This is a genomic window from Micromonospora sp. S-DT3-3-22 (assembly GCF_015354745.1).
Lineage (GTDB): Bacteria > Actinomycetota > Actinomycetes > Mycobacteriales > Micromonosporaceae > Micromonospora > Micromonospora wenchangensis.
Genome location: NZ_JACGMO010000059.1, coordinates 1 through 42,619, shown reverse-complemented (window position 1 = coordinate 42,619; position 42,619 = coordinate 1). Strand labels below are relative to the sequence as shown.

Genomic DNA, 42,619 nt, shown 5'->3' with positions numbered 1-42,619 from the left:
GGGCCGGGCCACGCCGGACCCACCCGGCACGGACGCCGGTGGGGTGGCGGGCCGGGCCGCCGGTGCCGGGTGGCCGTCGGGCTGCGGTCCCGCAAGCGCCGGTACGGCCGCAGCCCGGGGCCGCCAGACCGGCTCCGCACCGATCAGGCTGCGGAAGTCGAACTGGCACTTCGGGCAGGTGCGCAGCGCCGTCTCGGCGCGGCGGTCACCGCACTTCTGACAGTAGGTCACCACCGTCTCGTCGGCGTCCATCCCCTGGCAGCGGGGGCAGGCGAACTTGGGGCCCTTGTTGTTGAGCTGCACCAGCCGGCCGGCGAGCACGTAGGGCGTGACGAGGCCGCTGATGCTGCTGGCCAGGTCCCGGGTCCGCCGGGTGCGCTCCTGCATGCGTTCCATCTCCGGGTTGGCGACCTTCTCCAACCGGCAGGTGGTGCAGGTACGCAGGGTCCGTACCGGGAGCAGGCCGCGCAGCCGTGCCTGCTGGTGCAGGAACGTCACCGCCGGCACGTCCGCCGGCTCGACGGTGATCCGGTCGACGCCACCCGCCGCGAGGCGCTCCTCGACCCGGAACACCAGCGACTGCACCTGCCCGACCAGCTTCGGCGGCATGCCGCCCGGTCGGCTGACGATCAGCGTGCCGACCATCAACATGCCGTCGGCCAGTTCGGCGGGGACCTCGGCGACCGTGTCGGCCGTCTCGAAGGTGAAGGTCGCACCGCCGGTACGGGTGACCACCGCCTGCCGTTGCGCCTGCCCGTCGCCGTCGAGCAACCGTCCCGCGTGCCGGGAGAGCGCCGCCTGCGCCCGGTTGGCCAGGCCGGCGGCGTGCTGCATCATCGCCACGTCACCCGGGCCCGTCTGCCGCCACCACGGGGTGAACGAGGCAACAGCCGTCGGGTCGAGCCGGCCGAGCACGGCATCGAACGCGCTCAGCACCGACTCGAAGAGACTGACGTACACCGAGGTCACGCCCCAGTTCCGTCCCAGCCTGCCCGGCCAGCGGTCGACCAGCAGCACGCCCACCCGGGCCCCGGGGTCGTCGGCCTCCAGGGTGACCCGCAGCAGCACCGGCACCTGCGTCGGCGAGAGGGTGACCCCGCCGAGGCGGGAACCGCGTACCGCCTCCAGGAGGCTGAGCTGCTCGATCTTCAGGTCGAAGGCGAGGTCACGGACGCTGCGCAGCAGGTGTTGGCGGGCCACGCTCGGCGGGACGCCGAGCCGACGTTGGACGCCGGCCGCCAGCCGGCCGGGCTCCAGCCCGGCCGCGACGGCCGGTGGCGCGGCGCCGGGTCCACCGGCGTCAGCCCACCTCATTCCGCTGCGTCGTAGGAGGTGCTGGTGTCGAAGCTGGACGCGGCGTCGTAGCCCCCGACGTCGTACGACGTGCTGGTGTCGTAGGTGGAGGCGTCGTAGGTGGCGGTGCTGGTGTCGGTGCCGCTGGTGGCCCAGTCGACCTCGGCGGAGGCGGTCTCCACGTGGTCGGCGACGGCGTCGGAGTACTCGTCGGAGACCGTGTAGTTGTTCTCGGCGATGCTCGCGTGGTCGGCCGCCCGTGCCATGGCGCTCTCGGCGACCTCGACGTTGCCGGCCGCCGCGTTCTCCACGGCGTAGTCGGCCCAGTCCTGCGCGGAGTCGGCCCAGTCGTCACCGCTGTCCGCGTGCCAGTTCGACCAGTCCTGGTCGTCGACCGCGCCGCTGATCTCACTCTCCACGATGGATGCCGACGGTTCCGGCAGCGCCGCCACCGCCTCGGTCAGGGTGGTGTCCCCGATCGGCGTGTCGGTGGTCAGGAAGTCGCCCCAGTCCGAGTCGGCACTCATGCTCTGATTCCCCAGATTCTGATGAACGTTGCGGTCAGCGGTCGTCGCCGGGTGGCCCGGCCGAACGACCAGAACTGTCCCACGCCCCCGCCCCGGGGCGCGCGGTCGCGGGCGGCGGGCCCGGAGGGCGTCGGCCGAGGTCACGGCGGGTTCCGGCCGGCGGGGCGAGGGGGGGTGTCAACATGCCGACAGACCCGGTCGACGCCGTGCCAGCTCACGGCCGCTGGTCCCCCGGCCCCCGAGTCCGGCTTCAGCCGGCCTCAAGCTCACTTCAAGCCCCCGCCCCTAACCTGTGGTCGGCTCATTACCGAGCGTTCCGATTCGAGGAGGGTTCTGCCATGGACACCAAGGACGTCAAGCCCGCTCGGCCGATGAAGAAGATCACCGTTCGCAAGGCCGGGTCGGTCCGGCTGACCGCCAACGCGAACTCCCTGTACGCCCCGTTCTCCTGCTGGCCGTTCTGATCGTGGCGCGTCGCCCGACCGGCCTCCCGGTCGGGCGACGCCCCGCCCGGACCGACACCACCCTCAGGAGGACGCCATGAGCGGCCACGCCGGCACCGACCAGGTCACCGTTGCCGCCGGGGAACCGGGGTTCGACCCGGATCGGCCGGTGCAGGTGCCACACCTGACGTTCCTGCCGGAGGGGGACGGTGTCGTGGTGGGCAACGCCGCCACCGACTCGTACGCGGTGCTGCCCGCCGACGGTGCGGAGCTGCTCCGACGGCTCGCCGAGGGGATGACGCCCCGGGCTGCCGCCGCCTGGTATGCCGACACCTACGGTGAGGAGGTCGACCTGGCCGAACTCCTCACCGACCTGGCCGAACTGGGCCTGGTCACCCCGCCCGACACCGCCGGACCGGCCATCCCCCGGGCCCCCGCCCCGGTACGGTGGCAGCGGCTGGGCCGGGCGCTCTTCTCCCCGGTGGCCCTGCTCGCCTACGCGGCGCTGATCGTGGCCGCCGTCGTCGTCGCGGTGGCGCAACCCGACCTGCGTCCGCACTACCGGGCCATCTTCTTCACCGACTACCTGACGGTCGTCACGGTCGTGCTGGCGGTCGGCCAGTGGCCGCTGATCGCCCTGCACGAGGCCGCGCACGCGCTCGCGGGACGACGGTTGGGGCTGCGCAGCCGGCTGACCGTCGGATACCGGTTGCAGTACCTGGTCTTCGAGACGGTGATGGACGGTCTGGTCACCGTCCCGCGTCGGCAGCGCTGGGTGCCGATGCTCGCCGGCATCGGCACGGACCTGGTCGTGATGGCGCTGCTGACCCTCGCCGCCGCCACGCTGCGGGCGCCCGACGGCTCGCTGCCGTTGCCGGCCCGGCTCTGCCTCGCGTTGAGCTTCGGCGCGCTGCTCCGCGTCGCCTGGCAGTTCTTCCTCTACCTGCGCACCGACCTGTACTACCTGCTCACACTGGTGCTCGGCACCGTCGACCTGCACGGCAGCGCCAGCGTGCTGCTGCGGCACCGGTGGCGTCGGCTGACCGGCCGGCCGGGTCTGGACCGGCAGTGGGCACAGCTGCACCCCACGGACCGGCGGACCGCCCGCTGGTACTCGTGGCTGATGGTCGCCGGGTACGCCGCCACCCTGGCCACCCTGGCCTTCGCCATCGTGCCGGCGGGCATCCACTTCTTCGCCGAGGCGGTGGCCGAACTCGACGGCCGCCACGGCACCGGCAACCTCGTCGACTCCGCCGTGGTGCTCGTCCTCAGCGGAGCCGAACTGATCTTCGTCGGCGTTCTGGCGCTACGCACCCGCCGCCGCGCCCGGACCGCGCCGGCCTGAGCGCCCCGCCACCCGCCGCCGACCGACCGCACACCCCCGCCGGCCCCGTAACGCTCCGAGAGGTGAACCGTGCACCAGACCCCCCACCGTTGGATCAGGGCCGCCCGACACCATGACCGGCAACGGCTGCTGACCGCCGGGGTCGACGTGCCCGTGCTCGCCGAACTCGACGCCCACCGCTTCCTGCGCGGGCCGTACACGGCCACCGGTACGCTGCTGCGCGCCCTGGTGCCGGCGATCCTGGCGGAGCGTCCGGATCTCGTCAGCCGGCACCAGATCGAGATCCTCTCGGTCGCGCCGGAGTTGCGGGAGTCCGTTCCGGCCACCCGGGAGACGCTCACCTCGCTCGCCGTGCCGGCCGAACGCACCCGGTTCTACTCACGGATGCGGACCCTGCGGCACGCGCACGGGCTGGTCGACCTGCTCGACGCCTGGCTGCGACACCTCGACGACGGGCCCCGGTGCCTGCTGGTGGAGAACCTGCACGAGGCGGACCCGACCGACCGGGAGTTCGTCGGGACGCTGCTGCGCCGGATCGACCCCGGGCTGCTGCACCTGCGGGTGGCGACGGCCACCGACACGGTCGAGGAGCCGCCGGGGGCGGTCGCCGTCGCGATCCGCACCGCCCTACAGCGGTACGCGGTGCCCGTGGACGGCGATCCGTCGCCGACGGCGACCGAACCGCCCGCCGACCCCACATCGTGCGCCCGGGCCTACATCGACGGTGACTGTGTCGACGACGACCCGGCGGTGCTGACCGCCTACCGGGAGCTGCCGGGGCCGGTCCGGGCGGCCCTGCACGACGACCGGGCCGAGAAGCTGCTCGCCACCGGGGAGTGGTCGTGCCGCCTCGGTGCCGTCGCGTTGCACCGGGAACGGGGCGGCGCGCCCGGCTCGGCCGGTGCCGCCGCGCTGCGCGAGGCGCTCGAATACTGCGTCAACCTGGGCTTCTACCACGCCACGTTGGACTTCGGGGCGCGCGGCCGGGCGGTGATCGACTGGTCCGGGCAGGTGGAGCACTGGTGGGCGTTCACCACCAAGATGACCACCTCGTTGATGGCGTTGGAACGGCCGTTGGAGGCGTTGGCCCTCTATGACGAGGCCCGGGCGCAGACCGACAGCGGCATGGTGCACATGCAGGCGGCGTACGCCACCGCCATGATCTACACCCGGCACCTGGAGACCGGGAAACGGGACCACCGCAAGGCGCGGGCCTGGTGCAACGCGGCGATCGCGTACGCCCGGCTGGCACCCAACCCGCAGGACAGCGCGGCGAACCTGGTCTTCAACCGCAACGGGCTGGCCCTGGTGGCGATGCACGAGGGCAACCTCACCGAGGCCCTGGATCTGATCACGACGGGCATCGCCAGCATGGAGGCGGCGCTGGGCGACGACAAGCACCTGCTCCACCGCTCGGTGCTGCGCCACAACCGCTCGCAGCTGCTCTCCGCCCTGGGCCGGCCGGCGGAGGCGCTGGCCGATCTGGACACGGTCATCGCGATCGACCCCAACTACGCCGAGTACCACCTCGACCGGGGCACGTTGCTGCGCCGGCTGGGCCGACTCGACGAGGCGTTGGAGAGCTACGAGCGGGCCGCCCGGCTCTCCCCGCCCTTCCCCGAGGTGTACTACAACCGGGCCGACGTACTGCTGGAACTCGGTGCTCCGGACGAGGCCCTGGCCGGCTTCGACCGGGTGCTCGACCTCGACCCGGAGCACCTGGACGCCCGGATCAACCGGGCCGGGCTGCGCCAGGCGCTCGGCGACACCGAGGGAGCGTGGGACGACGTCCGGACCGGCCTGGCGCGCGACCCGGACAACGGCCACCTGCTCTGCGTACGCGGGCAACTGGAGTTGGAGACGGACCCGGAGCAGGCCCGGCGGACCCTGACCGGGGCGGTGGCGGCCGATCCGACACTCGCGGCCGGCTGGGCCGCCCGGGGGGTGGCCAACTACGAGCTGGGTGACCTGCCGGCGGCCATCGCCGACCTCGGGCACGCGTTGCAACTCGACGACGATCCGGCGGTCCGGTTCAACCGGGCGCTCGCCCTGGCCGACGCCGGCCGGCAGGCCGAGGCGGACGCCGACTTCCAGGCGTGCGTGGCCGCGGACCCGACGCTCGCCGCGGAGGTCGCCGAACACCGCGAGCGGCTGCTGCCCGCCTGAGCATGCCCGGCCGGCAGCCGGTCCCGCACGGTGTGCCGGCGGCTCCCGGGGTGTCCGGCGGGGCCAGGGGTCAGCCCTTGACAGCTCCGGCGGTGAGCCCTTCGGTGAGGAAACGCTGCCCGAAGGCGTACATGATCACCACGGGGATGCTGACCAGCAGTGACGCGGCGGCGAGTTGTCCCTGCGGCACGACGTCGCCGGTGATCATCGACTGCATGCCCACGGGGAGGGTCTTGTACTCGTCCTTGGTGATGAACACGAAGGCGAACAGGAACTCGTTCCAGGCGTTGGTCAGGGTGAACAGGGCGACCGCCAGCAGTCCCGGCTTGGCCAGGGGCAGCACCACCCGGCGGAACGCCTGGAGCCGGGTGCAGCCGTCGACCAGTGCGGCCTCCTCCAGCTCGATGGGGATCGACGCGAAGTATCCCGCCAGCAGCCAGGTGGCGAACGGCAGCGTGAAGGTCGGATACGTCACGACCAGCGACCACAACGAGTCGGTGAGCCGGGCCCCGATGAGCAGTTGGTACAGCGGGATGAACAGCAGCGCGCCGGGCATGACGTAGGTGACCAGGACCGTGACGGTGAAGCCCTGCGCCCCGCGGAACCGCAGCCGGGCCAGCGCGTAGCCGGCCAGGGCGGCGCAGACCAGCGCCACCACGGTGGACGCCGCGGACACCAGCACCGTGTTGAGGTACCAGCGGCCGAACGGTTTGGTGGTGAACAGGTCGGTGAACTGTTGCAGGGTCCACGGTGTCGGCCACAGGTCACGCTCGTGCATGACGATCTGGCCGTCGGACTTGAAGGCCGTGACGACGATCCAGTACAGCGGGGCCAGGACGAAGACGAGCAGCGCGGCCAGGGCGATGCCGGAGGCCAGGCCCGACACCAGGGCGGACGTCCTGCGCCGTCCCCACGACTGCAACGCCGAGAGGACCCGGCCGACGGCCGCCGCGACCAGCAGGACCACTCCGAGGACCAGCGCCGCCTTCCACATGATGTGGGGTGACGCCCAGGCCAGCGCGCCGGTGACCACCACGGCGGCGGCCCACGGCAGGGCCCGGCGCACCGGCCCGGCGGGTCGGGTCGGTGCGCTGTCGGCGTCCCGCCGCAGCAGCCGGACCAGCACGTACACCAGCACGCCGATGACCGGCAGCATGACGAGCGTGACGGCCGCTCCCGCGCCGTACTGGAGTTGGAGGATCGCCTTGGAGTACGCGACCAGCACGTACGGCGCGGTCGCGTCGCCGGGGCCGCCCTGGGTCAGCAACCAGATGAGGTCGAAGTTGTTGAACGTCCAGATCGACGACAGGGTGACGGTCACGGTGATGACGTGGCGCAGTCCGGGCAGCGTCACGTGGACGAACCGCCGCCACGCCGACGCCCCGTCGACGGTCGCCGCCTCGTAGAGGTCGGTGGGGATGGCCTTCAGCCCGGCGAGGAAGGCGACGGTGAAGAACGGCACCCCCTTCCACACGTTGACCATGATCACCGACGGCATGGCCAGGGACGCCTCGGACAGCCAGCCCGCCGGCCAGCTGTCGACCAGGTGGGCGTCGACCAGCAGCGGCCCGATCCCCGACTCGGTGAGCAGCAGGTTGACGCTGCCGAAGATCGGGTCGAGCAGCGAGCGCCAACTGAACGCGGTGACGACCGTCGGCACCACCCAGGGCAGCAGGAGCAGGCCGGCCAGCACGGCCCGTCCCCGGCGTCGGTGGTGCAGCAGCAGGGCTGCGGACAGGCCCAGCACCACCTTGAACACCTCGGCGTACGCGGTGAAGACGAACGAGTTCACCACGCCGGTGTGGAACTGCTCGTCGTCGGTCAGGGCGAGGTAGTTGGCCAGACCGACGAACACGCTGTGCTGGCCGTGCCGTTCAGTGGTGCTGGTGACGACCGCCCAGCCGATCGGGACGAGCACGAGGGCGCCGACGAGCACGGCCGTGGGGGCCAGGAACAGTGCCGCCAGCCGCCAGTCGCGTCCCAGCCGTCGTCGGGTCGCGGGTCGCGCGTCGGGTTTCGGCCGTGGGGATCCTCCTGACGCCGGGGCCGGCGCCGGGCGGACCGACGTCACTGCGGCAGACCCTGCTGGGTGAAGATCTGCACCATCTTGGCGTGGGCGGCCTGCACGGCCCGCGCGGGCGGGGTGCCCTGGATGACCTGCTGCATCATGTCGGTCAGGACGTAGGCGCCGACGGCGGCCTGCTGCCCGGCGCTGGCCTTCTGCGGGAAGTCCAGGCCGTTCTTCGTCGACAGCGGCAGTTTCTGTTGGGTGATCCGGCGCATGATGGGGAACGCCGGGTCGCCGCTGGTGAAGAACGGGTCGGCGTCCCAGACCCGGTCCCAGGCCGGCAGGGCCAGCCCCGGAGCCTCCTTCGCCACGCCGACGAGGGCGGGCGCGGTGACCAGGTACTGCGTCAGGAGCTTGGCGAGGTCGGCGTTCTTGGCGCCCTTGAAGATGACGAAGCACTGGGACTGGCCCAGCAGCAGGGAGGTGTCGGTGGCCGGGCCGGTGCAGTCGGGGAAGACGTGGGTACGTTCGTAGACGGGGTTCTTCTTGGTCTTGGAGTCGGCGTAGACGCTGAACTGGTTGCGGGTGTAGCCGAGGATGCCGGCGAGCCAGTTCTCGTTGTTGCTGGAGTCGGTCCAGGCGGCGACCCCCGGCGGCAGCATCGGCTTGTACCTCGGGTTGGTGTAGATGTCGCCGAGGAAGGTCACCGCCTGGACGGTTTCGGGAGAGTCGAAGGTGACCTTCCGGCCGTCGTTGGAGGCGATCGCCCCGCCGTAGGAGTTGATCAGTGCCTCGATCATGCCGTTGGCGTCACCGGACCGGTTCACGGTCATGCCCCAGCCGAACCGCCGTTTGCCGGGGTCGGAGATCGCCAGGCAGAGGTCCCGCAGCTCCTCCCAGGTGTAGCTGTCCTTAGGGGTGATGCCCTTGTCCTGCATCCAGTCCTTGCGCAGGAACGACCCGATCCCGATGAAGTGGTAGGGGATGGCGAACCACCTGCCGTCGAAGACGCAGAAGTTCTTGGACTCGGCGGTGGGTTCGCCGTACTTCGCCGTCAGCGCCTGGACGACGTCCGTCACGTCCTCCAGGTCGCCGAGCGCCTGGAACTGGGCGACGAACCGCGAGTCGGTCATGAACGCGAGGTCACGCGCGACACCGCCCTTGACCTCGGCGTCGATCTTGGCGACGACGTCGCCGGCGTCGGCCTGGACCAGGCTGTTTCCGATCTTCGTGCCGGTGGTGTCGGCGAACTTCCTGATCGAGCTGTCGAGGGCCGCGTTCGCCGCCTCCGAGTACAGCTTCTGCGACAGCATCCCCATCGAGGAGCCCTTCAACGCCGCCGCGGCGTCGACGAGTTCCTTCGGGACCTCGGCCTGCACCGTGGGCGTCGACGGTCCGCTTCCTCCGCAGGCGGCGAGGCCGGCCGCTCCGAGCAGCCCCACCCCCATTCCCAGGAAGCCGCGTCGGGTCCGTAACGAGCCGTCCTCCGTGGACATCTGTCTCCTCCCTTTCGCCGCACCGCAACTCACCGGGGGTCAGGGAGGATGGACCTCCCTTGTGGACGTCGGCACCGTTCGCAACCGGGGACGACCGCCCGTCCTGATGGATGACCGCAGCCCGCTTCTGGCGTGTGGCAATCGGGAAGTGGCCCCGTCGGCGGCGGACCATCCCCGGCCTGTCCGAGATGCTCGTGCCCCGGGCGGCGGGATGTCGGCCGGGGCGGCGCTGCGCTCACTCTACACATTTCGGAAAGTCGCTACCAGACTTTCCTTCCCACCGGATGACACTCTCAGCAATTTACTATGATCAATAGAGATGCGGGTGACCCGACGTCGGCCGACCGCATCCGGCGTCACCTGCGGCCGGAACCGACGGGGCGACACCCGGACGCGGGCGGGCGGCGTCGACGTGGCCGCCCGCCCGCTCCCGCGACAGGACGACCCGGGGCACCCGCGCCCGCCGCCCACGATCCGGCGTCCATGGCGGCGCGGCGGGTCACCGTCCCGCCCGGTCGCCACCTCGACCCGACGCCACCCGGCCAACCCCGCAGCGACCGCACCCACCCGTCGACAACCCCACCGTTGCCGATCGATGAATGTGCATCTATTCTTTGGCGGCCCATCGATTGCCGGAACAGGCAGTCGAAATACTGTCGAATCGCTTCGACAACCATCGTGCGACGGTTGACTCGAAGACGGGAGATGCTGGTGAAATCCACACTGAGGAGGGTTCAGTTCGCCGTGCTTTCCGGCGTACTGGCGCTGGCCGGATCGACGGCCGTCATGACGAGTTCCGCTTCGGCCGACAGCATGGCCCAACTGAACGCCACCCAACTCGTCGCCAACATGGGGGCGGGTTGGAACCTGGGCAACGCCCTGGAGGCCAACGCCAACGGGATCCCCAGCGAGACGGCCTGGGGCAACCCGGTCGTGACGCAGGCCTTCATCGACCGGGTGAAGGCGGCGGGATTCAAGACGATCCGCATTCCGGTTTCCTATCTGGGAAACATCGGATCCGCCCCGAACTACACGATCAGCTCCGCCTGGCTCAACCGCATCCAGGAAATCGTCGACTACGCCTACGGTCGCGGTCTCTACGTGCTGATCAACATGCACGGCGACGGCTACAAGACCATCAACGGATCGTGGCTGATCTGCGACTCGTCGAACCAGACGACGATCAGGGACAAATACCAGAAGGTCTGGCAGCAGATCGCCACCCGGTTCCAGAGTTACAGCGAACGCCTCGTCCTCGAATCCATGAACGAGGAGTTCGACGGACAGTACGGTAATCCCACCCAGCCGTGCTACTCGAACATCAACGCCTACAACCAGATCTTCGTCGACACGGTCCGGCGGACCGGCGGGAACAACACCTCGCGCTGGCTGCTCATCCCCGGCTGGAACACCAACATCGACTACACCGTCGGCAACTACGGCTTCGTGCTGCCGACCGACCAGTACCGGTCGTCGTCCATCCCGGCCAACGAGCAGCGGCTCATGATCTCCGTGCACTACTACGACCCCTGGGACTTCGCCGGTGAGGAGAACGGCACCATCACGCAGTGGGGGCCGGCCGCCACCAATCCGGCCCGGAAGTCGACCTGGGGACAGCAGGACTTCATGGACGGGCAACTGAAGAAGGTGCGTGACACCTTCGTCGCACGGGGATACCCGGTCTTCGTCGGTGAGTACGGTTCGGTCGACAAGACCTCGGCCGACTCGACGAACAACAGGTACCGGGCGGACTACGCGCGCACCCTGGTGGCCACCGCCAAGAAGTACGGGGCGGCCACCGCCTACTGGGACAACGGCTACAACGGGGCGTACGGGTTCGGGCTGTTCAACCGCAGCAGCGGCGCGGTCACCCAGCAGGGCATCATCGACGCCATCATGAGCGCCGTCGGCGGCACCACCCCGACCACGCCGCCGACCACCACGCCGCCCCCGACCACCGCTCCCCCGACCACCGCCCCGCCGACCACCGCCCCGCCGACGACCCCGCCGCCGGGCGGGCGCTCCTGCTCGGCGACGTACACCGTGACCGGTCAGTGGCAGGGCGGCTTCCAGGCCGAGGTACGGGTCACCGCCGGCGGTTCGGCCATCAGCGGCTGGACGGTGACCTGGACGTTCGGCAACGGGCAGCAGGTGTCGCAGGCGTGGAGCGCGACGCTGACCACCAGCGGCGCGACGGTGACCGCCCGCAACGTCAGCTACAACGGTTCGCTCAGTGCCGGCGGCAGCACGACCTTCGGTTTCCTGGGCTCGTCGGGCGGCACCAACGGCGTACCGGCGGTGGCCTGCGTGGCGAGCTGAGCGGGCGGCGACCGACGCGGGCCGGGGGTCACGGACCCCCGGCCCGCGTCGCTCCCGGCCGACCGGAGCCAGATCGGCCCAGCGCGCCCAGCAGCAGGTCGTAGGTGGCCTGCACCGCCCCCGCCGCGCTGGGCACCAGCACCGCCCCGGGGCGTAGGCGGACCACCCGCATCAGGTCGTCGTACATGGTGCCGAGCACGGCCGATCCGCCGGCACGCGCGATGAGCCGACGGTGGTGGTGTACCCACTCGTCGTCGCTGTCACGGCCACGGCGGTGGAACCGCTCGATCGCGGCCTCCCGCCCGTCGACCAGGACGACCTCGTGGAAACTCGCCCCCTGCTCGCGCGCAAGCGCCGCGAGACCGTCGATCTCGTCGACCGTCGCGAGGTACTGCGGCAGGACGACGTCACCTCCGCCGGCCAACCGGACCGTCACCATCGCCCGCACCAGGGACCACACGACCGGCCAGGTGTCGAACTCCTCGTCGCGCCATCCGCCGACGAGGCGGTGCAGCGCGTCGACGTCGAGATTCAGGGTGCCGGGGTGGCGGTCGGCGTAGCGTGCCGAGAGGGTGGACTTCCCGATGCCCGGCGGGCCGTTCAGATGGATCAGTCGCGCCATCACGCACCCTCGGGGTGACGGTCACCCGCGTCGTCCAGGCCGTCGACCAGCAACTCCGCCTCGTCCACCGAAATGGCCATCGTGGTGCCGAGCAGTTCAACGGCCTGCTCGCGCTGGCCCGCTTCCACGAGTGCCGCGATCCGGAGCCAGGCGAACGCGTCGGCCATCGCGTCGCTGTTCCCGCCGGTCGTCGACGGCCAGCCGGACGGCGGGGCGGTGGGGTCTGGGACCGGCCGGTCCCCCGCCGTCCCGTCCGGGGCTTGCGCCGATGGTGGCGCGGTGTCCGCAGCAGGCGTGCCGGCGCTCGGCGGGTCGGGAGCGACGGGGGCGCGGTCAGGACAGGCGGCTTCGCGGCTGCGGGCAGCGGCGATCCGGGTGGCCGCGTCCCACGCGCGGGTGTCCGCGTCCGGGGACGCGGCGGCGGCGACCCGCGCCTCCAGCTCGCGGACCTGGGTGCCCGGCAGGTCCCGGCGGTCACCTCGGCGACGCAGGACCACCGTGATCACCGCGATGAGCGCGACCGCGACGACGAAGCCCACCGCCAGTTCCAGCAGGCTCGCGTCGGTGCCACCGGGGCTCACCGGGTCGGACGGCCCCGGCCGGGCCGGTGCCGGTCGGCGACGGCGCGGAGCGGTACCCGGGCTAGGCGGGATGCGGTCGGTACCCGGCAAGCCGCGGCCGGCGACACCGTCGCCACGCTCGTCGCGGTCCCCCACCCCATGCCTGGCATCGTACCGGCGGGAGGGTCGCCCGCCGGGCTGCGCCCGGTCCGTATGCGGTCCCTTTGTCCCTGAGGGTCCGATACCGTGAGACGGCATGACACGTCCCGATCCCGTCCGCCTCGCCGCACCCCTGCTGCTCGTCCTCACCCTGGTCGCCGGCCTGCTCACCGCGCCGGCCGGCCCGGCGCACGCCGCACCGGCCAAGAACCCGCCGCTGACCACCCCCTGGACCGCCCAGGCCCTCGACGGCACGCCACTGCCGGAGTACCCACGACCGCAGATGACCCGGCCGGACTGGCTCACCCTCAACGGCGAGTGGCAGTTGCGCCAGTCCGCCACCGACGACGCCCCGGCGTTCGGCACCGACCTGCCCGAGCGGGTCAACGTGCCGTTCCCGGTGGAGAGCGCCCTGTCCGGGGTGCAGCGCGCAGCCGGCGACACCCGCAACTACCTGTTCTACCGGCGGGTCGTGACGGTGCCCGGGAGCTGGGGCGGACGCCGGGTGCTGCTGCACTTCGGCGCCGTCGACTGGCAGACCACGGTCTGGGTCAACGGCGTGGCGGTCGGCAACCACACCGGCGGCTACGACGCCTTCAGCTTCGACGTCACCGGACAGTTGCGGGGCGGCGCGAACGAGATCGTGGTGAAGGTGTGGGACCCGACGGACAGCCGGCAGAACGGCAGCCTGCCGCCGATCGGCAAGCAGACCAAGCAGCCCGGCGGGATCTTCTACACCCCCAGCTCGGGCATCTGGCAGACCGTGTGGCTGGAACCGGTGCCGACCGCCTCGATCAGCAGGGCCGACCTCTCGCCGCGCCTGGCCGACGACACCCTGCGCGTCCGGGTTCTCACCCGGGGCGACGTCAGCGGGCACAGCGTCCTGGCCGAAGCGCTCGACGGCACCACCGTGGTCGGCTCCGCCACCGGTGGTTTCACCGAGTTCACGGTGCCCGTGCCGAACGCCCGCCGCTGGTCGCCCGACACCCCGTTCCTCTACCAGCTGCGCATCACCCTGCGTAATGCCGCAGGCGTCCAGGTGGACCGGACCACCCACTACTTCGGCATGCGCGAGATCAGTACCGGCGTCGTCAACGGTGTCCTGCGGCCCAAGCTCAACGGCCAGTTCGTCTTCCAGGTCGGCACCCTGGACCAGGGGTTCTGGCCGGACGGGCTCTACACCGCGCCCACCGACGCCGCGCTCGCCTTCGACCTGCAGAAGCACAAGGACCTCGGCTTCAACATGGTGCGCAAGCACATCAAGGTCGAACCGCAGCGCTGGTTCTACCACGCCGACCGGCTCGGGCTGCTGGTGTGGCAGGACGTCCCGTCGCTGACCGCGCAGGACGTCGACGCCACCGACGCGCAGCAGGCGCAGCTCGAAGCCGAGGCCCGCGAGATCGTCGACGAGCACCGCAGTTCGCCGGCCGTCGTCACCTGGACCGTCTACAACGAGGGGTGGGGGGAACGGGCGCTGGCCGACACCCGCCGGGTCTCCCAGGCCGTCAAGGCCCAGGACCCGACCCGGCTGGTCAACGCGCACAGCGGCCACAACTGCTGCCAGTCGTCGGGGGACCCCGGCACCGGCGACATCGACGACTGGCACGTCTACCTGGGACCGGACTCGCCGGTGCCGTCGAGCAGCCGGATCGCCGTGCTCGGCGAGTTCGGCGGCCTCGGCCTGCGGGTGCCCGGACACGAGTGGAGCCCGAACGGCAGCTTCTTCGCCTACGAGTGGCAACCGGACTCCACCGCGTTGACCGACCGCTACGTCGGCCTGGTGCAGGGCACCCAGAACCTCATGCTCGGCAAGGGGCTCAGCGCCTCGGTCTACACCGAGATCGCCGACCAGGAGGGTGAGCTGAACGGGTTCCTCACCTACGACCGGCAGGTGGTCAAGATGGACCAGGCCCGGGTCCGGGCGGCCAACCTGGCGCTGATCACCGCGTCGCGGTCCGTCGGCAGTTCGGCGCCGGTGGCGCTGCCGCTGAACACCCGCCGGTCGTTGCAGGTGACGACTCCCGGGTACACCGACCGGTTCCTGCGGCACCGGGACAGCCTCGCCTACACCGAGGTGGTGAACGCGGACAGTTCGGCGCTGCTCAGGAACGACGCGACGTACACGGTCCGGGCCGGGCTGGCCGACGCGTCGTGCTACTCGTTCGAGTCGGTCAACTTTCCCGGGCAGTTCCTCCGCCACCAGGAGTCGCGGGTCCGCAACTCGCCGAACGACGGTTCGGCGCTGCTGCGCGCGGACGCCACCTGGTGTGCCCGGGTCGGCGTCAGCGGGAGCGGGGTCTCGTTGGAGTCCTACAACTTCCGTGGCAGGTACCTGCGGCACTACGCCTCGGAGGTGTGGCTGAGCAACGGCACGGGCGGCGAGGCGTGGAACTCGCCGACCCTGTGGGCCGCGGACAGCACCTGGAACGTCACGACGCCCTGGGCGCTCTGAGCGGGGCCGCGATCCCGCCGGGGCAGCCGTGCTGCCCCGGCGGTGGGGGTCAGCCGATGCGGAACTGGTCGCCGTAGACGGCGAACACCAGTGGCGTGTTCAGGTCGAAGTTGCCGTTGTCGAGGAACACCCGCTGGGCGGTGTCCACGCGGGAGGTGTCCGAGTGGGCCTCCTCCTTCTTCATCTCGATGACCCGCTCGTCGAGGAACGCGTTCAGCCAGGTCCGCTCGTTGCCGCCCTGCGCCGGGGGCTTCGCCCGGGTGAGGGCGCGGCTGCGGATCTGGCGCATGCCCTCGTACCCGTGCATGACCGCCGCGTCGTAGTAGGCGAACTGGCCGAGTGCCCGGACGCCGTCGTTCTTCCCGTCCCGCACCGACGGGGTGAAGTAGACCCGGTCCCGTTCGGATTCCTGCGCGGCCCGGAACACGGAGTCGTTGGCGGCGGTGCGCCAGTCGCGGGGGTAGTTGGGGTCGAGGCCGGCGTGCGAGGCGGTGCCGTTGACGGCGCGCAGCGCGGGCAGGTATCCGGCCAGCACGTTGCCGGGCTTGGTGTTGGTGTACGCCTGGACCAGTTCGAGCATGTCGCCGGTGCCGGAGCAGAACCCGATGATGCCGGCGGTGTAGCCCCGGCCGTCGCCGATGTCCTCGATGTAGGAGAACTGGGCGCGCCAGTCGAGCGAGGAGTTCTCGGCCGCCGAGACGAGCTGCATGGCGACGTCCTTCTTCGCCGGGTCGTCGAGGTTGGTGCCGGCCGGGGCGGTGGTGGTCGGGGTGGGTGTGGGGGTGCCGCCGCCGGGCAGGGTCCACTGCTGGTTGGTGGTGCCGCCGCAGGTCCAGATCTGGAGTCGGGCACCGTTGGCGGTGCTCCGGTCGGTCACGTCGAGGCACTTGCCCGAGGCCGGGTTGACCAGGGCGCCGCCACTCGCGGCGGTCCACTTCTGGGCGCCGGTGGCGTTGCAGTCGTACAGCTGGATCTTGGTGCCGTTGGTGGTCGACGCGGCGGTGACGTCGAGGCACTTGCCGAGCGCGCGGATCGAGCCGTCGCTGTTGCCCACCGTCCAGGTCTGGGCGGTGGTGCCGTTGCAGTCGTAGAGCTGCACCGCGGTGCCGTTGGCCGGGTTGGCGCCGGCCACGTCGACGCACTTGCCGGCCAGGCCGGTGATCGGGCCGGCGGTCGCGGCGCTGGCCGACGGGAGGCCGTAGCCGACCGCCGCGATGCCGGTCAGCAGGGTGCCTACGGCGTAGGCGACTGTTCTTCTGCGCACCATGGCGTTCCTCGGGGAAGGGGCGGCGGGCCGCCGGCCGGTCGGTGCCCGGACGCGACGTGCACCCGGCTGGGCACCGCAATAATCAGTAAGGTCTATTTACTGATAGCAGTGCGTCGATCAACTGTCAATCGCGGCGCCCAGCGATCATGGCAGGTCAGGGCGGCACCCGGTGCACCGGCCGCGCCGTACCCGGGTACGGCGCGGCCGTCATGCCGGCCGGACCGCGCCACCCCACGGTCAGGGTCGGCGCTCCGGGCGCAGGAAACCCGACAGCAGGTGCCGGAACTCGTGCGGATGCTCGATCGCCGGCACGTGCCCGCACCGGCCGAACACGTGCAGCCGGACGTCGGCCAGGTGGTCGAGCAGGGGGCGGGTCGCCGGGCCGAGCGGGGTGACCCGGTCGTCGGCGCCGTGCACGAGCAGCACGGGCGCGCGGATCGCGGCCAGCGTCCGGGCCGGGAGGGTGAGGTCGTCGACCCACCGTTGCCGGGGCGGCGGGAACAACGACGCGTACGCGGCGGCCCCGGCCAGCATCGCGTCCGCGCGGGCGGTGACGGCCGCGTCGGTCACGAGCGCCTGGTCGAGGACGAGCCGGCTCAGCATGTCCCGCGCCCCGGTCGGGCCGGCGGGGGCGGCCCAGAGCGCGTCGAGGTCGGCCGACAGCGGCGCTCCGGGGGCACCCATCGTCGAGACCGCGACGACCCGGGTGACCCGCCGGGGGTGCGCGGCCGCCAGGGCCAGCGCCACGGCTCCGCCCATGGAGTGGCCCACCACGGCGTAGTCCCCGATGCCGAGCGCGTCCATCAGGCCCGCGGCCTGACTGGTCCACATGCGCAGACCGCCCCGGGAGCCCGCCGGGACGGGGGTCCGGCCGAACCCGGCGTGGTCGGGGGCCAGTACCCGCCAGGACGGGCCGAGCGCCTGCGCCGTCGCCGCCCAGGCTCCGGACCCGGTGGTGCCGGGTCCGGAGCCGTGCAGCATCAGCACCGCCGGCCCGGCGCCGCTGTCGAGGACGTGGACGGGAGAGCCGTCGACGGTGACCGTCCGCGGTGTCGTCATCGGTCGGGGCCGGGTGCGCTCAGGCCGAGGGGGCGTCGACGGACTTCGCGAAGAGTTCCATCATGGCCCGGCCGAACTGCGGCATGTCGGGCCAGCCCCGGCAGGAGACGAGGTTGCCGTCGACGACGTCGGGCGCGTCGATGACCGTCGCGCCGGCGTTCTCCATGTCGCCGGTGATGGGCGGGAAGCACGCCGTCTTGCGGCCCTTGAGCAGCCCGTACACCGCCGGGACCTGTGCGCCGTGGCAGACCAGGGCGACGGGGAGGTTGCGCGCGAAGAAGTGCTCGGTGATGCGCCTGACGTCGGCGTCGACCCGGATCCACTCGGGGGCCCGCCCGCCGGGGATGATCAGGGCGTCGTAGCGTTCGACGTCGACCTCGGCCCAGGGTACGTCGACCGGCAGTTTGCGGCCGTTCTTCTCCACGTAGGCGTCGGAGTTCGGGTCGAACTCGTGGATGACCAGTTGCACGTCACGCAACGTGCGTGACGCGACGTCGACGTCCCAGCCGCCCTCCTGGACGCGGTAGTAGGGGTACATGGTGTCGAGTTCCTCGGCGGCGTCGCCGGTCAGGAGCAGCGCTCTGGGCATCTGCTTCTCCTCGCAATGTGGTGGCGGTGAGGTGGACGCGATCCAATCCGATCCGATCCGATTGGGCTAGCATTCCTCCGCCCCGCCCGCCCGTCAAGACTGCACGGTCAACGCGTGGCCGTCCTCGATCTCGTCGAACAGCCGACGGAAGCGGTCACCGGAGCGCAGGATGTGCCGGCGCATCGCGTAGGCGGCGGCGTCGGGGTCCCGCGCGGCGATGGCGGCCACCACCGCCTCGTGCTCGGCCATCGCCAGGTGCGTGACCTGGGTGTCGTGGTGCAGCCGGAACAGGTGCACGTGGCTGTGCAGGCGGGCGAGCGTCTCCCGGATGACCTGGTTCTCCGCGCTCAGTGCGACCAGGTCGTGGAAGGCGGCGTCGCGCAGCCCGAAGGCGCCGTACGCGGCGGGCCCGACGCCCCCCTCCAGCTCCGCCATCTCCTCCAGCATCCGGCGCAGCCCGGCCACCTGCGTCAGCGACGCGCGTTCGGCGGACCTGCGCGCCGCCGCCGGTTCCAGCAGCAGGCGGACCTCCAGCATGTCCTCGAAGCGGTGGCGGGTGATCTGGGGTGGGATGCGGTAGCCGGCGTGCGGCACCCGCACGACCAGGCCCTCGGCCTCCATCCGGTTGAGCGCGTCCCGGATCGGCGTCTGCGAGACCCCTAGCTCGCGGGCCAGGACGTCGATCGTGACGCGGGAGCCGGGCTCGATCCGGAGCGACATCAGCTGTCCGAGCAGCGTGTCGTACACCTCGTCGGCGAGCCGGCCGCCGGAGCGCGCGGGCGACGTTCCGCCCGACGCGGCCCTGCGGCCCCGCGCGCCCATCGCTTCGTCGTCCATCGTGACGTGAGGTCCTTTCTTGCGCCTTCGGGAACCTGTTGACATCAGTTACGACGCTGCGACATGCTGACGCCCCCCACCCGATCGTATAGGAAACGTGACGGGCGACCGTCATTCTGCACCGTCTCCGTAACGCCTGCCATCGCTCCACTCGATCATCTGGAGCTCCCATGAGCATGCTCGACGCCCTGCCCGGTTCGTCACCGGGTCACCGACGGGCCGACGTACCCCCGGCGGCCTGACGACGAACCGGCACGTCGCGGCGCGTCCGTGACGCCGGCCCACGGGTCGGCCCCGCGGCGGCCCGGCACCACGCCTGAACGACGAAGCACCTGCTCGGCGAGGCACCTAGCGAGGCTCTCGACGTCCCCACCACCCCAGAAAGCAGGTACCACGATGCGGCATCCGAAGCGAATTGGTCGAACATCGGTCTCCCGGCGCAAGGTTCAGCTGGCGACGGCGGCCCTGCTGCTGGTGGCCACGACCCTGGTGGCGTGCGGCGACGGCCAGGACGACGGCACGAAGGCGAGCGCCCCGAAGGCGCCTGCGACGGTCCCCGAGCTCAGCAAGGACCCGCTGACCCTCAGCTTCATCTGGTTCGACTGGCCCCCGGCCCACGCCCTGGAGGACTTCGCGAACGCGGAGTACAAGAAGGAACGGCCGAACGCGACCATCAAGGTCAACACCGTGCCGAACGCGAACTGGCACGACGCGATGTTCACCCAGTTCGCCGCGCGCAAGACCGACTTCGACATCGCGATCCTGGACTCGCAGCACATCGGTGAGGCCGTGACGAACGGCAACATCCTCGACCTCACCGACTTCGTCAAGAAGAACATCGAGGTCGACGCCTACAACCCGTACCTGCTGGCGGCGTACGGCCAGTTCCCGCAGGCCGAGACCGGCAAGCGCGACGAGAACGCCAGCCTGTACGGGCTGCCGCTGCTCGGCGACACCTGGACGATGATCTACCGCAAGGACCTGATCGGCGACAAACCCCCGCAGACCTGGGACGAGATGATCTCGGTCGCCGCGAAGTGCCAGGCGGAAAACCCGGGCGTCAGCGGGCTGGCGTTCCACCAGGCCAACGGCTCCGACGCGGCAGCCGTCACCTACAACACGGTCAACGGCGTCTACGGCGGCAACCTCTGGGACGCCAAGAGCCGCAAGATCGATGGCGTCCTCAACGACACCGCCGGCCACGAGGCGATGGACGTCCTGGTCAACAAGATGAAGCCGCTGACCGCCAAGGGCTCCGGCAACTGGTTCATCGACGAGGTGAACGCGGCGGTCGCCCAGGGCAAGGCGTGCATCGCGTTCAACTGGATCGCCGCCAGCGGCGGCCTGCTCGATCCGAAGCAGTCGACGCTGGGCACCACCCGGGAGCAGATCCTCGACAAGCTGGGGTTCGCCACCCTGCCGACCCAGAAGACGAACCTGGTCCCGCTCGGCGGGATGGGGATGCACGTGTCGGCCTACTCCCCCTCGGCGAACCAGGCGGAGGCCCTGAACTTCATGCGGTGGTTCGAGCGGGCCGACGTGCAGAAGAAGTGGGCCGCGGCCGGTGGCGTGCCGTCGCGTACCGACGCCCTGCAGTCACCCGAGTTCCTCAACGCCGGGCCGTTCAACCAGGTCTACGCCGACTCGGTGCCCCGGATGCGGGACATGTGGAACGTGCCCGAGTACGCGCGTCTGGTCGACATCGAGAACACGAACGTCAACGCGGCGCTCAACGGCGCGAAGAGCCCGAAGGCCGCGCTCGACGACATCGCCCGCGAGCAGCAGGGCGTACTCGACTCCAGCAACCGCAAGGGCGGCGGCGGGCTGTGAGCGAGCTGACGACCGACCGTCCCGGGCAGGTGGCGTCCGCGACGCCACCTGCACCGGGCCGGTCCCGCCCCCGGCTGGGCGACCGCGGCCTCGCCGTGGTCTTCATCTCCCCCGCGCTGCTGCTGTTGCTCGGCATGTCGGTGTTCCCGCTGCTGTGGGCGTTGTACCTGTCGTTCACCGACTACTCGGCCACCCGAGGGGGACCCGCCCGGTTCGTCGGGTTCGGCAACTACACCGCGATCCTGACGTCGGCGCAGGTCCACCAGCGGGCCCTGACCACGTTGATCTACGTGGTCGGCGCGGTCACCCTGCAGACCGTGCTCGGCTTCTCCATCGCCTACCTGATCTCCCGGCGCACCCACGGGCGGGGGCTGCTGACCACCCTGTTCCTGGTGCCGATGATGCTGTCGCCGGTCGTGGTGGGGCTGTTCTGGCGGTTCATGCTCGACGCGCAGTTCGGCGTGATCAACAGCATGCTCGGGTCGCTCGGCCTGGGGCAGGTGGAGTGGCTCACCCGGCAGCGGACCGCACTGGTGTCCCTGATCGTCGTCGACACCTGGCAGTGGACGCCGTTCATCATGCTCATCGCCCTCGCCGGCCTCACCGCGGTCCCGAAGTACCTGTACGAGGCCGCCTCGATCGACCGGGCGTCCGAGTGGTTCCGGTTCCGCACCATCACCCTTCCGCTGGTGTGGCCGCTGCTGCTCATCGCCGTGCTGTTCCGGGCCATCGAGGCGTTCCGGCTGTTCGACCTCGTCTACATCCTCACCAGCGGAGGTCCGGGGGTCTCCACCGAGACGTTGTCGTTCCACGTCTACAAGGTGGCGTTCCTGGGCTTCAACACCGGCACCGCCTCGGCGTACGGGATCCTCATGGTCCTCGTCGTCATCGTCCTCACGCAGCTCTACCTGCGCTACCTGAACAAACTCAAGGAGGGCTGATGGCCGTCTCCGTCGACGAGGCCGTGTCCGCAGGCCCGACCCCGGACCACCCGTCCCCCGCACGCCGCGTGCGCCGCCGGGGCCGCGGCCGGTCGGTGCTGGAGGTCGTGCTGCTGACCGCGCTGGCCGTCGTGATGCTCTTCCCGGTGCTGTGGATGATCGAGACGTCCATCAAGGAGAACCGGGACGTCTACGCCGTGCCGGCCGAGTTCTTCGGCTTCACGGTCACCCTCGACCACTTCCGGGACGTCTTCGTCGGCGCCGACGGCGGCCGCTCGGCCCTGTCCGTGGCGTTCCTCAACTCCGTGGTCGTCGCCGGCGTGTCCACGGTGCTGGCCACCGTGCTGGGGGTGCCGGCGGCCTGGGCGTACTCCCGCTTCACCCTGAAGGCCAAGAAGGACCAGCTGTTCTTCGTCCTGTCCACCCGCTTCATGCCGCCCGTGGTGGTCGTGGTGCCGATCTTCCTCATGTACCGCCAGGCCGGACTCATCGACACCAAGCTCGGCCTGATCCTCATCTACGCCGCGTTCAACGTCCCGTTCACGATCTGGATGATGAAGGGGTTCGTCGACGAGGTGCCCGCCGAGTACGAGGACGCCGCCATGCTCGACGGCTACAGCCGCCTCCAGGCGTTCTGGAAGTTCACCCTGCCCCTGCTCGTGCCCGGCATCGCCGCGACGGCGGTGTTCGCGCTCATCTTCTCGTGGAACGAGTTCGTGTTCGCCATCTTCCTCACCTCCAGCGACGACGTGCGCACCGCCCCACCGGCCATCGCCGGCCTGATCGGCGGCACCACCGTCGACTGGGGGCTGGTGGCCGCCGCCTCGGTGGTGTTCGCCCTGCCGGTGCTCGTCTTCGCCTACCTGGTACGCCGGCACCTCGTCGCCGGTGTGACCCTCGGGGCGGTGCGACGCTGATGGCGGGCATCGAGGTGAGCGCCCTGCACAAGCGCTACCCGGACGGCACGGTCGCGGTCGAGCACGTGGACCTGTCCATCGGCGACGGCGAACTGTTCGTGATGCTCGGCCCGTCGGGGTGCGGCAAGACGACCACGCTGCGGGCCATCGCCGGCCTGGAGCGGCAGACCAGCGGCGACATCCGCATCGGCGACACGCTGGTCAACGACCTGCCGCCGGCCGAACGCGACATCGCCATGGTGTTCCAGTTCTACGCGCTGTACCCGCACCTGCGCACCCGCGACAACCTGGCGTTCCCGCTGCGGGCCGAGGGACTGCCCAGGCACGAGGTGCGGGAGCGGGTCGAGGAGGCGGCCCGGCTGATGCGGCTCGGTCCGCTGCTGGACCGGCGGCCACGTCAGCTCTCCGGCGGGGAGCAGCAGCGGGTCGCGCTCGCCCGCGCCCTGGTGCGACGGCCGCGCGCCTTCCTGATGGACGAGCCCCTCACCAACCTGGACGCGGAGTTGCGGGCGGACATGCGCACCGAGATCAAGCACCTGCAGGGGGAACTGGGGGCGACGATGGTCTACGTCACCCACGACCAGGTCGAGGCGATGTCGCTCGGTCACCGCATCGCCATCCTCAACAAGGGGCGCGTCGAGCAGATCGGCACCCCGCTTGAGGTGTACGACCGTCCGGCGAGTCTGTTCTGCGCGGCGTTCATCGGCTCCCCGCCGATGAACCTCATCGAGGTGGAGGTGGCCGACGGGGCGCTGCGCGGTCAGGGCGGGCTGGTCCTCACGCCACCGCCGGGCCTGCCCCGCGACCGCCCCCTGGTGGCGGGCGTACGACCGGAGGCGCTGGAGGTCACCGCGCCGGGCGCGGAACGGTCGGTGCCGGCCCGCGTGGTCTCGGCGGAGTGGCTGGGCGACGAGATCATCTACGTGGTCGACCACAGCGGCGGACGCGACGTGCGGGTCCGGATGCCACCGACCGTACGGTTCGCCGCCGACGCGAAGGTCGGGCTGCGGCACACCGGCGGGACCCCGGCGGTCTACGACGTGCGCACGGAAGAACTGGTGGCCTGATGGGAACCGTTGCGGTCAAGGGGCTGTGCAAGTCCTTCGGTAAGGTCCGGGCGCTGGACGGGGTGACGCTGGACGTGCCGGACGGCGCATTCTTCGTCGTGCTCGGGCCCTCCGGGGCGGGCAAGACGACGACCCTGCGGGCGATCGCCGGCCTGGACAAGCTCGACGCCGGGTCGGTACACCTGGACGGCCGGGACGCGACCGCCGACGCCCCGGCCGTCCGGGACCTCGCCATGGTGTTCCAGAACTACGCCCTCTACCCCCGGCACACGGCGTACGAGAACATCGCCTCGCCGCTGCGGGCGCGTGGCCGCCCGTCGGGCGAGATCGCCGCCGCCGTCGAGCGGATGTCGGCTCTGCTGCACATCGAACGGCTGCTGCACCGCCGTCCCGCGCAGTTGTCGGGCGGTGAGATGCAGCGGGTCGCCCTGGCCCGGGCGCTGGTCCGCAGCCCCCGCGCGTTTCTCATGGACGAGCCGTTGACGAACCTCGACCTCAAGCTCCGCGTCGAGATGCGCACCGAACTGACCCGCATCCACCGCAGCCTCGGCGCGACCTTCGTCTACGTGACCAACGACCAGGTCGAGGCGTTGTCCATGGCCGATCAGGTGGCGGTGCTCAGGGAGGGGACGGTGCAACAGGTCGGCACCCCGACCGAGGTGTACGAGCGGCCGGCCAACCAGTGGGTCGCCGGGTTCGTCGGGAGCCCACCGATCAGCCTGCTCGCCTGCCACGCCGAGGGGGACCGCCTGGTCGGCGCGGCGGGCTGGACGCTGCCCCGGCCCCGCTGGGCCACGGCCGCCGACGGTCAGGCGCTGCTGCTGGGCCTGCGCGCGGAGGACCTGTCCGTGGAGCAGCGTGGGGACGCGTCGCTGCCCGGGGAGCTCTACGGGCTCGAACCCCTCGGTGACCGGACGGTGGTCGACGTGCGGGTGGGCACGGACATCCTGAAGGTCAAGGCGCGACCCACCGTCACCGGCACACCGGGCGAGCGGCTGCGGGTGACGGTCGACCTGGACCGCGCGCACCTGTTCGACGCGGACACCGGGCTGTCGCTGTCGGCGGCCGGGCGGTAGCCGGGGCGGCGACGGCAGCGGCCTGCACCGCTACCCGCAGGTGACCTGTCGGTCGCGGCACGCCGGACATCACCACGAAGATCACAGGAGGCGACGCAATGAGTGACCCGATGGACGTCCTGGCCCCCGAGCACCGGCGGCTGCGGATCGGCGACTCCTGGCGGGATGCCGCGAGCGGCGCCACCTTCGCCGTCGAGGACCCCGCCACCGGTACGACCGTCGCCGAAGTGGCGGACGCCGGCGTCGTCGACGGGCTGGCCGCCCTGGAAGCGGCGAGCAGGGCGATGGCGCAGTGGGCGGCGACCCCGCCACGGAAACGGTCGGAGCTGTTGACCGCGACGTACCGGGCGCTGACCGGACGGACCGAGGAGGTCGCCCGGCTGATCACGCTCGAAATGGGCAAGCCGCTCGCCGAGGCGCGGGCGGAGGTGGCCTACGGTGCCGAGTTCTTCCGGTGGTTCGCCGAGGAGGCGGTACGCGTCGAGGGGCGCTACAGCACCGCTCCCGCAGGCGGATACCGCATCCTCACCGTGCCGAAGCCGGTCGGACCGTGCGTGTTCGTGACGCCCTGGAACTTCCCGTTGGCCATGGGCGCCCGCAAGATCGCCCCCGCGTTGGCGGCGGGCTGCACGACGGTCACCAAACCGGCCGCCCAGACGCCGCTGACCATGCTGCTGCTGGCCCGCATCATGGAGGAGGTCGGTGTCCCCGCGGGTGTGGTCAACGTGGTGACCACCAAACGTGCCGGTGAGGTGGTCTCGGCGCTGCTGGCCGACACCCGGACCCGCAAGGTGTCGTTCACCGGGTCGACCGAGGTCGGGCGGGTGCTGCTGCGCCAGGCGGCGGACAACGTGCTGCGTACCTCGATGGAGCTGGGCGGCAACGCGGCCCTGATCGTGTGTGCCGACGCCGACCTGGACGTCGCGCTGCACGGTGCGATGGTGGCCAAGATGCGCAACATCGGGGAGTCCTGCATCGCGGCCAACCGGATCTACGTCGAGGAGCCGGTGCGGGAGGAGTTCACGAAGCGGTTCGCCGAGCGGATGGGCGCGCTGGTCGTGGGCAACGGCCTCGACGACGGCGTGGACGTCGGGGCGTTGATCGACGAACCCTCGGTCGCCAAGCTCGACGACCTCGTCGCCGACGCGGTCGGTCGGGGGGCCCGGGTCCTGGTGGGTGGCGTGCGCCCGGACGGGCCGGGTCACTTCTACCCGCCGACGGTCCTGGTCGACGTACCCGACGACGCACGGATGCTGCGGGAGGAGATCTTCGGCCCGGTGGCGCCGGTCATCTCGTTCACCTCCGACGACGAGGTGATCGCGAAGGCCAACGACACCGAGCACGGCCTGGTCGGCTACGTCTTCACCCGTGACCTGCAACGGGCGCTGCGGTTCACCGAAGGGCTCGAAACCGGGATGATCGGCGTCAACCGTGGCCTGATCTCGGACCCGTCGGCCCCGTTCGGGGGCGTGAAGCAGTCCGGCATCGGCAAGGAGGGGTCGCACGAGGGCATCGGCGAATACCTCGACGTCACCTACGCGGCGATCGACCTGCCGTGACCGTCCTGCCGCCCCCGACGCCCGCCGGGGAGCACCGCGCCGCACGGGTGGTCGGGACGTCCGACCAGCACATCGCCGCCGACGTTCCGGAGAGGCACCGCCATGCTTGAGACCGTCCGTGGACCTCGCCAGCTGATCGTCGGCGAAGGGGTCGCGCAGAACATCCCCCGGGTGGTGGCCGAGAACGGCTCACGGGTCCTCGTCGTGACCGACCGGACCCTGCTGGGGCAGCCGGGCGTGGCCGGGATCGTGGCCGCCGTGCGGGAGAAGGTCGAGGTGGTCGAGGTGTTCTCCGACGCGACCGCCGACGTGCCCCTCGCCGACGTCGACCGGGCCGTCTCGGCCGCCGCCGCGGTGGACGCCGACGTGATCCTCGCCGTCGGGGGTGGCACGGTGATCGACCTCGCCAAGATCGTCGGCGTCATCCGGTGCCACGGGGGGACGCCGCGCGACTTCTACGGCGAGTCGCGGGTGCCGGGGCCGACGATTCCGCTCGTCGCGGTCCCGACGACGTCGGGCACCGGCTCCGAACTGACCCCCGTCTCGGTGCTGACCGATCCGGACCGTGCGCTGAAGGTGGGGGTGTCCAGCGTCCACATCGTGCCGGACTTCGCGATCGTCGACCCCGAACTGACCTACACCTGCCCGGCGACCGTCACCGCCCACTCCGGCATCGACGCGTTCTGTCACGCGGTGGAGAGTTACACCGCGCGACCCCGGCCCCACGGGCCGCGCGACCCGGTGGAGCAGGTGTTCCTCGGCCGTAACCCGGTCACCGACCACTACGCGCTCCTGGCCGCGGAGCGGATCGCCCGGAGCCTGCGTCGGGCCGTCCGGGACGGCGGCGACACCGACGCGCGCGCGGACATGTCCTACGGGTCGGTGCTCGCCGGGCTCGCCTTCTCCCATGCGGGCAACGCGGCCCCGCACGCTCTGCAGTACCCCATCGGCGCGGCCACGCACACGCCGCACGGCCTGGGCGTCGGGCTGCTGCTGCCGTACGCGTTGGACGCGGCCCGGGACGCCATCGGTGACCGGTTGGCGACCCTCGCCGGGGTGTGCGGGCTCGACGTGACCGACGCCTCGCCGGCCGAGGCCACCGAGGTGTTCCTCACCTGGCTCCACGGGCTCCTCGCCGACATCGGTATCCCGCGCACCCTCGCGGACATCGGGGTGGCCCGCGCCGACCTTCCCCGCTTCGCGGAGATGGCCTCCGGCGTCACCCGCCTGATCCAGAACCATCCTGGGCCGACCGACACCGCCAGCCTGACCGCGATCCTCGAAGCGGCCTGGACCGGGGACCGGACCTGACGGGCCCGGCCGTCGTGCGCCGGGTTCGGGGTCGACGCACGGCGGCCGGGCCCGTCGGGTCCTACTCCTCCGGTTCCCAGGCGATCAACTGGTCGAAGACGCGCCGGTCGCCGTCGATCCGCAGCGCGTCCATGGTCAGCCGGCCGTAGCAGAACATGACCAGCTCGTGGGCGGTGCCCCAGGCGGCGACGTAGGCAACCGCCGGGTCCTCGACGGCGGCCGGCGTGGGGAGGCGGGCGGTCCGGGCACCGTCGGCGGAGAACCAGATCCGCCAGGAGCGGCCCTCGGCGGCGTGGTAGTCGACGATCGCGGGGGCGTGCGGCCACGCGACCGTCGTCGCGACGCAGGTGGTCAGGAACTCGTCGACACCGTCGAGGGCCACCGCGTCCGGCAGTGGCTGCGGGCCACCCACCGCGACCTGGGCGTCGTAGGTGTGCACGGCGACCTGCTGGAGCTGGTGCCGGGCGACGGCACCCGTCGTCTGTGGTGCCTGCGACGAGCCCCACCACGTCCAGCAACCCCGCTCCGGGCCGGCCTCCCGCAGCGCGTCGAGCAGCTCCCCCGTCGACGCGGTGAACCACGCCAGCAGGTCCTCGCGGTCACGGGGCACCACCGGGGTCGGCGTCGCCGGCGGAGCGTCGGCGGGTCCCGCGGCCACGATGGCGGCCCACCTGCGGCGTCCCTCGCCCAGGTGCCGCACGAGGTCGAGCAGTGTCCACTCGGGACAGGTCGGCACCCGCACGTCGAGGCTCGGCGCTGCGGCGACCGCCGCCCGGAAGGCGTCCGATCGTTCGTCCATCAGCCGTAACAGGTCAGCGAACTCCAGGGTTTCTTCCACTGCGGCTTTGTACTACCCCCGTCCGACGGGCGACAGCGGATTTCCCCGCCCCGGCACCGGGCGGGCGTGGCGCGAAAACCCGTTGCCCGGCGGCCGACGGGGTGACCATGCTGACACGCATGGGTCAGTGACCGGTGGCGCACGTGCGCGACGACGACGGGTTCGAGTCATCTCCCCGTCCCGTACCGCCATGCCACCCGAAGCCCGCACCGGCGACCGGTGCGGGCTTCCTTCACGCGACGTGACCTGCGACGTCGCCTCAGCCGGCAGGCTCCCCGCCGCGACGCCGGCTACCCGTCACCGGACCCGGGACGGCCCCGGCACGCCGTCGCGCTGCCGGGCGTCTCCCGCCGAGACCCTGGAATCGCCGAAGCCATGAACAGTTCCCGCCATGTCCGCGTGCCGGTTGACGGCCGTGAGGCCGACATCGACCGTAAAGCGCTGTGGGTTGTCAGCGAGCGCGCCCTGCCCACCATCGTCAGACCCTGTGTGTCGTGCCGGTCCACGCGGCACCGTCCCACCGGCAAGATCCGGGTCAACGCGAACCACAAGCTGTTGGACGTGTGGCTGCTGATCTGCTGTGTGCTGTGCGGCCGCACCTCGAAGATCCCCGTCCACGAGCGCGTCGCCGTGCGGCCGCTGGACAACGAGCGGCTCCTGATGTTCGAGAACAACGATCCGGCCGTGGTGCGCCAGTTGGCCATGGACGCGACGCTCGCCCGCCGGGCCGCCTACCGGCTCGACTGGACCGGCACCTGGCGGCTGGACACCGACCTGCCGTTCTACGACCTCCAGCGCACGGATGCCGCGCCGCTCGAGGTCATCGTCAGGTTCGAGGTGCCGGTGCCCGTACGGGTCGGGAAGCTGCTCACCGCCGGGTTCGGTCTGAGCCGGTCCGCCCTGCGGGGCATGGTCGACTCCGGGCGCATCCGGCTGCCCCTGCCCGTCACCGCCAGGGCGCGCGAGGATTTCCGCTTCCTGGTCGTCGCTCCACCGCTGCCGGCCGAGCGGGCCTGAGTTGCCGCCCGGGTGCCATCGGGCAGCCTGACTACAGGGCACTCGTCGGTGTAGTCGGGTGAGCCGGCCACCCGGGACAGCACGGTCTCGGCCCCGAAGGTGTCGGCTTCGGGGCCGAGTTCCGACCGGGCGCGCCGAGCTCGTCTCCGACCGGTCCCATCCCCCGACCGGTTCGGTACGGTTCAGGCCAGGTCGACGTGCAGAAGGCGCTGCCAGCCCAGAACGGCGCTCGCGATGAGCAACAGCAGTGACACGGTGATCAGTGACCAGTGCCAGGGCCCGTTGACCCAGTAGTAGACGAGCCCGCCGAGCGCTGGGATGTTGAAGGTGAGCAGGTCGGTCGAGGCCTGGAGGATCTTGCGCAGTCGTCGACGTTGGTCGCGCCGATGCGTCCCCTCCCAGTCGAACACGGGCGCGGCCCGGGGGTGCAGGTCTTCCACGCGTGGGGCGAGCGCCGTGCGGACGTAGCGACCGATCGCGGAGATCTTCTCGTCGTTGGCAAGGTGCGTCCAGCCCAGGACCGTTGCCGCTCCCGAGAGGATGAGCAACAACGCCCCCTGGCCACCCAGGGTGGTCACCCCCACCACGATGGCAGCGTATGCAGCCAGGGTGACGTAGATGAGGTTGTCGCGCAGGCCGATGCGGGCGCGCTGTTCTTCCTTGAGCTGCCCATACTCGGCCAGGAGCAGCTCGCGCAGCGGATCAATGGACATTGTGGGCCCCCTCGTGACGGGCGCGCAGGATGGGGATCTGCACCAGCCAGGTGTCGCCGGGGCGGTAGAGCGCGGCGGGCCGCCCACCGTTGCGGGTGGTCTGTTCTCCGGTCGGCCGGACGAAGTCCGGCACGGCGAGAACCTTCCGGTGGAAGTTGCGGGCGTCCAGGGACCGCCCCCAGACGATTTCGTAGACCCGGCGGAGTTCGGACATGGTGAACTCGGGACCGCAGAAGGACGTGGCGACGGTGGTGTACTCAAGCTTGCTGCGGGCGCGTTCCACGGCGTCGGTGAGGATCTGGGCGTGGTCGAAGGCGAGCTGGCTCGGCTCCGCGAGGATCTCCTCCACCGGGTACCAGTCGGCGTGGCGCGCGTCGCCGCCCGCAGCAGGCGCTCCCGGCGTCGGTGTCAATGCCAGATAGCAGACAGTGACGACCCGCTGTCGGGGGTCCCGGTCCGGTGTGCCGTACGTGGCGAGCTGCTCAAGATGCACTCGGCCGGGGTCGAGCCCGGTTTCCTCCGCCAGCTCCCGCACCGCGGCGCGGGTCAGATCCTCCTGCACGGTCGACAGAAAACCGCCTGGAAGGGCCAGGGAGCCGAGGTCCGGCTCGATGCCGCGCTCGACCAACAGGACAACGAACCGGTCCGCCAGGACGGTGAAGACCGCCAGGTCGACGGCGATCGCGATCAATGGGGCGGTCCACTGCTTGTCGTTCGGCACAACGCCCTCCTCTTTTAGTCAGCTTGACTATATCATCGACGAACAATTACGCTCGGCAGGGAAGTCCTCACCGAGGCGGCAGCTCGGCTGAGCATCTCCATGGGTCGCCCCCTCGGCCCGCACCTCGCAAATCACCCGCAACCGCAGAACCGGACCCGGTTGCATCCATTGACAGTCCAAAAAGGACGAACAGCGAGAGACGTACGAGGAGTGTCTGATGATCGTCGTACTGGTGGCGCTCGAAGTGGAGCGCAGCGAGATCAGGAAACGCCTACGGGACATACGTGTCGAGCGGCACCCCGCCGGCACCCACTTCGACGTGGGCACCCTCGCCGGGATCGGCGACGGGCCAGGCCGCCAGGTCGCGCTGGCGCTCGTCGGACGCGGTAACCCCGCCGCCGGGGTCATCGCCGAGCGCGCCATCAGCCACTACCGGCCGAGCGCGATGCTCTTCGTCGGGGTGGCCGGCGGACTGCGCGACTGGCTCGCCCTCGGCGACGTCGTGGTCGCCACGAAGGTGTACGCCTACCAGGGCGGGCGCAGCGAGGACAGCGGATTCCGGGCGTACCCGCAGGCCTGGCCGATCGCGTACGAACTGGAGCAGGTCGCCCGCCACCTCGCCCTCGACGGAGGCTGGGCGAGCGGCCTGCACCCGGCACCGAAGGTCCACTTCGAACCTATCGCCGCAGGCGAGGTGGTGCTGAACGGGCGCACCACGCCGGAGGCGCAGCGCCTGCACGAGCACTACGCCGACGCCGTGGCGGTGGAGATGGAGAGCGCCGGCGCAGCGCACGCCGGACACGTCAACCACGCGGTGCCGACGGCCACCATCCGTGGCATCAGTGACCAGGCCGGCGGCCACAAGGACCAGACCGACGCCGAGGGATGGCAGCCCAGGGCCGCGGCACACGCGGCGGCGTTCGCGCTGGCGTTGGCCGCCCGGCTCGACCACGGCGACGCCGGCACGCCGACCGCCCCGGACGACAGCCGCTACACGGTGCACACGTCGGGGGCGCAGTCCCCGGTGATCGGCACCGGCGGCACCATCCACGGCGGCGTGCGCCTCGACTACCGGGGGGAGCAGGGAGATGGCTGAGGTTCCCCGTCAGCACGTACACACCTCCGGGGCCAACTCGCCGATATTCGCGACCGGCGGCACCATCCACGGTGGCGTGCACACGTACTACGTCGGGCCGAACGACCCACCCGAGAAGAAGTACGAGGTGGCGGTCCGCCTGCTCGATGGCGGCATGTCCCGAGCCGCGGAGCAGTTGCTGGCCGAGGTGCTCGCCACCTCGTACGGTCACCGGCCGGGGGTGTGCTACCACTACCTCGTCGCCACGCTCAGCGACCGGACCCTGAGCGCTCTCGACGATCGGCACCTGCAGGCGTTGGGCAACGCCCGACGGCTGGTCGCCAAGGGCGGCGCCCCGGGCCAGGAGAGCGCCGAGGACTTTCTCGACCGCAAGCGGCTGGGCAGCCTGGTGGCCCTCATCGACTTCGCGATGGGCATCAGCGACCGTGCGACGGACGTCGGCGTCAGGGCAACCTCGGGGACCAACCTCGAGGAGATGGCAGCGGCGTACGGGAACCTTCCCGAGGAGCACCAACGGCACCTCGACGGCCTGCTCGCCGGCCCCTTCAAGGACGAGGTGTTCCGTCGGAACGCCGACCGGGTCCGGGAACAACGCTCCGGCGACATCCTCGACCGTCGGCAGCGCGTCTGGAAGTTCTTCGAACCCGACCCCGCTGAGCCCAGGGAACTCGGCGGGGCGCAGGTGCCGCCGTCACGGAGCCTGACCCTGACCCGTTGGGCCGGGCTGGCGCTGGGGGTGGTCGGGACGGTCGGCGTCGCGGTGCAACTCGGCCTGGTCGGCGCGTTCACCACGCTGGCGATCACGCTCGTCCTCACCGGGATCGGTGTGCCCCTCGCCGGCTACGCGCGGTGGCAGCGGCAGCACCGCCGCACCCTGCTCGCGTTCTACGCTGATCGATTCCACGGTGGCCACGGCCTGGGTATGACCGTCGATCCGGAGGCGATGGACGCTGCGACCCGCACGGTCGAGGCGGTCTTCGCGAGTCTCGCACCGGGACAGCAGACGAGCTGGGAACCGATGACCCTCGGGCTGCGCCAGTCCCTCGCCCGCGAATTCGCGCTGCTCTACGACGAGTCGGAGCTGCGCAACGGGCACCTGCTGTGGCTCGCCCGCTGGCATGCCCGGCAGACCCGCGACGTTTGGAGCACCCGCCGGCTACTCACCTACGAGGACACGTACCGCGAGCGGCCACTGCTGAGGCGGGCCGAACAGTTCGCGGTTGCCCTGCTGGCGGTCGCGGCGCTGCTGGTGCTCGCCCGGTTGCTGCCCGACGGCAGCACGGAGTCGGGGCTTCCGCTGCTCGTCGCCGCAGGCGGCATCGCCCTGCTCTGGTACTCCCAGCCGAGGTTGTGGACGCGACAGTCGACCTACCGGATCGTGTCCCGGGAGCGGGCCGAGCGGTATGAGGCCGAGCAGGCCGAGTGGCAGCGGTGGAGTGCGGTCCTGAGTGACCGTCCCACCGACCAGGAGATGGCGACGTGGCTGGCCCAGGATGTCTTCGTGTTCAAGGCGGACATGCTCCGTGAACGGGGAATCCCCGCCTCGGAGGTGGCGTACGCCCTTGAGCTGACCACCGGCGCGGCGGGGGCGAGCAGTGCCCGGGTCATCTACGGGCCGATCCGCTACTCGCGCTACGTGCTGACGCTGTTCCTGCTGACCGCGACGGGTATCCGCTACTTCTGCTCCGAACTGGACTTCACCAACGGCGAGCTGCACGGATCGAGCCGTCGCTCGATTCCCTACGGCGGGCTGCGTGAGGTTGAGGTCACCGAGCAGAGCATCCGCCGCCCGGCGTCCCCGATCGCGCAACCGCAGATCACCTCCGGAGGTGTCTCCGTGTTCACCGGTCCCTCCATGGAAGTGCACATCCAACAGCGGCACTTCGTCGTCCGCACCGACACTCTCGGCACCATCAGTCTCGAACTGGGCGACTTCGTGCAGATGCGGGACGGTAGGGAACCGGAGGGGCTGGTCGCCCGGCTGGCCCTCGACAGCACCGGCGTCAACGACGCACTCGACGTCCTCGAAACGGTGGTGGTGGACGGCGCCGCCTGGCTGACCAAGGAGTTGAACCGCCGCCGCGGCGGCGGCCTGTGGGGCCGGGAGCCGGGGGGCATCGAAGCCGGCCAGGAGCGCATCACCGATGCGAACAGCCTCGGGCACGACACCGGCCCGGGGGGTACGCGGTGAGCCGCACGGCGATCGCGGCCGTGATCGCCGTCGTGCTGATCTGCCTGGGTGGCTGCTGCCTCGGCGGGGGCGTCGTCCTCGGCAGTTCCATGCCCTACGAGTGGCAACTGCCCGACGGTGACAATCCGGCCTCGGACAAGAAGCTCGGGATCATGGGGCACGTCGCCTACCAGCCTCCGTTGCTGCCGGTGCAGTTCGTGCTCAACTCGGACGGCAGCGTGGAGGTGCAGACCGACGACGTGTCCATCGTGACTCCGCTGGGGGTGTTCGGGGTCGGTGCCGACGGTGGTGTCCGCGACGCCGGTTCGTCGGTGCGCATCCTGCGGGCGGAGCCCGCCGACGTCACCCAGTTGCTGGTGTGCCCGATCGCGGCCCGCGAGAAGCCCGACGCCACGTGCGAGACCTTCCGGATCAACAGCGGCCGCAAGCTGCGGATCACCATGGACGGCCGCTTCGTGCAGGAGGTGGAGCGCAACCGCATCGTCATCTTCGTCGCGGCCGGTGCGAAGATCGACGTCGCGGACGCGGGTGCGACGTCGAAGAACACCGAGGTGTACGGCCCGGCCCGCATCGACGTCGAGAAGGTGACCTTCACCGTGAACGGTGAACACACCTACCTGGACCTGGAGCGCAGCCAGTCCGGCACGACCGCGGACGTCGCCTTCGACCACGTCACCCGCAGACTGGAACTGGTGAACGGGGCACAGGTCTCCCGGGTGCTCCGGCCGCAGATCTTCGACTCGGTGACCACCGACGATCTTCCGAGCGAGGCGGACTGCCTTGCTCAGCGGGAGTGGAGTGACGAGTTTCCGCCGCTCACCGTCGCGCAGCGGATGGTGCGCCTGGGTCGGGGGGTGGACAACCCGGTGGCGGCACCGCTCGCGGCCTGCGTCAAGACCGCCGAGGCTGATCTCGGCTACGTCGTCATCTGGCCGGGCAGCGAGTGGTTCACCGGAAAGCCGAAGTTGACCTTCTACAGTCTCGTCTGGGTGCGGTGACCCGTGGTCGCCGCGTCTCACCGCCAACACCCTGACGCCCGCGTCACTCATTCTGCGTCGCCGGGTTTTCGGGTCCTGTCGGCGTTTCGAACTGGTTTTCGCCGGCACCTTTCCGGGTCGATGCGGATGGTCGGGTCAGCGCTTCACCGCCAGCGTGAGGCCGTCGGCGAAGGACAGCATCGCCAGGTCGACCCGGTCGTCGGCGAGGAGCGAGACGTTCAGCTTCCGGATGGTGGCGGTGTCCCGGTCCTGGTGTTCCTCGTCGAGCACCCGGCCGAAGAACACCGTGTTGTCGAGGACGACCAGCCCGCCCCGGCGGACGAGTCGCAGCGCGGCCTCGTAGTAGTCCGGATAGCCCGCCTTGTCGGCGTCGATGAACACCAGGTCCACCGCGCCCGGTCCGAGTTCGCGCTCCAGGTCGGCCAGGACCTCCCGCGCTGCACCGATGCGTACGTCGATGCGGTCGGCCATCCCGGCACGTTCCCAGTACGGTGCGGCGATCATCGGCCACCGCTCGGAGATGTCCACCGTGATCAGCCGGCCACCGGGTGGGAGGGCCCGGGCCATGCACAGGGTGCTGTAGCCGGTGAAGGTCCCGACTTCGACCACCGGAAGCGACGTCGCGGTCAGTCTGACGAGCAGGGCCAGCAGCTGGCCCTCTTCCGGCATGATCTGCATCGCCCGGCCCATCGGCAGGGCGGCGGTCTCCCGACGAAGGTCGGCGAGGATCTCGTCGTCGCGCAGCGAGACCTGCCGGACGTAGTCGAGCAGGGCCTCGGTGAACTCAGTCTGCTGTGCCATCCGCATCCCATCCGGCTCGTATCTCCAGGGCGTCACGCAGCCCGGTCCGTTAGGTGGCCCCGAGCTTGGGGTAGACCTTGTAAGGGTGTCCGCTGACGGTGCGGTCCGACAGGCGCAGCCGGACGGCGATCTGCTTGTTCGTCAGGCCCTGGGCGGCGAGCCTGGCGACGGACTTCTCCTGCGCGGTGGGCCCGGCCGGTCCTTCGGCGGGCCGGGCGGCACGTAGCTCGTTGCGGGCCCGTGCCGCCCACGGTCTGGCGCCGAGGTCGAGGTCCGTGCGCAGGCAGTAGAGGAGCTGATGCAGACCCGGGTAGGGCAGGTCGGCTTCGGCGGGTGCGCCGGTGACCCACACGACGCGGCGGCCGGCCCGGCGGGCCTGGTCGTCGGTGGCGCGCAGCAGGGCCGTCTTGCCGCTGCCGACCCCGCTGCCGACCAGCAGGGCGGGGAGGCGTGCGCGGCCGCGCAGCAGTGCGTCGAGCAGTTCTCTCTCGGCTGATCTGCCGGTCAGCTCGGGCCGGTCGTGGGGCGGTGCCCGGTGTCGCCCGTCGTCGGGTGCCGGGTCGGCGAGCAGGGCGAGCTGATGCCGGGAAAGCACCTGGTGACTCCCCACCGATCGATGGGATGGACCCTTTCCCCTCGCGGTCATCGGCGCTGGGCCACCGCCAGGACGTAACCAGCCGCGGCGACGCCGCTGCAGCGCCGGAACAGTTCGACCAGCTGGTCGAAGTACGCGGGTACGATCCTGGCGACGAAGTCGGCCCGGACCTCACGCATGCGGTCGGACAGCACCGCGAACGCCCGCATCACGTTGGCGCTGAGGTCGTCGAACTCCAGGGCCTCGAAACCCGCCCGGTCAAGTCTGTCGGGCAGGGCGGCGATGGCGCGGCACTGCGTCACGGCACAGATATTGTCGATTATCTCTTGTTCGGGGCCGCCTGCCGGGTGTCTGTCGATGATGGCGGCGATGACCAGTCGTGCGCCGGGGCGCAACACGGTGCCGATCTCCTGGAGCGCGCGGTCCTGGTCCGGCATGTGGATGAGGGATTCGATGGCGAAGGCCCCGTCGAACATACCGGGTGCAAACGGCATGTTCATGGCGTCAGCGTATCGGAAATGTACGCGGTGGGCGACGCCGAGTTGCCGCGCGCGGGCTCTGGCCGTGTCGATCTGCCCGTGGCTGACGGGGATTCCCGTCAGCACCGTCTCGTGCCGGGTGGTGGCGAGCCGCAGCGACGCGGTGCGGCATCATGTCGGTGAGCCGTCCGGAGGCCTCGGCGACGGAGGCCCGGTCCGCGTCGTCGGTCCAGCAGCCGAGGTGGATGTTGCCGTCGAGCAGAGTGGTGAACAGTTCGGTCATGAGGTCGTACATGTGACCGACGTCGGTCGATACCGGCGCTGACTTCGGTTGGCCGCTGTCGCGATTGGATGTGCGGTGACATCCGATCCGACAGCTGGGGGCAAGGTGGCCGAGCCTGTCCTCGTGCGCAGGTTGACCGACCAGGAAGGTCAGAAGCTGCAGCAGATCGTGCGCCGGGGCAGCACAAGCTCGGTGCGGTACCGGCGCGTGATGATGCTCCTCGCATCGGCCGGCGGCAACCGGGTTCCGGTGATCGCCCAGCTGGTGCAGGCCGACGGGGACACCGTCCGTGACGTGTCCACAGGGTCGTTCAGATCGGCCTGGCCTGCCTGGACCCTCTCGTCGTGATCCGTCCTCCCTCCGCGTCGCTTCACGAGGGATAACTAGCCGTCGTAGCGTTGCTGAGCCTCGAGCAGGGCGTCGGTGTGGGCGCCGAACCAGCTCAGCAACGCGCACAGCGGTTCGGCCAGGCTTTCCCCGAGCGCGGTGAGGGTGTAGGTCACCTGCGGCGGCGTGGTCGGCTCGACGTGCCGATCGACCAGGCCCGAGCGGGCGAGGGACTTCAGGTTCTGTGACAGCATCTTCTGGCTGATGCCGCCGATGCGCTGGTGCAGCGCCGAGAAGCGGTGTGGGCCGGTGATCAACGCCGCGATGATCAACGTACCCCAGCGGGTGGTCACCTGATCCGCGATCGCGCGCGAGGGGCACCGGCTGTCGAAGGTGTCACCGGCGAGCAGCCGGTACGCCGACTGCAGTTCAGAACTTACCGCCATGCAAGCAGCTTACGAAAAGGTGCCTACTTACTGCCAGTGAGCAACTTCCCTAGTCTGAGCGGCATGAACGAACTGCAGGACCGCACAGCCCTCGTGACCGGCGCTGCCAAGGGCATCGGAGCCCACCTCGCCTCCGCCCTCGCGACGGCGGGCGCGTCAGTCATCGTCAACTACCGCACCGACGCCGCCGGTGCCGAACGCGTCGTCAATGACATCGTCACCGCCGGCGGACGCGCAATCGCGGTCCAGGGCGATGTCGGCCGGCGTGAAGACGTCCGAGCGCTGTTCACCACCGCCCGAGAAGCATTCGGACCCATCGACGTCCTGGTCAACAACGCGGCCATCGCCACGTTCACCCCCCTGTCCGCTGTCACTGACGAGGACTTCCACCGGCAGGTCGACACCAACTTCCTCGGCCCGGTGCTGACGATGCAGGCTTTCGCCGCTCAGGAGGACCTCGGCCGCTCAGCGTCCATTGTCAACGTCTCCACGGCCGGCACATCCAGCCACCCGGCCTACAGCGCGGTGTACGTGGGTACCAAAAGCGCGCTGAACTCGATCACCCGGATCGTCGCCAAGGAGCTGGCCCCACGCGGCATCCGGGTGAACGCCGTGGCGCCGAGCGCCTCGGAGACCGACGGCACCCGGGCGGCGGGCTTCATCGGCTCACCTGCGGCCGAGGCCGCGATCGCCGAGATCCCGTTGGGTCGCTTGGGCACGCCGGAGGACTACGGCCCCGTCGTGACCTTCCTGGCCTCGGACGCCGCCCGCTGGATCACCGGGGAAGTGTTGTTCGCCAGCGGCGGTCAGCGATGACCGGCACCGGCAGCCCGAGGCGCGTCTGTTGATGCGTCCGCCACCTCACCCGGCGAACGTATGCGGCCAGAGCACCAGATGAGCGGCTGACGCCCGCGCCGGGTCGGCGCATCCTCGATCGGGGGTGCGGGGTGGGTGGTCCGGCGCTCGACCTGGCCCGCTCGTACGACGTGGAGGTCGTCGGCATCACGGTCAGCGACGGCCAGGTGGCGGAGGCCACGGCCCGGCGCAGCGTGGGTGACGGTGGCGGGTCCTGGCGTCCGCCGTGGCTCGGATGCCCGCACAGGTGGGTCCGCGCGGCCGGCGACCACCGCACACACGACTGCGGTGAGCCCTGCACCAGCCGGCGGCAGGTAAGACCGAGGGATCATTCGCGACCATACGATCCACGCTGCCCGACGACCTCGTTCACTGTCCGAGGGGGCGGTAGCGCAGGTGTACGACGCCGTTTCCGAATCGGCGCTCCTCAAGGAGCTCAAGCTCGGCGCGCATGCCGGTCGGTAGCCCTGGTTTACCCCCACCGACGACGATGGGCAGGATGAACAGCTCGCACTCGTCGAGCAGCCCGGCCTTGAATGCCTGTGCCGCGAGGTCGGCGCCTCCGACCATCAGGTCGCTGCTGGCTGTGGCCTTCAGTCCGCGGACGGCGGAGGGGTCGAAACGGCGTTCGACCCGGGTGTCGGCAGTGGGGACTTCGGTGAGGGTGGTGGAGTAGACGATTTTGCTCGCCCCCTGCCAGGCGCTGGCGAAGTCGGCCATGAGGTCCGACTTCGCCGCCAGCGCGGGGTCGGTCTCCCAGACGGCCATCGCCTCGTACAGGCGTCGCCCGTAGAGGAACGTGCCCACCGGCCGCAGGCGTTCGGTTTGGAACGCGAACACTTCGTCGTCGATGGGGAACCAGGCGAAGGTGCCGCGTTCGTCCTCCATGTAGCCGTCGAGCGAAACGTTGTTCATGTAGATCAGCTTTGCCATGCCCCTACCTCTCGGTGGTCAGCTGGGCATTCGCCAGGTTGGCGTCCAGCTTGGTGAAGGCTTGACGCCAGCCCTCCTCGCTCGGCCGCGCCAGATGTTCGGGGAGCCACTGGCGGATCTCCAGTCGCGTCCGACCGTCCGCGTCGTCGTGGAACTCGATGCGCAGTCTCGTCTCGAACGGCTCGATGCCCTGTTGCAGCCGCCCACTGACGCGCATGACACCGTCGATCAACTCGCCGTCGACGACGTCGGTGAGGTCGATGTGGACGTGCACGCGAAGGCCGGGGTCAGCGGCGTTGACCTCGGTCCACCGTTGAAATCCGCCGGGGCGCACGTCGAACGCGATCTCGTCGCGCGGCAGTGAGTTCCCGATCGGACCCCACCACGCCGCCAGGTGCTCGGGTTCGGTGAAAGCTCGGTAGACGAGCTTCCGCGGCGCGTCGAACAGACGCGAGATCGCCAGCTGCGGAGTCGCCGGTCTCATTCCCTCTCCTGATCGTCGTGCGTCGCCGGGTCCGTCGCCCGCTCAGCGGCCTGCATCGCGGCGAGATGGACGTCGAGGCGGGTGAGGGACGAGTCCCACAAACGCCGGTAGCGCTCGATCCAGTCGGCCGCCTCGCGCAGCGGGGCAGCCTCGAGGTGGCTCGCGCGCCACTTGCCCGACCGCGACCGCGAGATGAGCGCGGCGCGCTCAAGCACCTTCAGGTGCCGGGACACCGCCGGCATCGAGATCGACAGCGGAGCGGTGAGCTCGGTGACCGTGGCGTCGCGTGCGGCCAACGTGGCGATGATCGCCCGTCGGGTGGGATCGGCGAGCGCCGAGAACACCGCGCTGAGCTGATCGGTGGCTGCCATCGAAAGCCCTCTCACTTAACCAACGTGTTAAACGTATAGTGTCGCGATCGGCACTGTCAACGAAGGCGTGAACCGCCATGCGCGGCGTGGAGGGCGGCGAGGCGGCAGCCGGCCGATTGCTGGACCGCGGCGTCACCGCCGTGGTCTGCGCTTCCGGCCTGATGGCGCCGGGCGCCACCCGGGCTGCCCGCCAGCGTGGCCTGTCGGTCCCCGGCGACGTCCCGGTCGGCGGGGACGACGATTCGCCGCTGATGGCCTTCACCGATCCGCTGCTGACACCATGCGGCCCGGCGTCGGCCAACCCGCCGGGGGGTGCGGGGCAGTCCGCCGCCCGGACGACAACGGGTCCCGGCAGACCGACGTCGTGCCGCTCTGCGTCGCCGGCCGGTGCCCGCACTGACGGGTCGACCCGTCGGGGAGGTGTGGTGACCACCGCGCCTCCCCGACCTTCCGGCTCGTCTGCACAGGATCGGCGTCGCCGGGTCGGTCCAGGCACGTCGGCGGCTGCCCCCGCGCGGCGCGGGGGCAGCTGCCGGCTCAGCGCCAGAGGGCCGCGTTGCCGAAGTTGGCGGGTTCGGTCTCGCCACCGGCGCCGACCGCGTCGGTGGTGGTGATGGCATGAGGTGGCTCCTGTGTCGGTCGTGCGGTCTCTGCTCGGGCGTCGTGATGCGGGACACCGTGCGGTTGGCGGTTGTCCGGTGCGGGTGACGCCGTCGCGGCGTGGACGCGTCGGGTGCGGGGTGGGCGGCACGGAGCAGGATGAGGTCGACCGCGACCCCGACTCGGTCGGCGGGAAAAGCTAAACCTGGCGGTCGACGTCGCCGATCGTCAGCAGCCTGGGCGGTGGACACCGGCGGTGACCGGTCGACCGGTCAACGTGAGAGCGTTAACAGGTGCTGCCCGAATATCTTCACCTGCATCTTTGCCGACTCATCAGCCGCTGATCGCACGCGATGCCACCTACATCGACTTTCGTGCATGAAGGCAGCGTCCGTCAAGATGTGACACCAGTTTTCTCGAAACTTCTGAGCCCTCGGTCGCCGACCACTTCCACCGCAAAGCCCGCACCACAAGAGACGCTGCAATGCAACTTCACCTGCTAAAACGCGGCCCAACCCGCTCGGGGATCAGGCCGACGGGTGGAATAATGTTTGCGTTAACAGTTTCGGATCATTGAAGGGCTCCAGCGCGCTCCGGAGCTGCCCGACGACGGCAAAAGGCCCACCGGGGGCCTCCCGGCCTACCCCCGGAGCGCACGGGGCACCCCGACGGGCCGGATTCGCCCGCCCGACCCGCCGCCGGCCGCGCCACCCACATCACCCGCACCACCTGTCGATTTCGCCCGGCCGGCCCGCGGACACAGTGCCAACGCTTCGCCATTTTCCCTGGTGAGGGAGCCTTCGCAGGCTGCCTCGGGCGGCCGGGGCGGGGGTGGAGCACTGTCGACACAACCATTGACACGCTCTTATGTTAACGTTAACTTGCTCCTCAGTGCAGCAGCTGGGTCACGCCCTCTGCCGCCGATTCGGCTGGTCAGCGCCCCCGGCGTCCGGGCCGCCAGCCCCGACGGCACCGACCAGCGGACTCGCCAGGCTGCACGGTTGCTCCTGCCTGCCGGAGTTCGGGCC

The 42,619-nt window shown here is 70.7% G+C and carries 38 protein-coding genes and 2 pseudogenes; 20 read left to right on the top strand and 20 right to left on the bottom strand.

The features are described 5' to 3' along the window. Positions 1 to 1,314: hypothetical protein (locus H1A17_RS18310; RefSeq protein WP_194822442.1), on the bottom strand; the 1,314-nt coding region annotated here is incomplete at its 3' end. Further along, positions 1,311 to 1,820, bottom strand: a complete 510-nt coding sequence (locus tag H1A17_RS18305) for a hypothetical protein (RefSeq protein WP_194822441.1) — start codon at positions 1,818 to 1,820, stop codon at positions 1,311 to 1,313. The genes H1A17_RS18305 and H1A17_RS18310, both read right to left, overlap by 4 nt. A 338-nt stretch (positions 1,821 to 2,158) precedes the next feature. Between H1A17_RS18305 and H1A17_RS35130 the strand changes: the two genes are divergently transcribed. The 3 genes from H1A17_RS35130 to H1A17_RS35580 all read left to right on the top strand — a co-directional run bounded on the left by H1A17_RS35130 (position 2,159) and on the right by H1A17_RS35580 (position 5,774). Next, complete coding sequence (locus H1A17_RS35130) at positions 2,159 to 2,284, top strand: hypothetical protein (RefSeq protein ID WP_255470019.1); 126 nt, start codon at positions 2,159 to 2,161, stop codon at positions 2,282 to 2,284. A gap of 76 nt (positions 2,285 to 2,360) precedes the next feature. Beyond that, positions 2,361 to 3,608: a hypothetical protein gene (locus H1A17_RS18300; RefSeq protein ID WP_194822440.1), complete on the top strand. Its 1,248-nt coding sequence runs from the start codon at positions 2,361 to 2,363 to the stop codon at positions 3,606 to 3,608. A gap of 69 nt (positions 3,609 to 3,677) precedes the next feature. Beyond that, on the top strand, positions 3,678 to 5,774 hold the full coding sequence (locus H1A17_RS35580) for a tetratricopeptide repeat protein (protein WP_194822439.1): 2,097 nt from the start codon (positions 3,678 to 3,680) through the stop codon (positions 5,772 to 5,774). 70 nt (positions 5,775 to 5,844) lie between these two features. On the opposite strand, the gene H1A17_RS18290 is transcribed toward H1A17_RS35580, so the two are convergent. Together H1A17_RS18290 and H1A17_RS18285 are read right to left on the bottom strand one after the other, a co-directional pair. Next, positions 5,845 to 7,692: an ABC transporter permease subunit gene (locus H1A17_RS18290; protein WP_309236796.1), complete on the bottom strand. Its 1,848-nt coding sequence runs from the start codon at positions 7,690 to 7,692 to the stop codon at positions 5,845 to 5,847. 149 nt (positions 7,693 to 7,841) lie between these two features. After that, positions 7,842 to 9,278, bottom strand: coding sequence for an extracellular solute-binding protein (locus H1A17_RS18285; protein ID WP_168222527.1), 1,437 nt, complete (start codon positions 9,276 to 9,278; stop codon positions 7,842 to 7,844). A 786-nt stretch (positions 9,279 to 10,064) separates the two neighbouring features. Here H1A17_RS18285 and H1A17_RS18280 point away from each other — a divergent pair. Beyond that, the gene (locus tag H1A17_RS18280) at positions 10,065 to 11,597 is read left to right on the top strand and encodes a cellulase family glycosylhydrolase (protein WP_228543763.1); all 1,533 of its coding nucleotides are present in this window, start codon (positions 10,065 to 10,067) and stop codon (positions 11,595 to 11,597) included. A 28-nt stretch (positions 11,598 to 11,625) separates the two neighbouring features. On the opposite strand, the gene H1A17_RS18275 is transcribed toward H1A17_RS18280, so the two are convergent. Both H1A17_RS18275 and H1A17_RS18270 read right to left on the bottom strand, forming a co-directional pair. Further along, the gene (locus tag H1A17_RS18275) at positions 11,626 to 12,219 is read right to left on the bottom strand and encodes an AAA family ATPase (protein WP_194822437.1); all 594 of its coding nucleotides are present in this window, start codon (positions 12,217 to 12,219) and stop codon (positions 11,626 to 11,628) included. After that, the gene (locus H1A17_RS18270; protein ID WP_194822436.1) at positions 12,219 to 12,800 is read right to left on the bottom strand and encodes a hypothetical protein; all 582 of its coding nucleotides are present in this window, start codon (positions 12,798 to 12,800) and stop codon (positions 12,219 to 12,221) included. The genes H1A17_RS18275 and H1A17_RS18270 overlap by 1 nt, the downstream gene beginning before the upstream one ends. A gap of 235 nt (positions 12,801 to 13,035) precedes the next feature. Here H1A17_RS18270 and H1A17_RS18265 point away from each other — a divergent pair, with 235 nt between their 5' ends. Beyond that, on the top strand, positions 13,036 to 15,390 hold the full coding sequence (locus H1A17_RS18265; protein ID WP_194822435.1) for an AbfB domain-containing protein: 2,355 nt from the start codon (positions 13,036 to 13,038) through the stop codon (positions 15,388 to 15,390). 49 nt (positions 15,391 to 15,439) lie between these two features. Here H1A17_RS18265 and H1A17_RS35315 read toward each other — a convergent pair whose 3' ends face one another. The 4 genes from H1A17_RS35315 to H1A17_RS18245 form a co-directional block, all read right to left on the bottom strand. Further along, positions 15,440 to 16,657: a chitosanase gene (locus H1A17_RS35315; RefSeq protein ID WP_145920604.1), complete on the bottom strand. Its 1,218-nt coding sequence runs from the start codon at positions 16,655 to 16,657 to the stop codon at positions 15,440 to 15,442. Positions 16,658 to 16,894: 237 nt separating this feature from the next. Continuing rightward, complete coding sequence (locus H1A17_RS18255; RefSeq protein WP_194822434.1) at positions 16,895 to 17,716, bottom strand: alpha/beta fold hydrolase; 822 nt, start codon at positions 17,714 to 17,716, stop codon at positions 16,895 to 16,897. A 19-nt stretch (positions 17,717 to 17,735) separates the two neighbouring features. Next, on the bottom strand, positions 17,736 to 18,305 hold the full coding sequence (locus H1A17_RS18250) for a DJ-1/PfpI family protein (RefSeq protein ID WP_145920606.1): 570 nt from the start codon (positions 18,303 to 18,305) through the stop codon (positions 17,736 to 17,738). A gap of 93 nt (positions 18,306 to 18,398) precedes the next feature. After that, the gene (locus H1A17_RS18245; RefSeq protein WP_145920607.1) at positions 18,399 to 19,142 is read right to left on the bottom strand and encodes a GntR family transcriptional regulator; all 744 of its coding nucleotides are present in this window, start codon (positions 19,140 to 19,142) and stop codon (positions 18,399 to 18,401) included. Positions 19,143 to 19,538: 396 nt separating this feature from the next. On the opposite strand from H1A17_RS18245, the gene H1A17_RS18240 reads away from it, so the two are divergent. The 7 genes from H1A17_RS18240 (at position 19,539) to H1A17_RS18210 (ending at position 27,843) form a co-directional block, all read left to right on the top strand. Further along, positions 19,539 to 20,972 carry an extracellular solute-binding protein gene (locus H1A17_RS18240; protein ID WP_145920608.1) on the top strand — a complete coding sequence of 478 codons (1,434 nt, stop codon included), beginning with the start codon at positions 19,539 to 19,541 and terminating at the stop codon, positions 20,970 to 20,972. Further along, positions 20,969 to 21,913: a carbohydrate ABC transporter permease gene (locus tag H1A17_RS18235; RefSeq protein ID WP_145920609.1), complete on the top strand. Its 945-nt coding sequence runs from the start codon at positions 20,969 to 20,971 to the stop codon at positions 21,911 to 21,913. Before H1A17_RS18240 ends, H1A17_RS18235 begins: the two co-directional genes overlap by 4 nt. Next, the gene (locus tag H1A17_RS18230) at positions 21,913 to 22,830 is read left to right on the top strand and encodes a carbohydrate ABC transporter permease (protein WP_145920610.1); all 918 of its coding nucleotides are present in this window, start codon (positions 21,913 to 21,915) and stop codon (positions 22,828 to 22,830) included. Before H1A17_RS18235 ends, H1A17_RS18230 begins: the two co-directional genes overlap by 1 nt. Continuing rightward, positions 22,830 to 23,897, top strand: a complete 1,068-nt coding sequence (locus tag H1A17_RS18225) for an ABC transporter ATP-binding protein (RefSeq protein ID WP_145920611.1) — start codon at positions 22,830 to 22,832, stop codon at positions 23,895 to 23,897. Before H1A17_RS18230 ends, H1A17_RS18225 begins: the two co-directional genes overlap by 1 nt. Next, positions 23,897 to 24,973 carry an ABC transporter ATP-binding protein gene (locus H1A17_RS18220; RefSeq protein WP_145920612.1) on the top strand — a complete coding sequence of 359 codons (1,077 nt, stop codon included), beginning with the start codon at positions 23,897 to 23,899 and terminating at the stop codon, positions 24,971 to 24,973. The genes H1A17_RS18225 and H1A17_RS18220 overlap by 1 nt, the downstream gene beginning before the upstream one ends. Before the next feature lie 98 nt (positions 24,974 to 25,071). Beyond that, entirely contained in the window at positions 25,072 to 26,532 is a 1,461-nt protein-coding gene (locus H1A17_RS18215; protein WP_145920613.1) for an NAD-dependent succinate-semialdehyde dehydrogenase, read from the top strand. Positions 26,533 to 26,634: 102 nt separating this feature from the next. Further along, positions 26,635 to 27,843: an iron-containing alcohol dehydrogenase gene (locus tag H1A17_RS18210; protein WP_145920614.1), complete on the top strand. Its 1,209-nt coding sequence runs from the start codon at positions 26,635 to 26,637 to the stop codon at positions 27,841 to 27,843. A 61-nt stretch (positions 27,844 to 27,904) separates the two neighbouring features. On the opposite strand, the gene H1A17_RS18205 is transcribed toward H1A17_RS18210, so the two are convergent. Next, complete coding sequence (locus H1A17_RS18205; RefSeq protein ID WP_194822433.1) at positions 27,905 to 28,681, bottom strand: maleylpyruvate isomerase family mycothiol-dependent enzyme; 777 nt, start codon at positions 28,679 to 28,681, stop codon at positions 27,905 to 27,907. A 375-nt stretch (positions 28,682 to 29,056) separates the two neighbouring features. On the opposite strand from H1A17_RS18205, the gene H1A17_RS18200 reads away from it, so the two are divergent. After that, on the top strand, positions 29,057 to 29,698 hold the full coding sequence (locus H1A17_RS18200; protein ID WP_194822432.1) for a DUF1062 domain-containing protein: 642 nt from the start codon (positions 29,057 to 29,059) through the stop codon (positions 29,696 to 29,698). A gap of 182 nt (positions 29,699 to 29,880) precedes the next feature. Here the strand turns inward: H1A17_RS18200 and H1A17_RS18195 are convergent, their stop codons facing one another. Both H1A17_RS18195 and H1A17_RS18190 read right to left on the bottom strand, forming a co-directional pair. Next, positions 29,881 to 30,411, bottom strand: a complete 531-nt coding sequence (locus H1A17_RS18195) for a hypothetical protein (RefSeq protein WP_145920617.1) — start codon at positions 30,409 to 30,411, stop codon at positions 29,881 to 29,883. Continuing rightward, complete coding sequence (locus H1A17_RS18190; RefSeq protein WP_145920618.1) at positions 30,401 to 31,132, bottom strand: NUDIX domain-containing protein; 732 nt, start codon at positions 31,130 to 31,132, stop codon at positions 30,401 to 30,403. The genes H1A17_RS18195 and H1A17_RS18190 overlap by 11 nt, the downstream gene beginning before the upstream one ends. 217 nt (positions 31,133 to 31,349) lie before the next feature. Here H1A17_RS18190 and H1A17_RS18185 point away from each other — a divergent pair, with 217 nt between their 5' ends. Genes H1A17_RS18185 through H1A17_RS18180 form a run of 3 tightly spaced genes read left to right on the top strand, consistent with a single transcriptional unit; the run spans position 31,350 to position 35,417 of the window. Next, a complete protein-coding gene (locus H1A17_RS18185; RefSeq protein ID WP_228543762.1) occupies positions 31,350 to 32,228 on the top strand; it encodes a 5'-methylthioadenosine/S-adenosylhomocysteine nucleosidase in 879 nt (292 codons plus the stop codon). Next, positions 32,221 to 34,419 carry a hypothetical protein gene (locus tag H1A17_RS34515; RefSeq protein ID WP_228543761.1) on the top strand — a complete coding sequence of 733 codons (2,199 nt, stop codon included), beginning with the start codon at positions 32,221 to 32,223 and terminating at the stop codon, positions 34,417 to 34,419. Before H1A17_RS18185 ends, H1A17_RS34515 begins: the two co-directional genes overlap by 8 nt. Continuing rightward, positions 34,416 to 35,417 (top strand): hypothetical protein, encoded by a 1,002-nt coding sequence (locus H1A17_RS18180; RefSeq protein WP_194822431.1) that lies wholly within the window; start codon positions 34,416 to 34,418, stop codon positions 35,415 to 35,417. Before H1A17_RS34515 ends, H1A17_RS18180 begins: the two co-directional genes overlap by 4 nt. Positions 35,418 to 35,552: 135 nt before the next feature. On the opposite strand, the gene H1A17_RS18175 is transcribed toward H1A17_RS18180, so the two are convergent. The 3 genes from H1A17_RS18175 to H1A17_RS18165 are packed head-to-tail and all read right to left on the bottom strand — an operon-like array spanning position 35,553 to position 37,448. Then, positions 35,553 to 36,218, bottom strand: a complete 666-nt coding sequence (locus H1A17_RS18175) for an O-methyltransferase (RefSeq protein WP_194822430.1) — start codon at positions 36,216 to 36,218, stop codon at positions 35,553 to 35,555. Between the two features lie 49 nt (positions 36,219 to 36,267). Continuing rightward, positions 36,268 to 36,813 carry a LuxR family transcriptional regulator gene (locus H1A17_RS18170; protein ID WP_309236795.1) on the bottom strand — a complete coding sequence of 182 codons (546 nt, stop codon included), beginning with the start codon at positions 36,811 to 36,813 and terminating at the stop codon, positions 36,268 to 36,270. 47 nt (positions 36,814 to 36,860) lie between these two features. Continuing rightward, the gene (locus H1A17_RS18165) at positions 36,861 to 37,448 is read right to left on the bottom strand and encodes a methyltransferase domain-containing protein (protein ID WP_228543764.1); all 588 of its coding nucleotides are present in this window, start codon (positions 37,446 to 37,448) and stop codon (positions 36,861 to 36,863) included. A 202-nt stretch (positions 37,449 to 37,650) separates the two neighbouring features. Between H1A17_RS18165 and H1A17_RS18160 the strand changes: the two genes are divergently transcribed. Beyond that, entirely contained in the window at positions 37,651 to 37,923 is a 273-nt protein-coding gene (locus H1A17_RS18160) for a hypothetical protein (RefSeq protein ID WP_228543760.1), read from the top strand. Between the two features lie 35 nt (positions 37,924 to 37,958). Here the strand turns inward: H1A17_RS18160 and H1A17_RS18155 are convergent, their stop codons facing one another. Then, the gene (locus tag H1A17_RS18155) at positions 37,959 to 38,348 is read right to left on the bottom strand and encodes a helix-turn-helix domain-containing protein (RefSeq protein WP_145920623.1); all 390 of its coding nucleotides are present in this window, start codon (positions 38,346 to 38,348) and stop codon (positions 37,959 to 37,961) included. A gap of 63 nt (positions 38,349 to 38,411) precedes the next feature. Between H1A17_RS18155 and H1A17_RS18150 the strand changes: the two genes are divergently transcribed. Then, positions 38,412 to 39,164, top strand: coding sequence for an SDR family NAD(P)-dependent oxidoreductase (locus H1A17_RS18150; protein WP_194822427.1), 753 nt, complete (start codon positions 38,412 to 38,414; stop codon positions 39,162 to 39,164). Positions 39,165 to 39,250: 86 nt separating this feature from the next. Continuing rightward, positions 39,251 to 39,376: pseudogene (locus tag H1A17_RS18145) on the top strand (SAM-dependent methyltransferase); the annotation flags it as partial. 196 nt (positions 39,377 to 39,572) lie between these two features. Here H1A17_RS18145 and H1A17_RS18140 read toward each other — a convergent pair. The 3 genes from H1A17_RS18140 to H1A17_RS18130 are packed head-to-tail and all read right to left on the bottom strand — an operon-like array spanning position 39,573 to position 40,991. Next, the gene (locus H1A17_RS18140) at positions 39,573 to 40,136 is read right to left on the bottom strand and encodes a dihydrofolate reductase family protein (RefSeq protein WP_145920625.1); all 564 of its coding nucleotides are present in this window, start codon (positions 40,134 to 40,136) and stop codon (positions 39,573 to 39,575) included. Positions 40,137 to 40,140: 4 nt separating this feature from the next. Continuing rightward, positions 40,141 to 40,620 carry an SRPBCC domain-containing protein gene (locus tag H1A17_RS18135; protein ID WP_145920626.1) on the bottom strand — a complete coding sequence of 160 codons (480 nt, stop codon included), beginning with the start codon at positions 40,618 to 40,620 and terminating at the stop codon, positions 40,141 to 40,143. Then, a complete protein-coding gene (locus H1A17_RS18130) occupies positions 40,617 to 40,991 on the bottom strand; it encodes a helix-turn-helix transcriptional regulator (RefSeq protein ID WP_145920627.1) in 375 nt (124 codons plus the stop codon). The genes H1A17_RS18135 and H1A17_RS18130 overlap by 4 nt, the downstream gene beginning before the upstream one ends. An 83-nt stretch (positions 40,992 to 41,074) precedes the next feature. On the opposite strand from H1A17_RS18130, the pseudogene H1A17_RS35840 reads away from it, so the two are divergent. Further along, positions 41,075 to 41,269, top strand: a pseudogene (locus H1A17_RS35840) (substrate-binding domain-containing protein); the annotation flags it as partial. Positions 41,270 to 42,619: the final 1,350 nt, after the last annotated feature.

Coding starts and splice junctions, on each gene's coding strand:
- H1A17_RS18305 (WP_194822441.1), bottom strand. CDS start 1,820: ATGAGTGCCGACTCGGACTGGGGCGACTTCCTGACCACCGACACGCCG.
- H1A17_RS35130 (WP_255470019.1), top strand. CDS start 2,159: ATGGACACCAAGGACGTCAAGCCCGCTCGGCCGATGAAGAAGATCACC.
- H1A17_RS18300 (WP_194822440.1), top strand. CDS start 2,361: ATGAGCGGCCACGCCGGCACCGACCAGGTCACCGTTGCCGCCGGGGAA.
- H1A17_RS18285 (WP_168222527.1), bottom strand. CDS start 9,278: ATGTCCACGGAGGACGGCTCGTTACGGACCCGACGCGGCTTCCTGGGA.
- H1A17_RS18280 (WP_228543763.1), top strand. CDS start 10,065: ATGACGAGTTCCGCTTCGGCCGACAGCATGGCCCAACTGAACGCCACC.
- H1A17_RS18275 (WP_194822437.1), bottom strand. CDS start 12,219: ATGGCGCGACTGATCCATCTGAACGGCCCGCCGGGCATCGGGAAGTCC.
- H1A17_RS18265 (WP_194822435.1), top strand. CDS start 13,036: ATGACACGTCCCGATCCCGTCCGCCTCGCCGCACCCCTGCTGCTCGTC.
- H1A17_RS35315 (WP_145920604.1), bottom strand. CDS start 16,657: ATGGTGCGCAGAAGAACAGTCGCCTACGCCGTAGGCACCCTGCTGACC.
- H1A17_RS18255 (WP_194822434.1), bottom strand. CDS start 17,716: ATGACGACACCGCGGACGGTCACCGTCGACGGCTCTCCCGTCCACGTC.
- H1A17_RS18250 (WP_145920606.1), bottom strand. CDS start 18,305: ATGCCCAGAGCGCTGCTCCTGACCGGCGACGCCGCCGAGGAACTCGAC.
- H1A17_RS18245 (WP_145920607.1), bottom strand. CDS start 19,142: ATGGACGACGAAGCGATGGGCGCGCGGGGCCGCAGGGCCGCGTCGGGC.
- H1A17_RS18240 (WP_145920608.1), top strand. CDS start 19,539: ATGCGGCATCCGAAGCGAATTGGTCGAACATCGGTCTCCCGGCGCAAG.
- H1A17_RS18230 (WP_145920610.1), top strand. CDS start 21,913: ATGGCCGTCTCCGTCGACGAGGCCGTGTCCGCAGGCCCGACCCCGGAC.
- H1A17_RS18225 (WP_145920611.1), top strand. CDS start 22,830: ATGGCGGGCATCGAGGTGAGCGCCCTGCACAAGCGCTACCCGGACGGC.
- H1A17_RS18220 (WP_145920612.1), top strand. CDS start 23,897: ATGGGAACCGTTGCGGTCAAGGGGCTGTGCAAGTCCTTCGGTAAGGTC.
- H1A17_RS18215 (WP_145920613.1), top strand. CDS start 25,072: ATGAGTGACCCGATGGACGTCCTGGCCCCCGAGCACCGGCGGCTGCGG.
- H1A17_RS18210 (WP_145920614.1), top strand. CDS start 26,635: ATGCTTGAGACCGTCCGTGGACCTCGCCAGCTGATCGTCGGCGAAGGG.
- H1A17_RS18200 (WP_194822432.1), top strand. CDS start 29,057: ATGAACAGTTCCCGCCATGTCCGCGTGCCGGTTGACGGCCGTGAGGCC.
- H1A17_RS18195 (WP_145920617.1), bottom strand. CDS start 30,411: ATGTCCATTGATCCGCTGCGCGAGCTGCTCCTGGCCGAGTATGGGCAG.
- H1A17_RS18185 (WP_228543762.1), top strand. CDS start 31,350: ATGATCGTCGTACTGGTGGCGCTCGAAGTGGAGCGCAGCGAGATCAGG.
- H1A17_RS34515 (WP_228543761.1), top strand. CDS start 32,221: ATGGCTGAGGTTCCCCGTCAGCACGTACACACCTCCGGGGCCAACTCG.
- H1A17_RS18175 (WP_194822430.1), bottom strand. CDS start 36,218: ATGGCACAGCAGACTGAGTTCACCGAGGCCCTGCTCGACTACGTCCGG.
- H1A17_RS18155 (WP_145920623.1), bottom strand. CDS start 38,348: ATGGCGGTAAGTTCTGAACTGCAGTCGGCGTACCGGCTGCTCGCCGGT.
- H1A17_RS18150 (WP_194822427.1), top strand. CDS start 38,412: ATGAACGAACTGCAGGACCGCACAGCCCTCGTGACCGGCGCTGCCAAG.
- H1A17_RS18140 (WP_145920625.1), bottom strand. CDS start 40,136: ATGGCAAAGCTGATCTACATGAACAACGTTTCGCTCGACGGCTACATG.
- H1A17_RS18135 (WP_145920626.1), bottom strand. CDS start 40,620: ATGAGACCGGCGACTCCGCAGCTGGCGATCTCGCGTCTGTTCGACGCG.
- H1A17_RS18130 (WP_145920627.1), bottom strand. CDS start 40,991: ATGGCAGCCACCGATCAGCTCAGCGCGGTGTTCTCGGCGCTCGCCGAT.